42 protein-coding genes and 2 tRNA genes (2 of these 44 cut by a window edge) are annotated in these 57671 nt (G+C 64.7%); 7 read left to right on the top strand and 37 right to left on the bottom strand.

What is annotated here, in order from left to right:
- From M2428_RS02685 to M2428_RS02675, 3 genes are all read right to left on the bottom strand, one after another.
- Nucleotides 1-245: the start of an endonuclease/exonuclease/phosphatase family protein gene (locus M2428_RS02685; protein ID WP_277523400.1), read on the bottom strand. The gene continues 1042 nt to the left of window position 1, outside the view; 245 of the gene's 1287 nt are visible here — the first part of the coding sequence; the start codon lies at nt 243-245; the stop codon falls past the left edge of the window.
- A 423-nt stretch (nt 246-668) separates the two neighbouring features.
- Complete coding sequence (locus M2428_RS02680; RefSeq protein ID WP_277523398.1) at nt 669-1748, bottom strand: GT-D fold domain-containing glycosyltransferase; 1080 nt, start codon at nt 1746-1748, stop codon at nt 669-671.
- Nucleotides 1749-1967: 219 nt separating this feature from the next.
- Entirely contained in the window at nt 1968-2663 is a 696-nt protein-coding gene (locus M2428_RS02675) for an acyltransferase (RefSeq protein ID WP_277523397.1), read from the bottom strand.
- A 348-nt stretch (nt 2664-3011) separates the two neighbouring features.
- Between M2428_RS02675 and M2428_RS02670 the strand changes: the two genes are divergently transcribed.
- Complete coding sequence (locus M2428_RS02670; RefSeq protein WP_277523396.1) at nt 3012-4100, top strand: hypothetical protein; 1089 nt, start codon at nt 3012-3014, stop codon at nt 4098-4100.
- Between the two features lie 134 nt (nt 4101-4234).
- Here the strand turns inward: M2428_RS02670 and M2428_RS02665 are convergent, their stop codons facing one another.
- The 9 genes from M2428_RS02665 to M2428_RS02625 form a co-directional block, all read right to left on the bottom strand.
- Nucleotides 4235-5797, bottom strand: a complete 1563-nt coding sequence (locus tag M2428_RS02665) for a hypothetical protein (protein WP_277523395.1) — start codon at nt 5795-5797, stop codon at nt 4235-4237.
- Nucleotides 5798-6001: 204 nt separating this feature from the next.
- The gene (locus tag M2428_RS02660; RefSeq protein ID WP_277523394.1) at nt 6002-9691 is read right to left on the bottom strand and encodes a bifunctional glycosyltransferase family 2 protein/CDP-glycerol:glycerophosphate glycerophosphotransferase; all 3690 of its coding nucleotides are present in this window, start codon (nt 9689-9691) and stop codon (nt 6002-6004) included.
- A gap of 8 nt (nt 9692-9699) precedes the next feature.
- Complete coding sequence (wecC, locus tag M2428_RS02655) at nt 9700-10989, bottom strand: UDP-N-acetyl-D-mannosamine dehydrogenase (protein WP_277523393.1); 1290 nt, start codon at nt 10987-10989, stop codon at nt 9700-9702.
- Entirely contained in the window at nt 10970-12877 is a 1908-nt protein-coding gene (locus M2428_RS02650) for a glycosyltransferase (protein ID WP_277523391.1), read from the bottom strand. Before M2428_RS02650 ends, wecC begins: the two co-directional genes overlap by 20 nt.
- On the bottom strand, nt 12877-13764 hold the full coding sequence (locus M2428_RS02645) for an ATP-binding cassette domain-containing protein (RefSeq protein WP_277523389.1): 888 nt from the start codon (nt 13762-13764) through the stop codon (nt 12877-12879). The genes M2428_RS02650 and M2428_RS02645 overlap by 1 nt, the downstream gene beginning before the upstream one ends.
- Nucleotides 13751-14605, bottom strand: coding sequence for an ABC transporter permease (locus tag M2428_RS02640; RefSeq protein ID WP_277523387.1), 855 nt, complete (start codon nt 14603-14605; stop codon nt 13751-13753). The genes M2428_RS02645 and M2428_RS02640 overlap by 14 nt, the downstream gene beginning before the upstream one ends.
- A 32-nt stretch (nt 14606-14637) precedes the next feature.
- A complete protein-coding gene (locus M2428_RS02635; RefSeq protein WP_277523385.1) occupies nt 14638-16386 on the bottom strand; it encodes a glycosyltransferase family 4 protein in 1749 nt (582 codons plus the stop codon).
- A complete protein-coding gene (locus tag M2428_RS02630; protein WP_277523383.1) occupies nt 16383-17588 on the bottom strand; it encodes a glycosyltransferase family 4 protein in 1206 nt (401 codons plus the stop codon). Before M2428_RS02630 ends, M2428_RS02635 begins: the two co-directional genes overlap by 4 nt.
- A 61-nt stretch (nt 17589-17649) precedes the next feature.
- Complete coding sequence (locus M2428_RS02625) at nt 17650-17808, bottom strand: hypothetical protein (RefSeq protein WP_277523382.1); 159 nt, start codon at nt 17806-17808, stop codon at nt 17650-17652.
- A 798-nt stretch (nt 17809-18606) separates the two neighbouring features.
- On the opposite strand from M2428_RS02625, the gene M2428_RS02620 reads away from it, so the two are divergent.
- On the top strand, nt 18607-19107 hold the full coding sequence (locus tag M2428_RS02620) for a DUF3515 family protein (protein ID WP_277523380.1): 501 nt from the start codon (nt 18607-18609) through the stop codon (nt 19105-19107).
- A 21-nt stretch (nt 19108-19128) separates the two neighbouring features.
- Here M2428_RS02620 and M2428_RS02615 read toward each other — a convergent pair whose 3' ends face one another.
- The 4 genes from M2428_RS02615 to murA are packed head-to-tail and all read right to left on the bottom strand — an operon-like array spanning nt 19129 to nt 23468.
- Nucleotides 19129-20274 (bottom strand): D-alanine--D-alanine ligase family protein, encoded by a 1146-nt coding sequence (locus tag M2428_RS02615; RefSeq protein ID WP_277523379.1) that lies wholly within the window; start codon nt 20272-20274, stop codon nt 19129-19131.
- A gap of 2 nt (nt 20275-20276) precedes the next feature.
- Entirely contained in the window at nt 20277-21329 is a 1053-nt protein-coding gene (locus M2428_RS02610; protein ID WP_277523378.1) for an NAD(P)H-dependent glycerol-3-phosphate dehydrogenase, read from the bottom strand.
- On the bottom strand, nt 21326-22132 hold the full coding sequence (locus tag M2428_RS02605) for a lysophospholipid acyltransferase family protein (protein ID WP_277523376.1): 807 nt from the start codon (nt 22130-22132) through the stop codon (nt 21326-21328). The genes M2428_RS02610 and M2428_RS02605 overlap by 4 nt, the downstream gene beginning before the upstream one ends.
- Before the next feature lie 10 nt (nt 22133-22142).
- A complete protein-coding gene (gene murA / locus M2428_RS02600; RefSeq protein ID WP_277523375.1) occupies nt 22143-23468 on the bottom strand; it encodes a UDP-N-acetylglucosamine 1-carboxyvinyltransferase in 1326 nt (441 codons plus the stop codon).
- 366 nt (nt 23469-23834) lie between these two features.
- Between murA and M2428_RS02595 the strand changes: the two genes are divergently transcribed.
- Together M2428_RS02595 and M2428_RS02590 are read left to right on the top strand one after the other, a co-directional pair.
- Nucleotides 23835-25769, top strand: a complete 1935-nt coding sequence (locus M2428_RS02595; RefSeq protein WP_277523373.1) for a hypothetical protein — start codon at nt 23835-23837, stop codon at nt 25767-25769.
- A gap of 85 nt (nt 25770-25854) precedes the next feature.
- The gene (locus M2428_RS02590; protein ID WP_277523371.1) at nt 25855-27705 is read left to right on the top strand and encodes an HNH endonuclease signature motif containing protein; all 1851 of its coding nucleotides are present in this window, start codon (nt 25855-25857) and stop codon (nt 27703-27705) included.
- 273 nt (nt 27706-27978) lie between these two features.
- On the opposite strand, the gene leuD is transcribed toward M2428_RS02590, so the two are convergent.
- Nucleotides 27979-28584 carry a 3-isopropylmalate dehydratase small subunit gene (gene leuD, locus M2428_RS02585; RefSeq protein WP_277523369.1) on the bottom strand — a complete coding sequence of 202 codons (606 nt, stop codon included), beginning with the start codon at nt 28582-28584 and terminating at the stop codon, nt 27979-27981.
- A gap of 79 nt (nt 28585-28663) precedes the next feature.
- Nucleotides 28664-30118 carry a 3-isopropylmalate dehydratase large subunit gene (gene leuC / locus M2428_RS02580; protein ID WP_277523367.1) on the bottom strand — a complete coding sequence of 485 codons (1455 nt, stop codon included), beginning with the start codon at nt 30116-30118 and terminating at the stop codon, nt 28664-28666.
- A 130-nt stretch (nt 30119-30248) separates the two neighbouring features.
- Between leuC and M2428_RS02575 the strand changes: the two genes are divergently transcribed.
- From M2428_RS02575 to M2428_RS02565, 3 genes are all read left to right on the top strand, one after another.
- Nucleotides 30249-30968, top strand: coding sequence for an IclR family transcriptional regulator (locus M2428_RS02575; RefSeq protein ID WP_026266447.1), 720 nt, complete (start codon nt 30249-30251; stop codon nt 30966-30968).
- 13 nt (nt 30969-30981) lie between these two features.
- The gene (locus M2428_RS02570; RefSeq protein ID WP_277523359.1) at nt 30982-31518 is read left to right on the top strand and encodes a DUF1697 domain-containing protein; all 537 of its coding nucleotides are present in this window, start codon (nt 30982-30984) and stop codon (nt 31516-31518) included.
- Between the two features lie 301 nt (nt 31519-31819).
- Entirely contained in the window at nt 31820-33256 is a 1437-nt protein-coding gene (locus M2428_RS02565; protein ID WP_277523357.1) for a hypothetical protein, read from the top strand.
- Nucleotides 33257-33312: 56 nt separating this feature from the next.
- On the opposite strand, the gene M2428_RS02560 is transcribed toward M2428_RS02565, so the two are convergent.
- From M2428_RS02560 to ilvD, 19 genes are all read right to left on the bottom strand, one after another.
- Entirely contained in the window at nt 33313-34995 is a 1683-nt protein-coding gene (locus M2428_RS02560; RefSeq protein WP_277523356.1) for a GTPase, read from the bottom strand.
- Nucleotides 34992-36743, bottom strand: a complete 1752-nt coding sequence (locus M2428_RS02555; protein ID WP_277523353.1) for a dynamin family protein — start codon at nt 36741-36743, stop codon at nt 34992-34994. Before M2428_RS02555 ends, M2428_RS02560 begins: the two co-directional genes overlap by 4 nt.
- Nucleotides 36744-36881: 138 nt before the next feature.
- Nucleotides 36882-36954: transfer RNA gene (locus M2428_RS02550), tRNA-Glu, on the bottom strand.
- Between the two features lie 129 nt (nt 36955-37083).
- Nucleotides 37084-37155 (bottom strand) — tRNA-Gln (locus tag M2428_RS02545).
- A 341-nt stretch (nt 37156-37496) separates the two neighbouring features.
- Entirely contained in the window at nt 37497-38648 is a 1152-nt protein-coding gene (locus M2428_RS02540; RefSeq protein ID WP_277523351.1) for a sialate O-acetylesterase, read from the bottom strand.
- Nucleotides 38649-38737: 89 nt separating this feature from the next.
- A complete protein-coding gene (locus tag M2428_RS02535; protein WP_277523595.1) occupies nt 38738-39481 on the bottom strand; it encodes an HAD family hydrolase in 744 nt (247 codons plus the stop codon).
- Nucleotides 39482-39542: 61 nt separating this feature from the next.
- Nucleotides 39543-41078 carry a glutamate--tRNA ligase gene (gene gltX / locus M2428_RS02530; protein WP_277523349.1) on the bottom strand — a complete coding sequence of 512 codons (1536 nt, stop codon included), beginning with the start codon at nt 41076-41078 and terminating at the stop codon, nt 39543-39545.
- Nucleotides 41079-41220: 142 nt separating this feature from the next.
- A complete protein-coding gene (locus M2428_RS02525) occupies nt 41221-41997 on the bottom strand; it encodes a fumarylacetoacetate hydrolase family protein (RefSeq protein WP_277523347.1) in 777 nt (258 codons plus the stop codon).
- 97 nt (nt 41998-42094) lie between these two features.
- Nucleotides 42095-42880 carry an MBL fold metallo-hydrolase gene (locus tag M2428_RS02520; RefSeq protein ID WP_277523345.1) on the bottom strand — a complete coding sequence of 262 codons (786 nt, stop codon included), beginning with the start codon at nt 42878-42880 and terminating at the stop codon, nt 42095-42097.
- A gap of 163 nt (nt 42881-43043) precedes the next feature.
- The gene (locus M2428_RS02515; RefSeq protein WP_277523343.1) at nt 43044-44156 is read right to left on the bottom strand and encodes a branched-chain amino acid aminotransferase; all 1113 of its coding nucleotides are present in this window, start codon (nt 44154-44156) and stop codon (nt 43044-43046) included.
- 150 nt (nt 44157-44306) lie between these two features.
- The gene (locus M2428_RS02510) at nt 44307-45359 is read right to left on the bottom strand and encodes a 3-isopropylmalate dehydrogenase (protein ID WP_277523341.1); all 1053 of its coding nucleotides are present in this window, start codon (nt 45357-45359) and stop codon (nt 44307-44309) included.
- 155 nt (nt 45360-45514) lie between these two features.
- The gene (gene metG, locus M2428_RS02505; protein ID WP_277523339.1) at nt 45515-47074 is read right to left on the bottom strand and encodes a methionine--tRNA ligase; all 1560 of its coding nucleotides are present in this window, start codon (nt 47072-47074) and stop codon (nt 45515-45517) included.
- 9 nt (nt 47075-47083) lie between these two features.
- Nucleotides 47084-47809, bottom strand: coding sequence for an ATP-binding cassette domain-containing protein (locus tag M2428_RS02500; RefSeq protein ID WP_143264746.1), 726 nt, complete (start codon nt 47807-47809; stop codon nt 47084-47086).
- Nucleotides 47810-47847: 38 nt separating this feature from the next.
- A complete protein-coding gene (locus tag M2428_RS02495; RefSeq protein ID WP_277523335.1) occupies nt 47848-50634 on the bottom strand; it encodes an FtsX-like permease family protein in 2787 nt (928 codons plus the stop codon).
- Between the two features lie 205 nt (nt 50635-50839).
- Nucleotides 50840-52435 carry a phosphoglycerate dehydrogenase gene (gene serA, locus M2428_RS02490; RefSeq protein WP_277523333.1) on the bottom strand — a complete coding sequence of 532 codons (1596 nt, stop codon included), beginning with the start codon at nt 52433-52435 and terminating at the stop codon, nt 50840-50842.
- Nucleotides 52436-52571: 136 nt separating this feature from the next.
- Nucleotides 52572-53597, bottom strand: a complete 1026-nt coding sequence (ilvC, locus tag M2428_RS02485) for a ketol-acid reductoisomerase (RefSeq protein ID WP_026538933.1) — start codon at nt 53595-53597, stop codon at nt 52572-52574.
- An 84-nt stretch (nt 53598-53681) separates the two neighbouring features.
- A complete protein-coding gene (ilvN, locus tag M2428_RS02480; protein WP_069952167.1) occupies nt 53682-54194 on the bottom strand; it encodes an acetolactate synthase small subunit in 513 nt (170 codons plus the stop codon).
- A gap of 2 nt (nt 54195-54196) precedes the next feature.
- A complete protein-coding gene (locus tag M2428_RS02475; protein WP_277523322.1) occupies nt 54197-56095 on the bottom strand; it encodes an acetolactate synthase large subunit in 1899 nt (632 codons plus the stop codon).
- 427 nt (nt 56096-56522) lie between these two features.
- Nucleotides 56523-57671, bottom strand: partial view of a dihydroxy-acid dehydratase gene (gene ilvD, locus M2428_RS02470; protein WP_277523321.1) — the 3' portion only. The gene runs 573 nt beyond the window's last position; only the last 1149 of its 1722 coding nucleotides appear in the window; its start codon lies beyond the right edge, outside the window; it ends in the stop codon at nt 56523-56525.

Genomic DNA, 57671 nt, shown 5'->3' with positions numbered 1-57671 from the left:
TGAAAATAGTATGTCGTGCCGGGCTGAAGCCCCCTGACGTCCGCACTGGTCCCCGTGAAGGAAGAGTAAGTGGCACCCGTCATGGCAGAGTTGCCGGCACGTTGCAGGCGGTAGTTCGTTGCACCTGCGACAGCTGTCCATGAAAGGGTCACGGTTGTCGGACTCTGGAACGACGACTTGAGACCCGCGGGCGCTGGGTACGCCATGGCCGCCGAACTTGGTTGCGCACCTACTGTCGTCATCATGAGGATGCATGCCACCAAGATGGCGACGAAACGCGGGGGACGAAGGGCCAACACTCTCAGCATGAGCAACCTTTCGCTGGTACTGACCTTCGGCACATGAGTTGATCGGTCCTGCTCACAGCTTGCTTACCCCTGTTTCCGACTACGATTGTGTGCCCTCTGGCACCCGATATTTCGACCCTGATCCAGAGCAACCGGTTTGCCGAACGACAGAGATCCCATCATTGACCCCGGACTGAGGAAACCAGATTGTCGATGCACCCGCAACCAGCAAGCGGCCCATCGTCGGAATCCTTGGCAAAAACTGCGTTATGGCGCTTGGTCTGACCGACGACGATGCACTGCCATTGAATGCGCGGGTTGGTACCGTAGGACGAGTCGCTCGACAGGCATTACCGTCACCGAGACGGGGAAAATCAAGCCTTAAGCAGACGTAAGGGCTTTCGCCTCGGGCCATTCGCCGCTGCGGAATACGTTCTCGTAGCTGTCGCTGATGTGACCGATATCAATAGCTCGCCTTCCGGCCTTAGCCAGCTTGGACGAGAGCACGGTACCTGCCGGGCCGAGTGCGATAAGGACTATGTCCGAGCTGTCCAGCGCAATCTCAGCCAAGAGGCGCTGAAGATCGCTGAAGGCATCAATTGGCCGCGTGTACAAGAACTTTGAACCGGCCAAGTTGCTGAACAGTTCCGGAATTAGATCAAACCGCGAGCCTTCACCGGTGACGACGGTAACGGACCTGCCTTCCCACACAGAACGCCAGGCATTAACACCTTCCATGCCCGTCGTTTCGAAGAAGATGGGCCGGGTTACGTGGCTGTTGCCCATGACCTCGAATGGCGTGACAAGGGGTTCAAGCTGCCCCCATACATCGGCCCACACGCCCGACCAGTGTGTGTCACGGTAGACGTTGGGGAATCCTGTCAGTAGACCCTCCGTCGGCTCTAGCGCGGACCGAAGTGCGGCACTCAAGGCAGCAGAGTTCGGCTGGAAAGCCAGTTTGTAGTCGGGTCGCAGCATAGTCTTCAATTCGCCATCACCGAACCGCGCAAAGCTCTCGCCACTGTCACGGAGACGCCAGACTGTCTCCAAGAACCCGAGCTGCCGGGACTCGGCGAACACGCTCACGCGATCCAGGACCGGAGCGGTCAGCGCGATCCGGATGGCGTCGTTTGTCTTCCTCGCCATCTGGGCTTCCCATAGGAGTTTCCGAGAAAGCTCAATCTGCTCCCGGCCCTGGTTTACGCGGGTCTCACGAGCCTCCCACAACAGTTTCTGGGAAAGATCGAGCTGCTCCTGGCCCTGTTTCAAGCGGGCCTCACGAGCCTCCCACAACAATTTCCGAGAAAGCTCAAGCTGCTGGCGCCCTTGGCTTATACGGGCCTCACGAGCCTCCCACAGCAGCTTCCGCGAGAGCTCCATTTGTTCGATGTCGTGGCTCGTGCGCGCCTCGCGCGCTTCTGACAACAGATCCTTCAAGACCTGCAACATGTCCGCGTCCACAGCGTCCCCCTACCTAAATTTATCGATCTTCATCCTACATCGCCCGCCAACCCTGAATGGCGGGCGGATTGTCGTGCGTTTGGTCCTCAGGTCGCAGTCATTCAACACACACAACGACGATGACGGCTCGGATCAACCCTGCCGGCACCATTCGGTGCTGGCCCTCTGTACCCGGGCGAGCGCCTGGCGCGAACTAAACGGGATAGCTTCCCCGTTTGACTAGGGAAGGTGAGATCCCGCGGCCACGGATTCGTACTCGACGAATACGGGCTCAATGGCATCGTCGACGTCGAGACCGCTTTGCAGGTGCTTCCGAACCCACACGACCTGCCGACGCTGAATCTCTGCGGGCGAGCCTACAGCGAGGCAGTTCTCCGGCACAGGCCTGGACTTGGTGACCATGCTGCGGATCCCCAGGATGCTTCCGGACCCGACCGTGGCGCCGGGCATGAGGATGACGTCTGCGCCGATCCACACATGGTCACCCACCGTAATGGACTTCGAGACGTTAATCCTCCGGCCGGTGACCCCGTCATAGATAGGGTGGGAGTCGTCGGCGCGGGCTTGGAAGCGATCAGAAATAAGCAGGTCGTTTCCGAGCCTGATGCTCGCGCCCTCGGCGGTGGTCAGGTATGCGCCTGCACCGCAGTACAGGCCGTCACCGACGCTGATTTCGCATCCGAGGCCGAGGCTCATCAGGCCGCGGAACACGGACCGCTCCCCAACGGCGATGGACGAGTCGTCGCGGCGGAAACTCAAGTGGCCCTCCACCGTGGACCCGGGCCCGAACGTGGCCGTGCAGTTTGACCCCGCGAAGGTCAGTGTCGTGCCGGGCGAAGTCCTCGGCGCCCCAACGATCTTGTTGCCATTGCCATAGTCGCCAGCCGTAATCATGGCGCCCTGCAAAACGGTCATCTGGTGTCTCCCTATATTTATCGGCCTCCATCCTATCGCCCGCGCCATCAGCGGATGGTGGGACCCTTTCTGCGCCCATAGACCGTTCAGCAACCCTGCTGCAACAGAGTCCCGCCGCGTTCAAAGTCGAAAGCGTCGCAATGAGTCGGTTCACGAGGGCGACCCTTCGAGTTTCCGACCCCAGTTGCCCTTATTTCGCCCAAACGCGTGCATCCGGTGATTTAGTGCAGTCGAAATGAAATCCCAGCACGCTACGAAAGGGGCGGCCCGGAATCAGGATGCGTCCGACCCGCGCGATTCTACCCGCAGGCCATGGACGTCCGGAGAGCTTGAGAGTACCTTTTTGTTATGACGGGCTCTGCAATGGGGCCTTCGCCCCAAGGGAATCCGTTCAGCGCTGCGCAATGGCTGATTTTGACGCGGCGGGCCTGGCTGGGAGCCGCGCTAGCAGCCACCGCCACAGCCCTGAACAACGCCGCCGCGCCACCACAAATCGGCGCGGTCGCCAGCCTCGCCGTCCCCAGGACGACATACAGGGGAACGCTCCAGATGGCCTCAGATCCGCTCTCATACCTCGATCGAGTGGCGCTCCTGTGCGATTTTCCCGTCCGGGAAAGAGGTGAAACTTCCTGGCCCCAGGGCGTCTCTATCAACAAGGCCGCCAAGAAAATATATGTGTCAAACCAGGATGGCACGAAGTTGCGCATCGACGTGCGAACCCTCCGGTCAGGAGTCAGAAAGTCTTCGAGAACTGTTACGACCGAGAATCTGTGCTGGACAGAAGCATTGCCCTGGTTTTACAACCAAAGAGGGCAACTATGTTTCATCATCAGAGCAACCGGTGGAGGCCCGGCGAATTCATCCACCTACGCTATCTACAACTACACCACCGGTATCAAGGGCCCCAACATTCCAATTAAGGGTGTCTGGCGAGCTGACGTATCCGGCAGATATTTTGCAACAACTGATGCCGGAACCACTTCTGTAAGAAACTTCTACGTTTACGACTGGCGCAGCGTCCGGGACGGTACTCCCACCCTGCTGGCAACCATCCCCGCGAAGGCCGGCGCGAAGACCGCAGCGAAAAATCAAGGCTTGGCATGGGTCGGGAAATACTTCTACCTCATCCAAGGTAGTCAGTCGGAGAGTCCGACCTTCCAGGCATGGGACACCAACGGCAAACTGGCGCTCTCCCGCAAATACACACGCGCCGACTTTAGGGATGTAGTCAACAAACTCAAGCCCGGATACCTCACGAACGCGAACTACACATACGAGGCAGAAGGCGCCTTCAATCTTGATGGCAGACTCGTCTCGGTCCAGATTGTGAACAACAACCCTTCAGTCACGAAAGACGGGCGCGTACTCGTACTCCAGCACAACCGGAGCGACGGTGTCCGAGGCAAGATGCAGGCGGCGAAACCGCTGGGTAAGTGACATCTGCCGGATCCAGCAAACCGTGACCCACGGCTTTTACTTACTCCGTCCAGCTACGATGGCGCCATGGCTTCGTACACCAACCGCCACACGCCATTTCTAGGCCGGCAACTCAGTCGACCTACCAACTTAGCTCACGAGACGCGGGACATGCCGCCATTACGTGCGGCATTCAAAATGCACGACATACATTTGGCAACATCTGCCCCTCCCCCAACGACGCGAGCTTTTAGAGTGAGGACGGTATGTTTTCCCTGCCTTCCCACTGGTGCGTCGAGTCCGGCAGTCGACAATATCCGCTCCACCATGTCTTGAGACATTTTGTCCCGCCCAAGAAACTGGACCACGATTTCCCCATCTTCATTGGTGATGTCAAATGCAAACCTTAGGTCACCCCACTTGTAGTCAAAGACCAGCTTTGCTTTCGTGTGATACCACTCCCGAGCCACAGGTTGCGGCAGAAAACCACTCGCGTGAATCTCTTTCTGAACCTCAAGCAGGACATCTCCAGAATTACCCGATTCGACAATACGAGGGGCGGGCGACCCCGCTTGGGCCTGCCGTCCATTCGACAGCCTCGGATTTGCGAGTAGGCCAACCATTCGGTCGTCTACCACGAAATGCTTAGCGTCAACTTCTCGTTGCTTCGTTCGGTCGAACTTCCAGTTCGAACTAATGCCAACAAAGTGTCGGTGAAGTACGGATTCAGTCCGCTCAGTTGCTACACCTTCTACATGGTGCGTCTTCCACTGCTTTGCATCGTTAATACCCTCAGTCAGAGCCGACCATTTGGGAGTGGTGCGTGCTCGTCGAGAATCAAAGTATTTGAAGTCTTTAAAACGAAGCACAGGCGCCAAGCCAGCACCAGCAGCCTCGATCCAACGCCCCGTGTAGCCAATGACTGGCGCAGGGGAAGCTTCGAGTATCTCGAACACAGTTCGCCCATCCTCAGAGACAACCAACTCATCGACGTCAGCATGAATGACGCCGTAACTTTCCTGGAGGAACCTATACCTCGCATGTTGTAGAATTCCATACTCACAGAAATCGGAATCCCAGGGAGCATTCCTGAGACCTTCCCAGTTGCCTCCCTGGGGCCCAAAGAGGAAAGGCCAGTTAACAACTACGACCGTCTCGAGACCTTCGATGCCTCTCAGGCAATCGAGAACATCTTCTGCACTGTATTTTGTTGAGCCATTGTCATAGATGAGAAGGGCATCGATGCCTTGGTGTACTACATGAAAAGAAGCCCAGTCTCGAATCCAAGTCAACTCATTGTCTTTTGACTTCGTGAAAAGTACTTTTCTGCCCGCAAAGAGTTCCGTAAGGCTTGGAGCCACAGGAAATGAGATATCAATATCGCTAATCGATGTAGACAAGAACTGCGAGTCTGAACCGTCGAAAACTCGTGAGTTCTGCGTTCGATCGAGATCACCATAAGTCGTTCTCAATCTCGCACCATTCTCATCCATCAACTGCGTGGACTCGAGGATGGCCTGAAGATTAAGGAGAGGAGGTCCGGAGAGAACAATATCCGAGCCGTCTCGAAAGACATCATAGAAAACCGTTTTCGCATCAAACTTATCTAGATAGCCGGATTGCTGCAGATTTGCAGGTCGTGGCGGCTGACGAAGCGTCTTTGATGAAGACGGCAATATGACGGGCCACGGGTTTACAACCATGCGATAGTTTGACATGACGGCTTCGATTCTTTTTAGGCTCAACAAGTTTTTCGTTGCAAACGCTACCAAGTGCGATGGATGGGAGGGACGCTATAGCGCGAGTTTCTTGGCCGGCGTTGGCTTATATCTTCGAACGCGGCGGGTCGGCCCCGTCCCGGTCGAACAGCGGAGCCCCCTGGCCCGCCTAAACCAACGCCGGCTGGATGTCGCGGATAGTGACTACCCGAGCTTCCCGTCGCCCCAAATTTCATCGTATACACGGGCAGAAGAACGTCCGTCATCCAGGCCTGCGAACCGCGTCCTAAACGATTCGTAGCGTGCGGCATAGTGGTTTTCTGACGACCCCGCAGCAATTGCCTCAGCAAGCTGGTGCGTTGTCCGGGCCAGCGGGCCAGGTGCAGCTGCCTCAAAATCGAAGTAGAAGCCACGAACATTGTCCCGATATTGCTCAAGATCTGGAGTCAGGAAATATATCGGCTTTCCTGTGACGCAGAAATCAAACATTACAGACGAATAGTCAGTGACCAAGATGTCTGCCGCCAAATAGAGGTCGTTGACATCAGGATAGGCGGTAACATCGATGGTCTTATCTAATCCAGTTGTGGATCGCTGACCGGAGACGTTGTGATGACCGCGCAGTAGGAACGCGTAGTCGGCGCCGAGGATATCGCCGGCCTTCTGGACATCCAAGAAATTGACAAGGTCATACTGGTTGTTGGCTGAGCGGACATTATCCCGCCAGGTCGGCGCATAGAGCACGGCCTTGATTCCATCAGCCAGGCCAAGCGCGGCCCTGACTGCCTTTCGCTTCTTCGCGGCCGCTGGACCAATCAGGGCGTCGTTCCTCGGGTATCCATGGGCAAGAGTGCTTCCTTCGAATCCGAATGCCTTGGGCAAAACCTCCTCCGCAAACGGGTTCTGGGCCAGGAGGTAATCCCAGTACCCGGATTCCCTCTTCATGAGACCGATATAAGGAAGTGACAGCTGCGAGGAAACGATGTCGTTGCCAATTTTCTTGAGCGGCGTCCCATGCCACGTCTGGATGTACTTCTGTCCCGGATTCTTCCGGTAGAAGTACGGAAAATTGCTGTTGTTTACGACAAACTCTGCCGTGTGGAGCAGCCGGTACCATTCCCGGGAGTACATGACGACGGGCAGAGCACCCGTCGGAACAGCCATGGAAAAATCACGAACTGTCCAGTACTTGGCCCGGGTGTCTCCCCGTCGCACCATTTCATTGAACAAACCAAGTCCGCTGTCACCGATGGTCTTGCCGCTGAACGATTCGAACAGCACAGCACCGGCTTCGACAGGCTGGCGGATAAGTGCCGGAATTTCGCGCTGCAAGCGGCTCTGCATTAGTCGGCCGCGCTCATCTGCCTCGAATGGAGGGTTGAATTGCACGGACAATGCTGCTGCTTTTGCGGTGCGTGTGACCCGGATGGTTGTTGTGGGCAAGGCGAACTCAAGCGGGAAACTGGCTTCCATGAGCGGCGCCACGGGTACCCAATATGCGCCATTCGTCGATCCGTCGCCGGCGGTGAGACACCGCAGGGTGTAGCTGCCGGACTCAGGTGCCTGTGGGAAGGCCGCCCACTTTTCCTGGGCGAGAGGAAACTCGACCACAATTTCGTTTTGGCCATGAACCCATTCCGTCCGGGAAGGTCGGATAAGACTCCGACCATTGGCCAGAACCAAACTGGGCATCACGAGACGGGTGGAATCTGAGTCAGCGAAGCTGGCTTTAGCCAAAACAACTACTGACTGCCCATCGTCTGCAAGAGTGAATTTTTCAGCGACCACCTGCCACCGGCGATCGTGAAGTTCCAAGTAGCCAAAGCCACTGGCCCGTACGCGGAGCCGGTCGCCGGGCCCCGACTTCCGGTCTAGCTGAGAATCTGTTCCCCGCCACGCGAGATGATGAAGCTTTTTGTCTTGAGTTTCAACGCGCACTCTCCAGATGTGCTGCTTGGTCTTTCCTGCTTTAGAGGGCAACTCCGGTATATTGGCGCGGAAAACGGTCGTGCCACTCTCGTTGACCGGCCGTGCGCTGATTGACAGCTTGGCGGCAGGACATTCCACGATGATTTGCGAGGGGACTTCACCTGGAGCGGCGACTACCGAAAGAGTCAGCGTGCGACCGTCCAAGGTGACGTCTTCCACGAAGCGCCGATGCGCAACGCTAATCAGTGATAGTCCGAACTCGCTGGAGAACCGACAGACGAAGCGACTGTTACCGACAGCCGGGGGCAGCGGCAAGCTTCCGGCTGCTCCCCCAGTCTGACGCGATCCAAAGCGGGACTCCAGGGGATCATTTCCAAGCTTCAGCGCGAGCCGGACATACCATTCGGGCTGGGCCACGTCTAGCGGTGTGGCAGCCCGGAGCGACGTCAGGTCGATGCTCGCACGGAATGCAGATTCTTTGTAGCTGGTCCAAGCATCGTTGGATCCAATATCGATTGCAGGATCCGCAAAGGTCTCGACCGTTAGCGGAAAACTCAAGCCGGACTGTGCTTCCACGAGGTCGCATTGAAGCAAGGGAGCCGTGATATCGGAAGAAATGCCGGGCACATAGGCAAAGCCTTCGATGACCATTTGCGTTTCATCCAAGAGCTCCACACGCGTCAGCGAAGACTGGATCTTCAGCATGGCGAGTCGGACAGCCAGAAGCTCGTGAGAAATTTCGGATTCAAGCTCGACGAGGTAGCCCGGCTGGGCATGCCAACCTTCATCGCTCTTGACCAGCGGGTAGCTTGCCCCCGTCTCCGCGTTGCTTATGACAACGCGCTCGAAGTCCGCACGTTTATCGCGGCGGAGGAGGTCCACTAGTATCCGGTGGTGGACGTCCATCCGCGACCAGACGGACGGCCTGGCTTCCGCCGCCAATTTCGACACAGCTTCGTGGAGAAGGTGCCAGTATTCCTCACCGACGCGCGGAACCTGCGCGTAATAGAGGCCTAAATCGGGCCCGAGCACTTTGGCAAGCCATGAATCGACGACTGCGGGCGAAGTAGCATCCGACATAAATTCAAGCAGCCGCGAAGCGACCAGTAGTCGATCGGAGAGGTCGACTATATTGTCCTTTTGCTGGGTGATCGAAGATCGGTCCTGTCGAATCCGCCAGTCATAAACTACTTCCGAAAGAACATCGAAGCCCGAAGACCGCGCATAGGCGCGAGCTGTAGTTTCCTGGTCTTCATACAGCACTCCTTCCGGGAACAAGCGCACGTTGTCATTCCAGAAGTCTCGCCGGAAAATCTTGTTCCACGCAAAGACGTCCTGGAGTATCTCGGGGAAATCCTCCAACGTGACACCGATGCGATCGGACTTGTGGACTTCTGCCGCCCACTTTGGAACAGTCCGCTGTTTGCCCATCAATCGGTTCAATGAACCGATGGCAAAGTCTGACCCTGAATGGTGAAGCGACGTCATCATCGCCTCGTAGGCTCGAATCGGAACAATGTCGTCGGAGTCAGCGAAAGTAATAAACTCGCCGCGCGCCTCCGCGATACCCGTGTTTCTGGCAGCACCCAGGCCAGCATTGGGTTGCTGCACGATTCGAATTCGCCCATCCGAGCGTTCATATCCGCGAGCGATCCTGACGGAATCGTCGGAGGACCCGTCGTCGACAATGATCACCTCCAGTCTTTCGTAGCTCTGGCGGAGAACGCTTTTAAGACATTCGTCGAGGTATTCCTCGACGTTATAAATAGGAACAATCACGCTCAACAGGCCGTAGTCGACGCTCTTGTGAAATTTTGGTGTCGCTTTTACGACATTCTCCACTAGCGCCGGACGGAATGAGCTGCGGATGCTTCTCCGCCATGTCGGCGGGAGCGTCCGCCAAGCTTTCCGAAGGAGTTCCATGTTGTCGGACCCAGGTTCTGTGTTCTTTTTCGTCTCAGTCATGGTCTCTCTTACTCGCTGTCGCGCCAGAAGCCGCGGGTGTCGATAATTCTCTTGCCGCTGAGGCTGGCCGGCTCGATCTCGCGGAACTTGTCGTGATCCACCAGGAGCACAACCACCTGGGAAGCCTCGATAGCCTTGTCGGTGTCCACGTGACTTACGTTCGGGAGCGCGGCCAGCACCTGCGGCAGATGATCCTTGTGCGGTGCCGCGACAAGAATCTCGGCCTCCGGATGCTGCACGGCCACACGTCGGACGATCTCCACGGCCGGTGACTCCCGGACGTCGTCAATATTTGCCTTGAAGGCAAGGCCCAGGCAGGCAATGGTCGGACTGCTGATCTCGCTGACGGCCTTTCGGACCTGTTCCACGATGTAGCCAGGCTTACCGTCATTGACTTCCCGGGCGGTCCGGATCAGGGTCGAATTCTCGGGGTCGGCAGCCACAATGAACCAGGGGTCCACGGCGATGCAGTGGCCGCCGACGCCGGGGCCCGGCTGGAGGATGTTGACGCGGGGGTGATGATTGGCCAGGCGGATGAGTTCCCACACATCGATATTGAGGTTGTCGCTGATGACAGACAGCTCGTTCGCAAAGGCTATGTTGACGTCGCGGTAGGCGTTCTCCACGAGCTTGGACATCTCTGCCGTGGCGGCGTCGGTGAGGTGGATTTCGCCCTGGCAGAACACCGCGTACAGCGCGGCGGCGGCCTCTGCGGCCTCGGCGGTGAGGCCGCCCACCACGCGGTCGTTGGTGACCAACTCGATCATGATCCGGCCCGGCAGTACCCTTTCGGGGCAGTGTGCCACCAGCAGCTTCGGTTTGCCGTCGTGGCCGTCCAGGCTGAGGTCCGCGCGCAGTCCCAGGATCAGCTCGGCGAGCCGGGCCGTGCTGCCGGGAGGCGACGTCGACTCGAGGATCACCAGTTCCCCGCCAGTCAGTTGCGGGGCGATAGCCCGAGCGGCAGCGGCGATGTAGGACATGTCGGCGGACTTGTCTGCCTTGAACGGGGTGGGCACCGCCACAATGTAGGCATCCGCGGCGGGGGTTTCGAGCTGAGCCCGGAGCCGGCCCTGGCTGACGGCGCCGGCCACGTGGACCCCCAGGTCAGGTTCCACAAAAGGCACGTCGCCATTATTGCTGGCTTTCACGGTACCCGGATTGACGTCAACGCCGATCACTTCAAGTCCGTTGGTGGCCAGGATGGCGGCCGTGGGCAGCCCTATGTAGCCCAGACCGACGACAGCGACTGTCCTGATGGGAGCCTCAGTCTCGGCAGTCTTAGATGTCAACATGTTCATTTAACTTTCCGTAGAATTTCAGGTCTCCGGACGCCAGCAGTTCTGCGTCCTCCACCTGCCACGTGTGCCCGTCACCGGTACGGACCTGGAAGTAGTTGAAGCGGTCCGCCGAGTAAATGATCCTACCGGCGGCATGGGCGGCACGGAGAAATCCTGTGTCCTCGCCCACTTTGACGTCCAGGAAGGGGTGGTCGGTGAAGACTTCCCTGCGGGCCATGATGGTTGGCCCCATGACGAAGTCGGTGAACCGGTGTTCCCGGGCCGCAAACCGCAGGATTGCGGCGTTTGTCGTCTCAAGGTGCATGTAGTGGGCCTGTTTCCCGACGACATCTGCCCCGGAGTAGGACAAGGCGTGAAGCTGGTCACTCAGGTAGTGCGGGCCGTAGTGGTCGTCGTCGTCCATCTTTGTCAGGACCTGCCCACTGGCAGCGGCGACGCAGCGGTTCAGGCACTCCCCCAGCGACACTTCCCGCGATGCCTCCAGGAGCACGACGTTCCGCAGCCCGGAGGCTTCGCACAGCTCTGCCAAGCGTTCGGCGGAGAGCTGAAAGCCGTGGGTGAGCAGCACCAGTTCCGGCTCCACGCCGCGCTGTCCGGCCAAGGTCCGGAAGACACGTTCCAGGTTCTGGGGCCGGATGGTCGGCAAGAGCACGGACAGGGCGGGCGGTGCCACGGTGGCCGCAATCCCCGGCACGGCGTGCTCCAACACCGTGGCTGCCCGGTGGGAGTAGGTGTGGTGCGCCCAGATGGTCCGCTGGGCCAGGTGGGCCGTGCGGTCGTTCAGTTCCGGATTGGAAACCAGCGCGCGGGTGAGGTGCTCGGCTTCCTTGCGGGTGGCGGCCACAGGTACGGCTGCGGGGGTGAAGAACGCTCCCATGGCCTGGCTGGGCGCGGTGATGACCGGAGTCCCGGATGCCGAGATTTCAAAGATGCGCCGGGCACACATGCTGGGCGAGTCCACAACCGAATTTACGTTGAGGAAAACCTTGTAGGCCTTGTAGGCGGACAGGGTCTGGGCATAAGTCAGCGAACCGACGACGCGTGAGTCCAGCGGCGCTGGGAACTGGTACTCGGCGTTGCCGCCAAGCTGACGTGAGAATATCTCCAGCCCAGTCCGCATCCGGGCAGAGGCGTCCAGCGCACCGCCCAGGAGGAGATCCATCTGGGCACGGCGTTCCGGATACTTATGAGCAAAGTACATTCCCGCAAAGGCGACATCGCGCTGGTGCCGGCCCTGTCCGGGACGCACCGGATTGTGGATCGCAGGCTGCGCCGCAAACGGAAGCACCGCTATGCGCTCATGCCCCAGATCCACGGTGTACTGCGCAATGCGGCCGGAATCAGACGTGAAGACGTGGTCAAACAGCCGGGCCACGGGCAGGAAGTCCTCGTAGTGCGGCGGGTCTTCCTTGTTCCAGAAAACCGTGGGGATTCCTTGCTCCCGGCACCACTGGACCAGCTCCCGGAACTCGGCGCTGGGCCCGTTGGGGCCGGTTAACTTGCCGCGCCACAGCCCACCGTTTCCCGCCCAAGCCGACTCGACAAACAGGAGGTCAACGGCTCCGGATGCCAGGTCGCTGCGCCAGGTGTGGGGGTGCACGGCGCTGGTGGTCCACTCGTAGCCGAAGGCCAGCGCGGAAAAGTCGTCCAGGATTACCGCAGCGCGGACGTCCGGACGGGATGGCTGTTGTTGCGGAAGGGCGGCCGGCATCAGTGAGAGCCGTCGTTTACGCCCGCGTCCGGTCCAAGCCGCTTCCACGCCCTGAACATTGCGCGGCGCGGCGAAGCCCTGCTCGATCCGCTGACGGGACCGCCATGACTTGAACTGCGCCGGTCCGCCCCTGCGCAGGTGCCACAGCCCTGCCCGGATCTCCCGCAGACCCGCCATCAACCTCGACTCCGACGCGAGGACCGTCCGCGAACCTCGGTGGCCACAAGGTTCGCTTTTGCGTCGTCGAGAATCTTGGCGGCCGAAACATTGTTGCCCTTGGACAGGTGGCGGGTGAAGTCCTGATAGGCCTTGATGGCGACTTCCGGGTCATCGTCCATGATGAGATCGCCCTTGTCGAGCCAAATCACCCGCGTGCACATTGCCTTGATGGTGTCCAAGCTGTGGCTGACCAGGAAGACGCAGCCTGCCTGCTCGCGGAGCTCGTCCATCCGCAATTTGCTGCGGTCACCAAACTGGGCATCGCCGGTGTTGAGCGCCTCATCCACCAAGAGAATCTCCGGATCGACGCTCGCTGCGATTGCAAACCGGAGGCGTGAAGCCATCCCCGAGGAGTAGGACTTCATCGGCAGGTGAATGGACTTCTCGAGTCCGGACAGTTCGACGATGCTGCTGAACTTTTCGTCCACTTCTGCCCGGCTCATGCCCATGGCAAGGCACCCAAGGATGACATTTTGGTCACCGGACAGGTCTTGGACCAAGGCTGCGTTAACGCCGAGCATGATGGGCGTGCTGGACGCATAGACTGCGCCCGACGTCGGCTTGGATTGGCCGCTGATGATCTTCATGAGCGTGCTTTTTCCGGACCCATTCCTACCGATGATGCCCACTGACTCACCGCGCTCCACCACCAGGGAGAGCTCATTCAGGGCCTGTACGGTCACCATGTGCGGCTTGTTGACGGCACGACGCAAAAGTCGTGGCTTGCTCGGCTCGGCGTCCTCGTCCGAAGCGGCGCTCGAGGCGACCCGATAGCGCATCCGCACGCTGTCCACCACCACGCATGGATGGCCTTCGATGAAAATTTCCTTCTCACCCGCGTCCATAGGATTCCTCCCCCTTCCAGAAGTACACAAGTCCGACAGCCAGCGCCCCCAGGGCCCAGGCAGCGAGTATTGCCCACGACTGCCACTGGGGAACCCGGGCGTAGAGGACACAATCCCGGACTATGTCAATGACGTTGAACAAGGGATTGAGCTTGATGGCGGCAAGCATTTGGGGATGGGTCACAAAGCGTTCATACGTATAGAAGATCGCTGACCCGTACATCCACGCCCGCAGCGCGAAGGGAAGCAGGTGCGTGACGTCGTGAACGCGGGAGATAATCCGGGCAAGGATGAGTCCCACCCCAAGATTGAACAGCGATTGCAGGAGGATGGCCGGTACCACCAATACCCACAGCCACGTGATGTCCTCCGCCGGAGGCAGCACCACGACGATCAGGAGCATGGCCAGGATGAGGGGCACAGCGGACAACAGCTCGCGAACGTTGGCACCGATGGGAAGTGCGGCGCGCGGGAAGTTAAACGCCTGAACAATGGATTTGTTGCTCCGGATAGAGCGCGCGCCGGACGTGATAGCACCGGAACTGAACTGGAACACGAAGATTCCCACCACGAGGTAACCCACGTAGTTGTCGACACCCCGGCTGGTTTTCAACAATAGTCCGAAAATCAGAAAGTACGTCAGCCCGTTGAAGATGGGGTTCAGGAGCAGCCAGGCGCTGCCGAGCCGGTCGCGGCGTGTGCCGCTTTGAACGCGGGCACGGGCATCATAAAAAATGAACTGCCGGAAGTCCCAGAGCTGAACCAGGTAGTCCAGGAAGCTTGGCCGCGAACCGACACGGGTCAGCCGCCGCATGTCCACGGAGAGAGGCTGTACAGCCACCGGCTCCGGATCTATTGCACTATCTGCGGACACTAGTCGATCTCCTCATGTTCATGGTGCAGCCCGGCGTAACGCGCGGCCAAGGCCTTGGCGTTGGCAGCCCAGGTCCTCTCGGCCAGAACTGCGGCCCGGCCTGCGTGCCCCATCGACGCCCGTCGGCTCGCATCGAGAAGCAGCGCCGAGATCGTGTGTGCAAGCCGGTCCGGTGACGCGGCAGGGACCAAAAGCCCGTTGCCGCCGTCGTCTATTATCTCCCGAAGTGCGGGCAAGTCGCTTCCAACCACCGGCCGCGCACTCGCCAGGGCCTCGATTGGCTTGAGCGGGGTCACCGCGCGGGTCACGTCCAGGTCCTTGCGTGGCACCACGAACACGTCCAGGGCCTGATGATAAAGCGGTGTCTGATCCCGGGGTACCCTGCCCGTGAAGATTGCCCTGTCAGCGAGGCCGAGCCCCTGGACTTGCTTCCGCAGTGCGGGGCCGGCCACACCGTCACCAACAATCAGCAGGCGCAGCTGCGGAAAGTCCGGCGCCAGGAGCGCGAAAGAACGTACGAGGTCGTCCAGGCCTTCATACGCGACAAGGCTGCTGACGGTGCCAATGTAGAGTCCGTCCTCCGGAAGGCCGAGTTCGCGGCGCGCGTCGGCGGCGTCCCGCGGCTGTTGGAGGAAGGCTCCGCCGACGGCGTTGGGAGCGATGATGATCTTCTCGCCGGGGATGCCAGCGGCAACTATGTTGGCCTTCATGGCCTGCCCCAGCGTCACCACCAAATCGGCGTCCTGCATGACTTCAGTTTCCCGAGCTTGGAAGAGCGCGTACTTCTCGCTGTCCAGCGCCTCAGGTCCGCGTGTGGCAGCCCAGGTGTCCGCCAACTGGCCGCGGACCTCGTACACCCACGGAATGCCCAGGGCTTGGGCCACGGCCCGGACCACCAGACCATTGACGAAGTGAGTAGTGGTGTGCAGGACGCTCGGCCTGAATTCCAGGGCCACCTGCAGTAATTCCTCGGCCTGTTGCTGAAGACGTGCGTCCATAGTCTGCGCCAGCCGTGACGGGAGCAGACGCCGGTAACGGACGCCATCCACCACGTCGCTGGCCTGGGCCAGGAATTTGCCCACCTGGACGGGGTATCCAAGCCGTGTGACGGCCAGGACATCCCAGCCCGCTTCCCGCTGGGCAACCATGATGGAGTGGGATCTCTGGGCGTAGCCGCTGGCGGTGTGGGGCAGGGAATTTGTGAGCAAATGCAGGACCCTGCCGGGAACCGGCGTGAACTTTTGCCGCTGCAGCGAGGGTGCCGCGCCTGCGTAGACCGCGGCCTCCCCGGCGAGCCGTGCCTGCTGCCGCCGTCCGGCAGCGCCGGAGCCGTCCAGTGCGGTGACGGCTCCGCTGAGGTTCCCGTCATGCCACAGCCTGCGGGCCCGTACAGATTTGAGGCCGGGAGCATTCCCGGCCTTGGCCAAAAGTGTGTCTGAAATCTCCGTCAGGCCGGCGGATAGGGCAATGTCGGCCAAACGCCGGACCTGCTCTCCCTTGGCGTCCCCGCAGAGGGCAAGTTCGAGGCGGCGCTTGACGTCGGCGTCGTCCCCGTTGCTCATCGATGCGAGCAACACAGGCACGGTCACCGAGTCCTTCGGGAAGACCGCGGTCACAGCCCGGCCCAATGGACGTACGACGGCGGGCAGCCGGCGCGACGCCTGCAGGTAGAGAAGGAAGGGGTCGTCAACGAGGTGTTGGCTGATAATGCCCACGGCAAGCCGCGCATTTTTAACGAGCTGGATCATTTGCCGGTGACGGTTTCCGCCAGGAGCTCGGAGATGAGGTCCATGTAGCGGTCGGCGAGCTGTCCATATTCCGCGTTGGTCTTGACCCACTGACGGCTGTCCCCGTTACGCACCAGCCGGCTCCGATCAGCGGCGAGCTCGCGCCACAGATCCGCCATGGCCTCCGGGGAGCTCGGAACGATGTCCCCGGCCTCGGCGTCCAGGACAATCCGAGCCGCTTCGCCGCGCACCATGGCCGTTACGTGCCGCCCGATGGCCAGGACCTCATAGGTCTTTGACGGGACGGTGGTTTCGAAGGATTTCCAGTCGTCGCGAAGGGAGACGAGGCAGGTATCGGCGGACGCATAGCGTTCCAGCATGGCGTCCCCTGTCAGGGGAGCATGAAAAGTGACCGGGGCCTTCAGCTCCCGCGCCAACTTCTCCAGCGCCGGACGCTGCGTCCCGTGGCCCACCATGTGCAGGTGCATGGAATCACCCACGAGGGCACTTGCCCTGATGGCCACATCGAGCCGCTGGCTTTCGCCGTGGTTTCCGAGGTAGAGGGCCTCGAACACATCCCGCTCGGGTTCCGGCGGACCCACCACAGGGATGGAGTCCAAGTGGACGCCGTTGCTCACGGTCGCCACGTTTCGGACGCCGCGCGCACGCAGGGTAGCGGCGAATCCCTCCGTCACAGTGACCACGAGGTTGGCGCGGTGCTGGACAAAATCCACCACGCGCTCAACCACACTTTTCACGCTGCCTTGGACCAACCGCGCATCACGCGCCAGGTCTGGCCAGGCATCTCGCATTTCAACGATCAGCGGCACGCCGCGGGCCTTGGCCAGGATGTATCCGGCAGCGAGCGAAGGCAGCCCGGGCGCCGTGACAATGACGACGTCGGGCTTCCGGACCATGAATCCGGCGGGAATGGATAGTGCAGCCGAATAGCACTGGTCCAGTAAGCGTGCTGCCCGGGAGTTGCCATGGCGGAGGTACGGAACGCGGAGGATGTTCTCGGTGAATTGCCCTTTTTGGAGCCGGAAGGGCTGCCCCGCCATTCGGCGCGGGAGGTCCCGCCGGCCGAACGGATAGTGCGCCACCGGCGTCACGACGTCGACGTGCCAGCCTGATCGGGAAAACTCCTTGATCATGGCGCTCCAGCGGCGCTGGGGCGGGCTCTGCTCCGGCCAGTAGGAATGCGTCAGCAAAGTGATGCGCAAGCCCTCGGCCTGCGTCTTCTGGGGAGTTCGTTCTACGAATTCAGGGCACATGTCTAGAAAGTTACTTTCCCGCCTTGGCGGAACTGACTGGGCTCCTGCCGGCAAGGAAACGGAAGTAGAGCAAGCCGGCACCGAGCAGGATCAGGACTGTGACCAGTTGAACCCCCAACGGGCTGCCGGTAGCTACGGCCACGGCGGCCTGGACTTCGGACTTCACCATGACGGGCGGCTCAGTAGGGGTGGCTATCACAGCAGGAGCAGTAGACGACGCGGTCTTTGGGGTAGCCGAGGGCGTCGGCGTTGCGGAGGCTGCGGAGGCGGTTTCCTGCACACCGGCGGGCGTGGCAGCGCGGGGCACGAGGGCCGGCGCCAGCGCCGGGGGCGCGGTTACGGCAGGCAGAGGGGTGTTTATGGGAGACGGGACCGGAGCGGGGTTCGGCGCCGCAGGAGCGGGGTTCGGAGCTGCCGGCACGGGCGCGGGAACCGGCGCGGGCGCCGGTGCGGGCGCGGGCGCCGGTGCGGGCGGAACTGGCACGGGGTTCACCACGGGCGGTTCAGCAGGAACGGGCGCTGGATCAGCGGGCGCAGGCTCTGCGGGCGGGTCCACAACAGGCGGGATCTCGGGCTGCACCGGTGTCTCGGCGCCGCCCGTCGAAGGATCCGGCATCGTCGTCAGAAATTGGATCAGGGGGCGCGGAGCCGTGTCTGCGGCGTTGGCGGCTGTCGCCGTGCCCATAGACGCGACAGCCAGGAGCAGTGCTCCCAGCCCGACGCGTGCGGACTTCAGTTTTTGGCTGCGCGACGTCATCGACAGGCCCTCCCCCAGGTACGAGATTTAATCAAGCGTGTGCGGTCGTGGCCATCACAAACGTCATTGTCGGCAAAACCCCAGCGTTGCACGGTCCCCCCAGTCTACTTGACGGAAGGCACCGGCTGTTCACCGAAGTGCCACCGGGCCATGATATAGGGCAGGTAGGCCGGGACAATTGCGCCACGCGGGCCGGGATAAGCTGGATGAATGCTCCACTTCAGACGGTTCGTTTCGGCGCGCCCTTCCCTCGCTGTTGCGGCCATCGCGGCCGGCCTTGCCCTGACGTCCTGCTCCCCGGTGGTCGACGTAACGCCGGCCAAGGATGCTGCGAACGCGGCCTGCGCGCCCATGATGCTGGCGCTTCCAGACGCAATCGGCGACGCCAAGCTGCGCAAGACAAATGCCCAGGCCACGGCGGCGTGGGGCGATCCATCCGCGGTGATCCTTCGCTGTGGAGTCAACGTCCCAGGACCCACCACGGATCGCTGCGTGAGCGTCAACGACGTCGACTGGGTCATCAAGGAGGGCAACCCGGTGTGGACGCTGACCACGTTCGGCCGCGAACCGGCGACGGAGATCCTGATGAATCCGGACAAGATCAGTTCGGCTACCGTACTGGCCGACCTCTCCTCAGCGGCGCAGAAGATCAAGGCGACCCGGAAGTGCGTGGGCCAGGAAGACCTGCAGAACCTGCCGACCAGCAAATAGGTTCTGCTGGCCCGGCGAAGCCTAGCGCAGGCCGGTCTTGCGGTGCAGTGCGAGGTGGATCAGCTCGTCAATCAGCTCTGCGTAGCCCAGGCCTGAGGCCTTCCACATCTGCGGGTACATGCTCTTGGGCGTAAAGCCGGGCATCGTGTTGATCTCGTTGATAATCAGATCGCCATCTGGGGTGTAAAAGAAATCAACCCGGCTCAGTCCCTCACCGCCGACAGCGTCGAAGGCGACGGCGGCCAGTTCCCGGACCCGGGTGATCGCTTCCTCGGGGAGGTCGGCCGGGCAGCTGAGCGCGGCGGCGTCGTCCACATATTTGGCGTTGAAGTCATAGAACTCGTGCCCGCCGCCGGCCACGGAAATCTCGCCGGGCATGGATGTCCGGGGGCCATCGGTCCCCCGGCCCTCCAAGACGGCGCACTCAATCTCGCGTCCCGTGATGCCGGCCTCGATGACCAGTTTGGGATCGTGCTCCCGGGCGGTCTCGATTGCGGTGTCCAGGCCTTCGAGGGAATCCACCTTGGAGATGCCCATGGAGGACCCGGCCCGGGCGGGCTTGACGAACACGGGGAAGCCGAGTTGGTCCACGCGCTTGCGGACGGTCTCCGGATCATTGCGCCATTGCCGGTCGGTCACGGCGATGTACGGTCCCACGTGGAGCCCGACCGACTCAAAGACCACCTTCATGAAGTGCTTGTCCATGCCGACCGCGGACGCGAGCACGCCGGCGCCCACATAGCGGGTGTCGGACAGTTCCAGGAGGCCCTGGATGGTTCCGTCTTCGCCGAAGGGCCCGTGCAGCAGCGGGAAGACGACGTCGACAGCGCCGAGCTCTTCTGGGACCGTGTTCGGGGCGGCGACGATCAGTTGGTGCGCGCCGCCGATCTCCGCCAGGGCCACGGTCTGTGCCGACGGCGCCACCTCTGGCAGCGACGAGGAGGAAAGCGACCACGCGTTGGTATCGCCGGAGACCAAAACCCATTGGCCGGTCTTGGCGATCCCGATCGGGATGACGTCGTACTTGTCGGTATCGATGGCCCCCAGGACGCCGGCGGCCGTCACGCAGCTCACGGCGTGCTCGCTGGAGCGGCCGCCGAACAGCACCGCCACGCGGGGCTTGGGCTGGCCCGTACGGCCTTCTGTGGTCATGATTTTCTCTGACACTCTCAGTGATCGCCTTCGGGTTTCAGGTCCCGGGACAGCAGCAGCGGACCCAGTTCGTCGACGGACAGTTTTCCGGCCAGGACTGCGACGACGGCCGCAGTGATGGGCATGTCGACGCCGAGTTTTCCGGCAAGTTCGTGGACCGCCTGGCTGGATTTGATGCCTTCAGCCGTCTGCTTCATTTCGGCCGTGACTTCTTCGAGGGTCAGGCCCTTGCCGAGCAGCCTGCCGGCCGTGTGGTTCCGGGACAGCGGAGAGGAACAGGTGGCCACGAGGTCACCCAGACCGGCCAGCCCGGCCATGGTCCGGGCCTCGCCGCCCAGGGCGAGGGTCAGCCGGGAGGTCTCCGCCAGGCCGCGTGTGATGACGGAGGCCTTGGTGTTGTCCCCCATCTTCTTGCCCTCGCAAATTCCCACGGCCAGGGCGATGACGTTCTTGACGATCCCGCCGATTTCGACGCCGATCACATCCGTTGTGGTGTACGGGCGGAAATAGGGCGCCGTACAGCTGCGGGCGATCCATCCTGCCGTGACCGGATCCGTGCAGGCCACGACGGACGCGGTCGGTTCTTCCCGGGCGATCTCCATGGCCAAGTTGGGCCCGGATACCACGGCGACGCGGTCCGCCGGCAGGTCCAGCTCCGTGCAGATGACCTCGCTCATGCGGGCATCGGTGTGGAGCTCGAGGCCCTTCATGAGGGACACCACGACGGCGCCGGGCGCCAGATGCTCCTTCCAGGCTTGCAGTTGCGGCCGCAGTGTCTGTGCCGGAACCGCCAGGATGACCAGCTCCGCGCCCGCCAAGACCTCGGAGACCTCCTTGGACGCGGTGATGCTGGACGGCAGCGTGATGCCCTTCAGGTACTGCTCATTGCGGTGCTGGGTGTTGATCTGGTCCACAATTTCCGGACGCCGGCCCCAGAGGCGAATGCTTCGTTCGACGCCGGAGGCCGTAGCCGCGTCTGCGACCACCTTGGCGAAAGTGGTACCCCAGGAGCCTGCCCCCAGGACGGCCACGGTGCTGGCCGATGTTTCTCGTTCAAAGTTAACCGTCATCCGGTGCTGTCCCCAGTGTTCTCGTTTGATGCGCCACCCTCTTGGATAGCACTGCCTTCGTTGCTGCCCCGCTCGACGAAGCGACCCTGCGTGGACTGGTTGTGCGCCGCCGGATCCCACCGCTGCGCGGGCGGCTGTTCGCCGCGCAGTCCCGCCAGGAGGCCGGTAATGGCGTCCATGATGACATTCGTGGCTGCGGCGAGCGTCGCTTTATCCAGCGGGCGGCCTGCAAAGGCGCTCAGGTCCACGGGATCCCCAACCACCAGGCGGGACGTCTTGCGGGGGAAGATGTAGAAACGCTTCGCATACCGGGGGAAGACCTCTTGGGCACCCCAATGGGCCATGGGCACCACGGGAATGCCGCTCTCCAGCGCCATGCGCGCGGCACCGGTGTGCCCCCTCATCGGCCACAGTGCCGGGTCTCTGGTCAGGGTTCCCTCAGGGTAGATGATGATCGCCCCGCCCTCGTTCACGATCTCCTTGGCGAGCTGCAGCGAACGGTTCGCCCCCGCCGTCGAGCGTTCCACCGGGATCTGCTTGGTGGACCGCAGGACAGCGCCCAGCACGGGCACCTTGAAGAGACCGGCTTTGGCGAGGAAGTGCGGCATCCGTTTCTGGTTAAAGAGCATGTGCCCCACCACCAGCGGATCGATCTCCGTGCAGTGGTTGGGTGCGGCGATGAAACCCCCGGCAGGCAGCTTCTCGAGGCCATCCCACTTCTTGTTCATCAGCAGGTTCATCACGGGCCGGACGATCCCGGCGACCGCCACGAACGTGGCGTGGCTCTTGGCCGATTCCTTCAACTGGTCCCCGCTACTTGGCTGATGTGATGTCGAAATCGGCGCCGAGGCCCGCGAGCTTCTCGCTGAAGCGCTCGTAACCGCGGTTGATGATGTCGATTCCCGTGACGCGGGAGGTGCCGTTGGCGGCCAGCGCGGCGATGAGATGGCTGAATCCGCCGCGCAAGTCCGGGACGTCGATGTCAGTGCCCGTGAGCTGCGTAGGTCCGGAGATTACGGCGGAGTGCAGGAAGTTGCGCTGCCCAAAGCGGCACGGCACGCTGCCGAGGCACTCGCGGTGGACCTGGATATTGGCGCCCATGCGGATTAGTGCATCCGTGAAGCCGAACCGGTTCTCGTACACGGTCTCGTGGACGATCGAGACGCCCTCGGCCTGGGTCAGGGCGACGATGAGGGGCTGCTGCCAGTCCGTCATGAAGCCGGGATGCACGTCAGTTTCAAGAACCAAAGGGTTGAGCTTGCCGCCACGGTGGTAGAAGCGGATACCGTCGTCGCCGATGTCCATCCCGCCGCCCACCTTGCGGTAAGTGTTCAGGAAGGTCATCATGTCCCGCTGCGTGGCGCCTTCGACAAAGATGTCGCCACGGGTGACCAAGGCCGCGGACGCCCAGGAGGCCGACTCGTTGCGGTCCGAAAGGGCCCGGTGGTTGTACCCGCCCAGGTCCCGGACGCCTTCGATCCGGATGGTGCGGTCAGTCTGGACGCTGATGATCGCGCCCATCTTCTGCAGCACCGCGATGAGGTCCACGATTTCCGGCTCGGTGGCCGCGCCGGAGAGCTCGGTGATGCCCTCGGCGCGGGTGGCGCTCAGCAGGACCTGCTCGGTGGCGCCGACGGACGGGTAGGGCAGCACAATCTTGGCGCCCTTGAGCCCGTTGGGCGCGGAGATGTGGATGCCGCCGGGGCGCTTTTCCACGACCGCACCGAACTGGCGCAGGACATTGAGGTGGTAGTCGATCGGACGGTCGCCGATCTTGCAGCCGCCCAGATCAGGGATGAAGGCCTCGCCGATGGCGTGGATCAGTGGCCCGCACAGCAGAATCGGGATGCGCGAATCGCCGGCGTGGGCATCGATGGCCGTGCTGGAGGCGGTCTTGGCGTCCTTCGGGTCAAGCGTCAGATCGCCGGTCACAGGGTCCTTGTCAACCCTGACGCCGTGGAGCTGAAGCAGGCTCGTGACAACCTCAACGTCCTTAATTTCAGGCACGTTGCGCAACACCGATGGCTCGTTGCCCAGAAGGGCAGCGACCATGGCCTTGGGGACAAGATTCTTGGCCCCGCGAACGGTGACGCGGCCAGTTAGCGGGACGCCTCCGCGGATTGTCAGAACACTACTCATATACCGGTTTCCTCACGACTACTCGCCCCCAAATCCTTACAAAGGCTCCAGCTAAGCATAGGAGCATCCGTTACCGATCTGAAATACGGAGCGCTTCGATAAGCCTCACATTGCCCTGCCTGCATTGATACGGCAACGCGGACTAGGAGCCTCCGAGTTGCCGGTGTCGCTACACATCTCATCGTCTCCGGCTCATTGTCCCGGCGTGGCGGAAAGACGCGGGAGGCGTGCCGGTTCCTCCGCTGTGGGTGGCGCCCGCTACAATCACGAGGTCCGCCGCTCGCGGACCCATTCACTGCGGCCAACGGCCGCACGAGCCTTGGGGGGCCGTTGGTGATCACCAACATCAAATCAAGAACTGCCGTCATGACCTTTTGCCTGGCGATCTTCACAATTCTTTCGCTTGTCACGGCGCCTGTCGCCAGCGCTGCCTCGGATATGACAGGGCCTGTCATGGTCAGCTCCGCCGTCACGCCCAAGTCGCTGAACATCGCCACGGGACCGGCCAGTGTCAAAGTTACTGTGCGTTTGACCGACCAGACCGGGGCCGACGAACCTGTGGTGACCCTGGGCCACGACGCCAGCGGGCAGAGCCAGGGCTTCGGTGAGATGACCCTGGTCTCCGGCACTACCCGCGACGGCACTTGGGAACGCACCATGACGATCCCCCAAGGCTCCGCCACCGGAACGTGGAGAGTCACCCTCTTCCCGCTCGACGACACCCTCGGCAACACTTCAACAGGCTTCCAAACCCTCGCCACTCTCAATGTGACCGGCACTCCGTCCGATGTGACCGGGCCCGTGATGGTCAGCTCCACGGTCACGCCCAAGTCACTGAACATCGCCACGGGACCGGCCACCGTCAAAGTCACTGTGCGTTTGACCGACCGGACCGGCGCCGACGAACCTGTGGTGACCCTGGGCCACGACGCCACCGGGCAGAGCCAGGGCTTCGGCGAGATGACCCTGGTCTCCGGCACTACCCGCGACGGCACTTGGGAACGCACCATGACGATCCCCCAAGGCTCCGCCACCGGAACCTGGAACGTCACCCTCTTCCCCCTCGACGACACCCTCGGCAACACCTCAACAGGCTTCCAAACCCTCGGCACCCTGAACGTGACCGGCACTCCGTCCGATGTGACAGGGCCCGTGATGGTCAGCTCCGCCGTCACGCCTAAGTCACTGAACATCGCCACGGGACCGGCCACCGTCAAAGTCACTGTGCGTTTGACCGACCGGACCGGCGCCGACGAACCTGTGGTGACCCTGGGCCACGACACCACCGGACAGAGCCAGGGCTTCGGCGAGATGACCCTGGTCTCCGGCACTACCCGCGACGGCACTTGGGAACGCACCATGACGATCCCCCAAGGCTCCGCCACCGGAACCTGGAACGTCACCCTCTTCCCCCTCGACGACACCCTCGGCAACACCTCAACAGGCTTCCAAACCCTCGCCACGCTCAACGTGACGGCAACCCTGCCTGGTCTCAAAGCAACACCCACGCCCACTGTGTCGGGCACCGCCAAGGTCGGCAGCACCCTCACGGCCGTCCCGGGAACCTGGCTGCCGGCCCCGGTGGCACTCGCCTACCAGTGGTACCGCTCCGGCGTCGCCATCACCGGGGCCAGCTTGCCCAGCTACAAGCTCACGGCCACCGACATCGGAAAGACCATCACGGTCCGCGTAAAAGGCAAGAAGGCCGGATTTACCACCACTTCCAAGACCTCCGCCCCCACGATCGCCGTCACGGCTGGCACATTGAAGGCGACCACACCCACTTTGTCGGGCACAGCCAAGGTCGGCAGCACCCTCACGGCCACGTCGGGAACCTGGTCGCCGGTCCCGGTGGCACTCACCTACCAGTGGTACCGCTCCGGCGTCGCCATCACCGGGACCAACTTGCCGAGCTACAAGCTCACGGCCAGCGACATCGGAAAGTCCATCACGGTCCGCGTAACCGGCAAGCAGGCCGGATTCACCACCACCTCCAAGACCTCCGCCCCCACGATCGCCGTCACCGCGGGCACATTGAAGACGGCCACGCCCACTTTGTCGGGCACAACCAAGGTCGGCAGCACCATCACGGCCGTCCCGGGGACCTGGTCGCCGGCCCCGGTGGCACTGACCTACCAGTGGTACCGCTCCGGCGTCGCCATCACCGGGGCCAACTTGCCCAGCTACAAGCTCACGGCCACCGACATAGCAAAGACCGTCACGGTCCGCGTAACAGGCAAGAAGGCCGGATTCACCACCACTTCCAAGACCTCCGCCCCCACCGCCGCCGTCAGCCGCTAGCGGCGGAGTATTCGCTAAACGCCTGGCGCGCGGACCAGACCAGACGGCCCCCTATATTGTCGTAGGTCGCGACGAAACTTGATTCATGGACGGCAATCAGGGGCCCGAAGTGGTTCCGGCAGGAGACAGCGACGCTGGGCTCCGTCGCGCCGGGCGCGGTGCGGCCGCCGGGCCGGCCACTGACCACCGCGGCGGGTCAGTCACTGCAGCCGCCGCCCAGCTGGCCACCCTCCCACCGGCCGCGGTCAGTGCCGCGATCATCGATCGGATCCGGGAACTGGAAAACGAGAAGTGCGCCGCGTCCGCGGAGCAGGCCCGGCTGGCCGTGGCGTTCGACCTTCTCCAGCGCCGCGAACAGGCCGACGCCGGGATCCCCGCGGAGCAGCTCGGTGCCGGGGTCGGCGCGCAACTCGCCCTGGCCCGGCACGAATCCCCCGCCAAGGGCGGCCGGCTCCTGGGCCTCGCGAAAGCGCTGGTCACCGGAATGCCGCACACCCTCGCCGCGCTCGAGTCCGGGCAGCTGAACGAATGGCGCGCCACCCTGCTGGTGCGCGAAACAGCCTGCCTGACCGCCGCGGACCGGGCCGCCGTCGACGCGGACCTCGCGCCCGACACCGGGGCCCTCGCGGGGGCCGGGGACCGGCGGCTGGTGGCCACCGCCCGGGCCGCCGCGTACCGGCTGGACCCGCGCACCGTCACCGACCGCGCCGCGCACGCCGCCAGTGAGCGGCATGTCAGCCTCCGCCCGGCCCCGGACACCATGTGCTACCTCACCGCCCTGCTCCCGGTCACCGCCGGCGTCGGCATCTACACCGCCCTGGCCCGGCACGCCGACACCCTCCGGGCCGCCGGGGACCCCAGGGGCCGCGGCCAGGCCATGGCCGACACCCTCGTCGAGCGCTGCACCGGCACCCCGGGCGGGATCACCGGGGTCGAGATCCAGGTCGTCATGACCGACCGCACCCTGTTCCAGGCCGACTCCGAGCCGGCCCGGATCCCCGGCTACGGCACCGTCCCCGCCGGCTGGGCCCGCGCCCTCATCAACCGCACCAAGGCTAAATACAACGCCGTCGGCGTCGGTTCACCCGGACAACGTGGCTCACAGGAATCCGCCCAGTCAACAGCCGGTCCGCCTGGACCTGGCGGCACAGCCGGCGGATCCCCGGGACCCGGCAACCCCATCAGACCCGGCGGCGATGACGAGACAACCGACGACATAGGACCTGGCGCCGGTGGCGGCCCCGCCCCGGGCACGAGCTCCGGCGGTGCAGCCGGCGGATCCCCGGGACCCGGCAGCCCCAAGAGACCCGGTGACGCGTCCGATGCCTCCGCCGGTGCCGACGAGAACGCCTTCTCCGTGTGGCTCCGCCGGCTCTACACCCACCCGGGCACCGGCGAACTCGTCGCGATGGACTCCCGGGCCCGGATCTTTCCGCACGGGCTCCGCCGCTTCATCCAGACCAGGGACGACACCTGCCGCACCCCCTACTGTGATGCCCCCATCCGGCACCTGGACCACATCATCCCCTGGCACCACGGCGGGCCTACCACCCAGGCCAATGGCGCCGGGCTCTGCGAAGCCTGCAACCACACCAAGGAAACCCCCGGCTGGACGGCCCGCCCCGTGACTGCCCTCGAGGCAGACCCCGCACCAAGGGACGAAACCAGATCCACACGCGGACAGCGGCACACCCTCGAACTCTCCACCCCCACCGGCCACACCTACCACTCCACCGCGCCACCGCTGCCTGGAGCGCCGTTGTCAGGACCAGCTTCCTGGGGCGATTTGCCCACGGGGGATCCGCTTTCTGCAACAACGCCTCTTGACCCACGTGCGTACGGAACGGATGCGCCGGGGTCCCGGCACCGACGCCAGCTCCGGCACCGGGCGAAGGCCCTCAGGATCGGAAAGCGTCTTCCAGTTGCGGTGGCATAGGACCAGTGACTCGGGACGTTGGAGCGTGACGTTGGATGGCCGGACCAGCATGGCCTACAACCAAGAGGCGACGACAAAAGTGCCGCCGTCGAGTCCTACAACTCGACGGCGGCACTTCAGCACTAGAGATCGCCTGAGGCCAGATGGCTACCCGCGGGACGTGTTGCCCGGGGGCCCTGAGCTCTTGCCCCGGGGCTCGAGCCTGGGGTCTCGAGCCCCGGGTCCGGAGCCTCGGGCCCGGGACTCAGATCCTAGCGCCTCAGCTCTGGAGCCTCAGGATGACAACCGGGCAGGCAGCGTCTTGGGCTTGAAGGAAGGCCGGGTGGCCTCGTACGCGGTGATGTCTGATTCGTGCTTGAGGGTCAGCCCGATGTCGTCCAGGCCTTCCAGGAGGCGCCACCGGGTGTAGTCGTCAATCTCGAAGGGCGCCACAATATTGCCGCACTGCACGGTTTTGGACACGAGATCCACCGTAACTTCGGTGCCAGGGGCGTTCTCGAGCTCTTTCCAGATGAGCTCGATGTCGTCCTGGGCGAGCTCGGCGGCGAGCAGGCCCTGCTTGCCGGAGTTGCCCCGGAAGATGTCGGCAAAGCGCGAGGACAGGACGGTCTTGAAGCCGTAGTCCTTCAAGGCCCAGACGGCGTGCTCGCGGGACGAGCCGGTGCCGAAGTCGGGGCCAGCCACCAGGACCGATCCTGCGCTGAACGGTGCCTGGTTCAGGATGAAGGACGGGTCTTTGCGCCACGCGGCGAAGAGCGCGTCCTCAAAGCCGGTGCGGGTGATGCGCTTGAGGTACACGGCGGGGATGATCTGGTCCGTGTCGACGTTGCTCTGGCGCAGCGGGACACCGATGCCGGTGTGGATGGTGAACTTTTCCATGGCGGATCCTTCGGGACTGTATGGATCGGGGCTGTGTGGATCGGGGCTTGAATCCGGGCGGAGACTACGCGGGCAGAAACTACGCGGCGTCGACTCGGACCGCTGCCGACTCCGGAGCGGGGTCCAGATCCGACGGCGAGCTCAACGTGCCGCGGACCGCCGTGGCCGCCGCGACCACCGGCGAGACAAGGTGGGTGCGGCCGCCCTTGCCTTGGCGCCCCTCGAAGTTACGGTTGGACGTTGAGGCGCAGCGCTCCCCCACTTCCAGCTGGTCCGGGTTCATGCCCAGGCACATGGAGCAGCCGGCAAAGCGCCACTCGGCCCCGAAGTCCTTGAAGACCTTGTCCAGACCCTCGGCCTCAGCCTCGAGCCGAACGCGGGCGGAGCCGGGCACCACCAGCATGCGCACAGCCGGGTCCTTGGTCCGGCCCCGGATGACGTCGGCGGCGGCTCTGAGGTCCTCCATCCGTGAGTTGGTGCAGGAGCCCAGGAACACCGTATCCACCCGGATGTCCTTCATCGGCGTGCCGGCCTCGAGCCCCATATACTGCAGGGCGCGTTCGGCGGCGGCCTTGGCGTTTTCATCGCCGAAGTCATCCGGCGACGGCACCTTCGCAGACAGCGACACGCCCTGGCCCGGGTTGGTTCCCCACGTCACGAACGGCTCCAGGGTGTCGGCGTCGAGGTCCACCTCGACGTCGAACGCCGCGCCGTCGTCGGTGCTCAGCGTGTTCCAGTATTCGACGGCGGCATCCCAGTCGGCGCCCTGGGGCGCATGCGGGCGGCCGTACATGTAGTCGTACGTGGTCTGGTCCGGAGCCACCAGCCCGGCGCGCGCGCCGGCTTCGATGGACATGTTGCAGATGGTCATCCGGGCTTCCATGGACAGGGCACGGATGGCGGAGCCCCGGTACTCCAGCACGTAGCCCTGCCCGCCGCCGGTGCCGATCTTGGCAATAACGGCCAGGATGATGTCCTTGGCGCTCACGCCGGAGCGCAGCGTGCCCTCAACGTTGATGGCCATGGTCTTGAACGGCTTCAGGGACAGCGTCTGGGTGGCCATGACGTGCTCCACCTCGGAGGTGCCGATGCCCATGGCGAGCGCTCCGAAGGCGCCGTGCGTTGACGTGTGGGAGTCGCCGCAGACCACGGTCATACCGGGCTGCGTGAGGCCCAGCTGCGGGCCCACCACGTGCACGATTCCCTGCTCGGCATCGCCAAGGGAGTGCAGGCGGACGCCAAACTCCTGGCAGTTGTTGCGCAGGGTCTGGATCTGGGTGCGGCTGGTGAGATCGGCAATTGGCTTGTCGATGTCCAGCGTGGGAGTGTTGTGGTCCTCGGTGGCGATGGTGAGGTCCGGCCGGCGCAGCTTGCGGCCGGCGAGGCGCAGGCCTTCAAACGCCTGCGGCGACGTCACCTCGTGCACCAGATGGAGGTCGATGAAAAGGAGGTCCGGCTGGGCGTTGGCTCCTTCGCCGTCCCCCTTGCGCACTACGTGCGCGTCCCAGACTTTCTCGGCCAGTGTCTTTGCCACGGCCTGCTCCCTTCACTGCGGTAAGTAATGTGCGTTCCGATGGACTGTTGCTTCCACTGAACCAGCACAGCCAAGTAATACGCCAGCGCGTTGACTTGCATCTCAGATAATGAGACGTCAATATCATTACATGGACAATTCTAGTGGAGTCGGTGTCATCGATAAAGCGGCCCATGTGCTTGACGCACTTGAGGCTGGCCCCACCACGCTGGCGCAGCTGGTGGCGGCCACGGGGCTGGCCCGGCCCACCGTGCACCGGCTGGCTCTGGCCCTGGTGCACCACAGGCTGGTGAGCCGCGACATCCAGGGCCGCTTCGTGCTCGGAAGCCGCCTGGTGGAACTGGCCTCGGCCGCCGGCGAGGACCGCCTCATCGCCTCCGCCGGCCCCGTGCTCATGCAGCTGCGCGACGCCACCGGCGAGAGCGCCCAGATCTTCCGCCGCCAGGGCGACTGGCGCGTCTGCGTGGCCTCCGCCGAACGTCCCATCGGCCTGCGCGACACGATTCCCGTTGGCACCCAGCTGTCGATGAAGGCCGGCTCCGCGGCCCAGGTGCTGCTGGCGTGGGAGGACCACGACCGTCTCCTGGAAGGCCTCCAGTCCGCCCGCTTCACCCCCACTGTCTTGGCCGGAGTACGACGCCGGGGCTGGGGCCAGAGCCTCGGCGAACGCGAGCCGGGGGTCGCCTCCGTTTCGGCACCGGTCCGCGGGCCGTCCGGCCGGGTGATTGCCGCCGTGTCCATTTCCGGCCCGATCGAGCGTCTGACCCGCCAGCCGGGGCGGCTGCACGCCGAAGTGGTCTGCAACGCCGGGCGTGTCTTGACCGAGGCGCTCCGCAAGACCAACGACTAAGTATGCTTTGCCCATGAACAGCTATGCGGTGTTCCTGCGGGGCATCAACGTGGGCGGCATCAATATCAAGATGGCCGATCTCAAGAGCGCACTGAAGTCGCGGCCGTTTTCGGGTGTGGTGACCCTGCTGGCCAGCGGCAACGTGGTGCTGGCAAGCGAGCTGGATCCGGCCGGCGTCAAGCAGGAGTTCGAGGCGTGTCTGAGGGAAACCTTCGGCTACGACGCCTGGGTGGTGGTGCTGACGGCGGCCCGCGTGGCAGCCCTGGTTGAGGCCTGCCCCTATCCGGCCGACGACGCGTCCACCCACACGTATCTGACGCTCGCCTCTGATGAAGCAGCACTCTCGGAACTGTTCGAGGCAGGCAGCGCCCTGGACGGGGCCGAGCTCACCCGGCTGGGCCCTGAAGCCCTGGCCTGGCTCGCCCCCGCCGGCGGAACCCTGGACAGCCCTTTCAGCAAGATCTCCTCGAAGGCGAAGTACAAGGCTGCCACCACCACCCGCAACCTCCGCACCATGATCAAGGTCCGGGACGCCGCAGCGAGCGTCTGACTGACTCGCCGCCGTCGACAACGTCCGTAGCGACACAAACTATGTCGGGCCACAATATTTTGAAGGCGCACGATCATAGGGTTTTCCAAGGCTCATTGGTCCACGATGGTCGGGGAAGCGCTGTTGGCCGGATGAAGGGCCGATCGTCATGTCCGTAACACGTAGAACAGCCATTATTTCCGGTGGTCTCGGACTAGCTGCCGCCACTCAGAGTGATCAGGCCGTCCGGGGTCAAGCCGCCACGGCGCTGGATCCCCCCGTCGGCAAAGGCGAACTTTTCATTAACGCCCGAGATTATGGCGTGACCGGCAACGGAACCACGGATGACCGGGCTGCAGTGCTGGCGGCAGCGAACGCGGCGGTCGCGCTCGGCTACCCGCTGGTCATCCCGGCCACCTACACCATGGTCCTCGGCGCCGCACTGGTCCTTCCCGCGGGGCTTCGCCTGCACACCAACGGTGCGAAGTTCCGTGCGAGTGCCCGGACGGGCCGCAGCCCACAAATCAGGATCGGCTCACATACGACCGTCACCGGCGGCATCTACATCACCACACTGGGCGGCGCCAGCGGCTCCGGCCTGTCCATCCAGGACGCAACAAACGTCCGGATCGACGTCGTGGACGTCGAATCGACCGTCCCCGGGCAAGGCAACGGCAACATCCGGGACAATGGGCTGAACATCAACGGCTCCAGCTACATCACCATTGACCGGGCCCGGATCAAGAACTTCGACTATGCCCTGTTCGCCGAGACCGTTCCGAACCTGACGATCAACTGGCTCGAAATCCACACATACGTCTGCGGTGCGCATTTTCGCGACGTATCGCACCTTCGCCTCAACGGCGGCTGGATCCGGGGTGCTTCCCCGAACTCGACCTACACGCCCGGACACAACGGCGTCCTCCTAGAAGCGAATAAACCGTCAGAGGACATACGCATTGACAACGTCGCCGTGCACGACGCCGGCGAGCACGGTTTCCGCGCCTCCGGCCCGGCACAGATCAGAAATCTTTGGATCAACAACTGCTCCGCCGTCAACTGCACAGGCACCGGGTTCAAGGTTCTCGGCAGCCTTCGCGCCGTGGGCGTCTACAACGAGAACTTGTTCATCCTGAACTGCCTTGCGGAGGACTGTGGCCTCGTGAACCGGAACACGTGCGGGTTCCTGATCCAAATGGCCAACTATGTCAAGATCGTCAGTCCCATCGTCCGCAACCGGAACAAAGCAAGTTCGGGGCACTCCGGTATCCGCATCGGCGGCGTGACACACATGCAGATCACAGATCCGGACATTCGGAAAGCCAACAACTACGGCATCTTCATCGATTCCGAGCTGGGGCACGTCTCCCATGTGAAGATCAACGGCGCAATCATCGACCAGACGACAGGGTGGGCAATCTACCTCGCTAACGGGCAGCCCGGCGGGGCCGCAAACAACTTCAACAACCTCGAGATCGACGCTACGGTCACCATCACGGACGCCAAAGCCGGCGGGTTCTACTCCGGCAAAGGTGAATACGCCGTGGAGGGATCCTGGACGGGATTCAACCGTGTAGCCCTCCGCTTCGAGGATTCCGTAGTCAATACGGTCTCGGCGTCGGCCTCGTCCCAGCAGTTCTACGCCGACATCATCGGAAAGAAAAACACGACGGTTGTGTTCAAGAACGGTTCAACCTGGACGGATACGGCCACCGGAAACTGTCTGCTGGCGCGATCCGGCGCCTGGGTCACGCTCTGACCCGCAGCCGGGCCTTAGCGCGGCCGGTAGCCTGCCGGCCCCGCACCGGCGGCACACTAGCGCCCCGCAGCGGCCTTCAGCGCTGCAGTGAACTTCGCCAGGCGGCTGACCTCACGTTCCACGGGCGCCACCACGAGTCGCTCCGCGACGTCGGCGACGGCGGCCTTCAGCCGCTTCCTGGCCACCGCACTCCGTGACGACGCCGCGGCACCGACAATGAACCGCGCCGCAATTGCCAGGACGATGCCCAGCAGCACTCCCCCGGCGATCATCACGGTCGGAACCGGCCAGCCCTGGACCCGCGGGACCTCGGGCACCGGCAGCTGCAGGTAGGCCAGAGCAGCCAGGACTCCGAGCCACGCGAACCCGGCCAGCGCCGTCACCAGGGCGAGCCACTGAACCGTATTGAACAGGCCCCACCACCAGGACTTCCTGCCCGCGGACAGGTCCGTGGAGGCAATCGCCTGGTCCACAGCGTCCGGCAGCCGGTCGCTTCCTTCACGGGCAGCGCTGCGGATGGCCGCCCGCCACGGCCCGGGGGCACCAGCTGACGCCGCCTCAGCGAATTCCCGGACGGCGGCATCGGTCCGCGCCCGCTCCGGCGCCCCGGCGGGAGGAAGCGAGGTCCGGTTCAGCTCAGGATTGGCGCCCTCGCGGCGCAGATTCAGTCGCCGCAGCGGATCCGGCCGGAACCTGGCCAGCCAGCGGGTGACGGGCCAGCCCGTGCGCCGGGTGGCCTCCAGCCGGTAGGACCGCGCGACGGCGTCGACCACCAGCGGCACGTTGGCGGCCACGGCCAATTCCCCGGCCAGCCGGGTCCTGGATGCGGCCGTCGCGCCGGCCGCCATCCCGTCACCGACTGCCTTCGTGTCGGCTGTCGTCCTGCCACCAGCCGTCTTGGTGCCGCCGGCGGACAATCCTGACGCCTCTGCCAGCCGGGCGGCGGCCTGCGTGACATCTGCCGTGAGTCGCTGTGACATCGCCTGCCGCTGCACCGCTGCCTGGCGAATTACGGTCCGGACCTTGTCCACCCCCGTCCCAAGGACCGCGGAAGCTGCGAGGACCTGAATCTTGTCCAGCCCGTCGCGCGCCAGGATGTCTTTGAGGGATTCCAGGACGGGCCGCACCTCGTGTTCCGGGAGCCTGTCGATCTGGTTGAGCACAACGATCGTTACGGCTCCGTGCGAGGACAGCGGGGCCAGGAAGTCGTTGTGCACGGCGGCGTCGGCGTACTTCTGCGGATCGAGGACCCAGACGAGGACGTCCACGAGTCCCACCATCCGCTGCACGATCTCCCGGTTAGCCGCCCTCGTCGAGTCAAAGTCGGGCAGATCCAGCAGGATCAGCCCGGTGTCGTCGTCGGCGAACCCTTGCACCGGGCCCGCGGCGTGGCGCTTCCGGACCTCCAGCCAATCCAGCAGCGCATCGCTGCCCTGGACGCCCCAGATGCCCGCCAGCGGTTCGGTGGTGGTCGGACGGCGCACGGCAGCCGTCGCGATCTCCTCCCCGCTGACGGCATTGAAGAGCGATGACTTGCCGCTGCCGGTGGCACCAAAAAACCCCACCACGGTGTGGTCTCCGGACAGCGACCGCCGCGAACCCGCGCGGTCCAGCACCTGCAGCACCGAGTCCAGAGCCTCCTGGGGGAGAGCTCCGGACGCAAGCTCCCTGGCGCTGTTGAGCGCTTCCAGCCTGCGATCGAGCCGGGACGTCTCGCGGGCGGCGCCAACTCGGCTCATGCCCTGGCCGCCAGCCGGCGCAGTGCCGCCGCGTGCCGGGCGAGGGCCTCCGGCGGTCCGCCGGCGTCGAGGTCGAGCCGGGTCAGGAACCGCTGGGACTCCGCCGCCAGCAGGCGCTGGCACCGCAGATGCAGGTCTTCGCGTGCGGTCCGGGCGAGCCGGCGGACGGCGTCCTCCCCGAACACTGCCTCCAGCAGGCGCTGGCCCACGACGGCGGTGCCGCCGGCGACGCCGATCTCAAGCCCGGTCAGGCCCGCGGTCATGGAGAACACCACAATCATCAGCGCGGCGCCGAGGCCGTTGATGCCGAAGGACAACCAGCGGGCCTGGGTGCGCTTGCCTTGGCCTTCAGTGCGGATGAGTTCCATCAGGCTTCCCTGCCAGGCGCGGATCTCGGCCGCCACAGCGTCCGAGAAGCCCTCGGATGTACCCGAGAGATCATCGGTGCCCAGCAACTGCCTGCCCGCGGGGTCCGAACGCCAGCGCTGGTCGGTGTGCTCCGCGGCCTTGGCGGCTTGATCGACGATGACGGCCTGCAGTCCTGTCTCGATCGCGGTTTCCACCCTGACCGCAGGCTCCGGTTCGCCCCGGAAGAACGCGCCCACGCGGTCCCGGAAGCGTCCGATGTTCTGTTCCATGGCGCGGAAGAACTCCCCTGTCCCGACAAAGTCCTGCCACCGCGCCAGCACTTCGCCGCGCAGCAGCGCACCGTCGCGGGTGGCCTCAAGGATCCTGGCCACGGCGTCGTCATAGGCATTGCGGGCGTCGGCTGCGAGAACATCGGCTGCGTGCTGCTGTTCGGACAGCGCCCGCTCCGCCGCTTCGACGCGGTGGGCGAGGGCGACGAGGGTGCCGTTGAGGGTGCGCCGGGCAATCTCTGCCCGTCCAGCCGCGTCCCCTGCCAGCTTGCCGAGCCAAACGCGCAGCGGCTCGACGGCCTCTGCGGGGAGCATCCCTGCGGCATCCAATGACAGCTCCGGCACCACGAACATCCGGGCCTCACCCAGGCCTTCCCGGTTGAGCATCGCCTGCAGATCCGCGCTGATTTCCGCCTCCGCCGCAGGCGGCACCCGGTCCAGCACCACGGCCACCATGATGTCGCGTGAGGCCGCGTCCAGGAGCAGGCGCCAGGGCACGGCGTCGGCGTAGCGGTTGGCGGTGGTGACAAACACCCAGAGATCGGCGGCGGCGAGCAACTGCCCGGCCAGCTGGCGGTTGTTCTCGGAGATGGAGTCGACGTCCGGCGCGTCCACGAGGGCGATCCCGGGCGGCACCGCCGCTTCAGCGACAAGGACGAGCGAGGTCACCGGGCCGGCGGTCGGAACGGAATCGGCGGGGGCCAGGGGCTGATTGCCGGAGTAGGTACCGCGGATGCGCCCCAAGGCCGGCAACACCCGCTGGCCCTCAAACCAGGCGGCGTCCCCGGGATGGTGCAGCAGGATGGGCTGGCGGGTGGTGGGGCGGATCGCGCCTGCGCGCGTGACGGGGTGGCCTACCAGCGCGTTGACCAGGGTGGATTTCCCGGCCCCAGTGGAACCGCCCACCACGGCCAGCAGGGGCGCGTCGAGGCTGCGGTACCGGGGAAGGATGTAGTCGTCGAGCTGAGCCACTGCCTTCCGGAGCTCCAGGCGCGTGTGGTCCGCCCGGGGCAGAGCGAGCGGCAGCCGGATTGCCGCGAGGTCCTGCCGCACTGATTCAAGGAGCGCGACGCCGGATGCGGCCTCGGGGGCGGTTTCATGGGAGCTCACAGCATCATCATGCCAGTTCGGCACGTGCTTCCTGCGGGAGCACCGCTGCCGGGGAAGCAATGAGCGATGCGCAACGGGAGCCGCACGTCCGGGAAAAGCGAAACGGTCCCGGGCAGATGCCCGGGACCGTTTCCGTTGTGACCCCAGCGGGATTCGAACCCGCGTTACCGCCGTGAGAGGGCAGCGTACTAGGCCGCTATACGATGGGGCCGCGTACTTCCAGAACAGCACTTCTGCCATTCAAGCCAAATGATTGTTTCATACATTTGGCCAGCGTTTCAAATCGGACCAGCCGATTCAAAACTTCCGAATTTCAGCGGAAACCCGCGGACTTTCAGAGCTGGGATACCAGGACTCGAACCTAGAATGACGGTACCAGAAACCGTAGTGTTGCCAATTACACCATATCCCAATGGCACTTTCGGTCCGGATGTTTAGGCCTAAACCCTCGCTCCCGGCGCCTCAGCACGAGTAATTACTTTACCCGAGAGTTTTCACTTCCACAAATCGGGCGTGGAACGGCGGGATCGAGCTGTCCGGGCAGGCCGAGTGCCGCTTCAACGGTCGCAAAACCCAAGCCAACCCTTGCCAATCCTGCGGAAACAAGTTTACGCTCGGTAAGTTACCAACGAGTAACCACCCCTCCCCCACTCCGCTGCGGGCAGCTTTCCGATCAGTTTCCGGTGTTAGCTGCATCACATCAACTGGGGTGGCCGGCGGCGGAGCCGCTGCCGGCGAGAACGTCGAGAGGAATCACCTGTTCCCCGAACCGCGGGAGCTGAGGGGGCCGCGGGCGACTTTGGTTGTGCCGGCCGATGTCCTTGAGGCGGCCGCGAAGCCGTCTTTGGAACCGGTGGCCTTCACTGAAATCGATCGCCACAGAGCAGCGGCGCCGGGGGCGTACGAAGGGCCGTTGGCTCCAATGATGGCAACCTGCGAGCGGTACCACTGATAGGACAGGGTGACCTGCCCAGGGCCCCAGACGCCAGGCGCCACCGTGAGCACTGCCCCGACCCTAGCGGTGCCCCGGATGGCCGGTACGGGTCCGCTCAGCGGGATCGACGCAGGACGGACGGCCCGCAAATAACCGGCCAGATAGGATCGCCCCAGATACTCGATGCCGCGCCTGGAGAAGTGAGTCGAATCGCCCGTGTAGACACCCCCGGCCCTGGACCCCGCGATGCCCGTGAAAGGCACCCGCGCCGGAGTTTCCCGTTGGCTTCTGTCGATGTTGTTCCGCCCCGGCGTGGCTGCAATTCCTTCCGGTGACATCAGGCCGATCACGAAAGGCAACGTCGGGGCCGCCAGCTCTGCCCGAAAGAAGGCAATCAGCTGATCCAGCTTCGCGCTGTATCCGGCCGTGGACATCGAAGAGTTACGTTCGCCCTGGTGCCAGAGAATGCCTTTGAGCTCAACGACGTAGCCGGCCGCCCGCGCGGCCGCGATCCCCTCGAGCGTCTGCCTAACCGCCAGGGTGGGAAGGTCGAGCTCAGGGGCCGTTGCCGCACCTACAGTCCACGTGGGCGTGGACGGGGCCCTGACGAATCCGGTCCAGCCGTGCGCGGCGGGAATGATGAGCACTCCGACGTTATCGGGCTGGGTTTTCAAGTACTCGCGGGCCATGGTTGTAGCGGGCGAGAGCCCGCTTGCCTTATCGTGCATGTCCAGGGGAACTGTCGCTGCCCGCATTGTGCGGACCTTTGCGCCGTACTGGAAGATCCGGGGATCCGTCGCGTCCTCTGCGCCGCCAATGGGTAGGCCGCGGCCGGACATGTTGGATTGCCCTGCCGCCACGAAGACGTGAAGGACAGTGACGGATTTGTGTGCTTGCGCGGGCGCTATGCCTGCCAGCATCAGGCCGACGACCGCCAGGCCAACCACGATCCCCCGGTAGTACCTGGCCATAGCTTGATGCACAAAATCCCCATCCGTTTGTTGGGCGGAGCCGCCCATGCCCCTATTATCTGGCCTGCGAACGGAAGACCCCGGCGCGGCTACGCCAGCAGGTCCAGCAGGGAGCCGACCTCGCGGCCCACGAAGCCAGGGGCCGGCTCCCCGCCGCGGTTCAGCCAGACACCGAGGAGGCCGGCCGCCGTCGAGCCTTCCGCGTCGAGCAGCCGGTTGTCCCCGACATACAGGGTTTGGCCGGGGCCGGTACCGATCCGCCTGACCCCCTCGAGGTAGATGGCCGGGTCCGGTTTTGCGACGCCGACGGTATCGGTGCCCACCAGAACGGCAATCCGTTCCAGCCCGGCCGCGTCCAGCTTCACGCGCTGGTAGTCGTGGACGTTGTTGCTCACGGCCCCGTAGGGAATGCCGGCGGCGTCCAGGGCGTCCAGCAGCGGTCCGACGTCGTCGAACGCGCGGATGTAGCCGTGTTGGCGGCTGGCGTAGGAACTCACCCAGTGGTGGGCCTGCTCGCCGTCCGCAAGTTCGACGCCGAAGTACCCCAGCGCCGCCCGGCCGCGGAGCAGCCGCTGCTCATTGAACGTCAGCTCGCCGGCCAGGTAGCGGTCGTAGAAGTGGGTGGTCTCATGGGTGAAGATCCGCCCGAACCGCTCCCACCCGGCCTCGTCCAGGCCGGGCAGGAGGTGCTCGCTGACGTCGCGGAGGGCCGTCGTCATGGCGAATTCGAGGTCCACCAGGGTGTCATCGATGTCGAACAGGATCCCTTGGACACCGCCGGCCCCCAGGCCCGCTGCCAGCACATCGGGTGCCGGCACGTCGGGCTCCGGCATGGTGTCCGGCTCGATGCCGGTCGTGTTCCGGGGTCCGCGCACGGTGTCCATGAGCCGAACGTCAGTTGCGGAAGGCGCGGAGGCGGGCCAGGGATGAGTCCTTGCCCAGGATGACCATGGATTCGAACAGCGGCGGTGAGATCCGCCGGCCCGAGACGGCCGTGCGGACCGGGCCAAAGGCCAGGCGCGGCTTGACGCCGAGGCCTTCCACGAGGGCTTCCTTCAGGGCAACCTGGATGTTCTCGGCCGTCCAGTCAGCGACGGGCTCCAGCGCGGACAGGGCGGCGTCGAGCACCTCGGTGAGGTTCTCCGGCAGGCCCTTGCGGGCGTCGTCGGCGACGTCGATCGCGTCATCGGCCTTGAACAGGAACGCGAGCATTTCGGGGGCCTCGCCAAGCAGCGAGATGCGCTCCTGGATCAGCGGGGCGGCCTCGGCCAGGATTTCCTCCTCGCGGGCCGTGAGGCTCTCCCCCACGAATCCGGCGGCCTGGAGGTAGGGCACCAGGCGGCCGCGGAAGTCCTCAGCGCCGAGCATGCGGATATGGGTGCCGTTGATCGCCTCGGCCTTCTTGATGTCGAAGCGGGCCGGGTTGGCCAGCACATCGTTGACGTCGAAGTGCTCGATCAGCTGATCGACTGTGAAGATGTCCTCGTCGGCGGAGAGGCTCCAGCCGAGCAGGGACAGGTAGTTGAGCAGGCCTTCGGGGATGAAGCCGCGGTCCCGGAGCAGGAACAGGTTGGACTGGGGGTCACGCTTGGAGAGCTTCTTGTTGCCCTCGCCCATGACGTACGGCAGGTGGCCGAAGACGGGCATGTAGCTGGCGACGCCGATGTCCATGAGGGCGCGGATCAGCACCACCTGGCGGGGCGTGGAGGAGAGCAGGTCCTCGCCGCGGAGCACGTGGGTGATCCCCATCAGGGCGTCGTCCACCGGGTTGACCAGGGTGTAGAGCGGAGATCCGTCGGCGCGGACAATGACGTAGTCCGGGATGCTGCCGGCCTTGAACGTGATGTCGCCGCGGACCATGTCCGTGAACGTGACGTCCTCGTCGGGCATGCGGACGCGCAGCACGGGCTGGCGGCCCTCGGCCTTGAACGCGGCCAGCTGTTCCTCGGAGAGCTCGCGGTCGAAGTTGTCGTATCCCAGCTTGGGGTCGCGGCCGGCTGCCCGGTGGCGGGCCTCGACCTCGTCCGGCGAAGAGTAGCACTCGTAGGCGTAGCCGGCGTCGATCAGCTTGGCCACGACGTCCTTGTACAGGTCCAGCCGCTGCGACTGGCGGTAGGGCTCGTGCGGGCCGCCGACTTCCACGCCTTCTTCCCAGGTGATGCCGAGCCATTTGAGGGCTTCAAGCAGCTGCTGGTAGCTTTCCTCCGAGTCTCGGGCCGCGTCCGTGTCCTCGATCCGGAACACAAAGGTGCCCTTGGTGTGCCGGGCGTGGGCCCAGTTGAACAGGGCGGTGCGGATCAGGCCAACGTGCGGGGTGCCCGTGGGCGAGGGGCAGAACCGGACACGGACCGGGGTGTCAGCGGTGACTTCACCGGTGGAGGCAGCAAGGGCGGAGCTGGAAACGGCGTCGGACGCGGAAGCAGTAGTCATAGTGGTACCAACATTACCAATCTCTCCCATCGCCACTTGCCCGGAATGCCGCTACGCAAAAGGACAGCCGCACCGTGGATCTGAACTGCAGATCCACGGTGCGGCTGTCCGAAATCGGCGCTAGCAATTCCTTGCGGAGCAGTTAGCGGCGGACCACCGGGTTGGAGAGGCGTCCGATGCCCTCGATCTCGACCTCATAGCGGTCGCCGGCCTTTACCGCGCCGACACCGGCCGGGGTACCGGTCATGATGACGTCGCCGGGCAGCAGGGTGAAGGCCTGCGAGACGATCGAGACGAGCTCCCGGACGCCGCGGATCATCTGGTTGGTGCTGCCGTCCTGGCGCAGTTCGCCATTGAGCCGGCCCTGGATCTGCAGGTCCTCGGTGTCGAGCTCGGTCTCGATCCACGGCCCGAGCGGTGCCGAGGTGTCGAAGCCCTTGGCCCGGGCCCACTGCAGGTCCGTTTTCTGGACGTCGCGGGCGGTGAGGTCGTTGCCGCAGGTGTAGCCGAAGATCACGTCGTCCACCCGGTTCTCGGGCACGTCCTTGCAGATCCGGCCGATCACGACGCACAGCTCGGCTTCGAAGGAGACGTCCTCGGAGAACTCCGGCAGGATAATGGGATCGTTGGGCCCGATCACGGAGGTGTTGGGCTTGAGGAACAGCAAGGGCTGTGCCGGGACCTCGTTGCCGAGTTCCCGGGCGTGCTCCGCGAAGTTGCGGCCGACGCCGATGACCTTGCTGCGCGGGATGATCGGCGCCAGCAGGCGGACGTCCTCCAGCTTGTGCTTCATGGGGGTTCGTTCCACGCCGTGGAAGAACGGGTCGCCCTTGATGACAGTGACTTCCTCACTGCCGGGCTCACCTTCCACGATGCCGTAGAGGGGATCAGAATCAACTACAAACCGGGCGATACGCATGGTTCCTAGCCTACCGTCCCGTCACCCGGCCCCCCGTTCAGCGGCGCCCGCTGTGCAAGTCAAGCTCTGCGCAAGTAGTCAAACTTCTTGAAAGTGGTCAAGCCCTGCGCAGGTAGTCCAGCTGCGCAGCAACGGAGAGCTCCGCGGCGCGTCGGACGGATGGATCGACGTCGGCGTACACGGCGTCCGTGACGGCACCGACGCCGGCGTCCTCACCCAGTGCCGCGAGGGCGGCCCGGATCTGCTCAAGCCGGTCCTGCCGGTGATCCCGGTAGGCGCGGGCGACGGCGTCCAGCGCCGGCAGCACAGGGCCGTGGGCCGGTAGCACTGTGGCCGGCCCGAGGCGCTCGAGCCGGTCCAGCGATTCGAGGTAGTCGCGCAGGGTGCCGTCGGGGTAGTCCAGCACGGTGGTTCCGGAGCCCAGAATCGTGTCCCCGGTCAGCACCGAGCCGTGCGGGCCGTCCTGCGGCAGGTGGAAGCACAGCGAATCCGCGGTGTGGCCCGGCGTCGCCAGCACCCTGATCTCCGTTCCGGCCGCCCGGATGGTTTCGCCGTCCCGCAGCGGGGGTGCGCCGTGGCAGTGGGCGGGATCCGCGGCCCGGACAGGTGCGCCCGTGAACTCCGAAAACCGCGCGGCGGCCGCGGTGTGGTCGGCGTGGCGGTGCGTGATCAGGATGAGTTCGACCGGACCGTCGCCGGCCAGCGCCTGCAGGTGCGGATCGTCGAGGGGGCCGGGGTCGACAACGACCCTGCCCGCCGCCCCCGGGCCGGCAATGAGATAGGAGTTGGTTCCGGCCAGGCTCATGGGGCCCGGGTTCGGCGCGAGGCGGAACCGGGTCAGCTCGCTGCTACGGACAATGTCGCTGGATTTCTCGGTGCTCACCGTCCCATCCTTGCACTGAACTCTGTCCTTGCACCTAACCCTGTCCCTGCGCTGAACCCCCCTTGCACCGGACCACCTGCGGCTGCAGACGCCGACGGCGGCCGCCACCGGAAGGTGGGGACCGCCGTCGTGCCGGTGGTTCCGGCGCTGTGCGCGTTAAGGGTCAGGCGAGGCGGGTCAGCCAGCCGTGGGTGTCCTCCACGGTGCCGGTCTGGATCCCGAGCAGCTGGGCGCGGATGGCCAGGGTGGTCTCCCCCGCCGTGGCGTCTTCGGCGCCGATGAACTCGGTGGCGTCCTTGAGCACGCCGATCGGGGTGATGACCGCGGCGGTGCCGCAGGCGAAGACCTCGGCAATTTCTCCGGAGGCAACGCCGTCGCGCCACTCATCCAGGGTGATCTTGCGTTCGGTGACTTCCCGGCCCATGTCCCGGGCCACCTGCATCACGGACATCCGGGTGATGCCCTCCAGGATGGTTCCGGACAGCGCGGGGGTGACCAGTGAGCCGTCCTTCATGACGAAGAAGACGTTCATGCCACCGAGTTCCTCGACGGCATTGTCGTTGAACTGATCCAGGAACAGGACCTGCTTGCAGCCGTGCGCCTCGGCCTCCTGCTGGGCGATCAGCGAGGCGGCGTAGTTGCCGCCGCACTTGGCGGCACCTGTTCCGCCGCGGCCGGCGCGGGCGTACTCACGCGAGATCCAGATGGAAACGGGCTTGAGTTCGCCGCCGAAGTAGTTGCCGGCCGGGGAGGCGATCACGCGGAAGGAGACCTCGCGTGCTGCCCGCACGCCCAGGAACGCCTCGGTGGCGATCATGAAGGGCCGCAGGTACAGGGCTTCGCCGTCGCCGGAGGGCACCCAGTCCTTGTCCGCCGCGACGAGTTCGCGGATGGCGCCGAGGAAGTACTCTTCCGGGAGTTCGGGTAGGGCCAGGCGCCGGGCGGACCTGTTCAGCCGGGCGGCGTTGGCCTCGGCCCGGAACGTCCAGATCGAGCCGTCGGCGTGGCGGTAGGCCTTGAGGCCCTCGAAGATCTCCTGGCCGTAGTGCAGCACTGCGGCGGACGGGTCCAGGGAAATCGGGCCGTAGGGCTCAACCCGAGCGTCGTGCCAGCCACCGTTGCCTGCGGCGTCGACGGTGTAGTCGACAATCGCGGTGTGGTCGGTGAAATAGTCGCCGAACCCCGGGTTTGCCAGGATGGCTGCACGCTCTTCAGCAGACTTCGGGGTCTCCGACAGGTGCTGGGTGAATTCGACGCCATGGGCAGTCTGAGTCATGGTTCCTCCACGATCGGCTGCCTGGTGTGGGAACGTGGTTCACCCTCGGACCACGGCAGCATATTGGTGATTCGAAACAAGCTTACGCCCGTTGGAAGCGGGGTTTTGCGACCCCTCCGGGCAGCCTACAGCGCGGGAGCTACAGCGGGCCTACAGCGCCGCCGCGATGGCGTCGCCCACCGCGCTGGTGGTGCGGACGGCCCCGTCGCGGGCCTCGACGTCGGCCGTCACGGCGGCCTCGATCTTCCGGGCGGCGGCGCCAAAGCCGAGGTGGTCGAGCAGGAGCGCCGCGGAGAGGATGGCCGCGGTGGGGTCGGCCTTCTGCTGGCCGGCGATGTCCGGGGCGGACCCGTGGACCGGTTCGAACATGGACGGCGCGGTGCGGTCCATGTTGAGGTTGGCGGAGGCGGCGAGGCCGATCCCGCCGGTCACGGCCGCCGCGAGGTCGGTGATGATGTCGCCGAACAGGTTGTCGGTGACGATCACGTCGAAGCGGGCCGGATCGGTGACCATGAAAATCGTGGCGGCGTCAACGTGGAGGTAGTCGTGCGTGACGTCGGGGAACTCCTGGGCCACGGCCTCGACAGTGCGCTTCCAGAGCTGGCCGGCGAAGACCAGGACGTTGTGCTTGTGCACCAGCGTGAGCTTCTTGCGGGGGCGGTCGTTGGCCCGGCGGAATGCATCGCGGACCACGCGCTCCACGCCGTGGGCCGTGTTCAGGGAGACCTCGGTGGCCACCTCGTGGGGGGTGCCGGCGCGCAGCGTGCCGCCATTGCCGACGTAGGGGCCTTCGGTACCCTCCCGGACCACGATGAAATCGATCTTGCCGGGGTTGGCGAGCGGGCTGCCCACGCCGGCGTAGAGGCGGGAGGGCCGCAGGTTGACGAAGTGGTCCAGGCTGAAGCGCAGCTTCAGCAGGAGTTCGCGCTCGATGACGCCGGAGGGGATCCGGGTATCGCCGGGGGCCGCCCCGACTGCGCCGAACAAGATGGCGTCTCGCGTGCGAAGGTCGGCGAGGGTGGCCGCGGGCAGGGTCTCCCCCGTCTCGAGCCAGTGCTCCGCACCCAGCTTGTAGTGGGTCTGCTGGAGCACGATTCCCTCGGCGGCCGCGGCCTTCTCAAGGACCTTCAGGGCTTCGGCCGTGACCTCCGGACCAATGCCGTCGCCCGGGATGACTGCCAGATCAATCGTGGATGCGCTCATGTTTTCAGCGTAGCCAAGAGTCCCACATTCTGGTCAAGTCGTCTCACTATTCGATCGCCCCGCAGAAAAATGACGCTCCCGCACCTTCCTTTCGGACGTGCGGGAGCGTCATTCAATGCATTGCCGACCTGCCGGAGCAGCCGGGCGGGACAGGCTCAGGCCTCGGCGGGTTCCTCGTACTTCGGGAACGCCGGGGCCGGGGCGGGCAGTTCCGTGCCGGCGACGATCGGGGTCCCCAGGGCCGTGAACTGGCGCGCCTCGCCCTCTGGCTGGCCGAGCGTGTGCAGGATGGCCGCCGTCGCCGTCGGCATGATCGGCTGGGCCAGGATCGCGACGATCCGCAACACCTCGAGCGTCACGTAGAGCACCGTGTTCATACGTTCGACGTCGGTCTTGCGCAGCACCCACGGGGCCTGCTCGGCGAAGTAGGCGTTGGTGTCCCCCAGGACACCCCAGATGGCCTCCAGTGCGCGGCTGAACTCCTGCTTTTCAAACGCGGCCCGGGCGGCGTCCAGCAGCCCGGTGGCCTGGCCGAGCAGCGCGGTGTCCTCGGCGGAGAACGCGCCGGGCGCGGGCACCTGGCCTTCGCAATTCTTGGCCACCATGGACAGCGACCGCTGGGCCAGGTTGCCGAAGTTGTTGGCGAGATCGGAGTTCATCCGGCCCACGATTGCCTCGTGGTTGTAGTTGCCGTCTGCCCCGAAGGGGACCTCGCGCAGGAAGAAGTAGCGCACTTGGTCCAGGCCGTACTGGGCCACGAAGTCCGCGGGCGCCACCACGTTGCCCAGCGACTTGGACATCTTGACGCCGTTGTTCTGCAGGAAGCCGTGGATCATGATCCGCTTCGGCAGCTCAAGTCCTGCGCTCATGAGGAACGCCGGCCAGTAGATGGCGTGGAAGCGGGAGATGTCCTTGCCGATCACGTGGACGTCGGCGGGCCAGAACTTCTTGAAGGATTCCGAGTCGACGTCCGGGTAGCCGACGCCGGTCAGGTAGTTGGTCAGCGCGTCGACCCACACGTACATGACGTGCTTGTCATTGCCGGGCACGGGAACGCCCCAGTCGAACGTGGTGCGGCTGATGGACAGGTCCTCCAGCCCGCGCCTGACGAAGCTGATGACCTCGTTGAAGCGGGACTGCGGGGCACCGAATTCGGGGTGGGCCTCGTAGAGCGCCAGCAGTTTGTCCTGATAGGCGGAGAGCCGGAAGAAGTAGCTCTCCTCGGCCGTCCAGGTGACCTCGGTGTCCGATTCGCGCGAGTAGCGGATGCCGTCGTCCTTGACCACGGTGTCGTCCTCAACGTAAAACGCCTCGTCGCGGACCGAATACCAGCCTTCGTACTTGGACAGGTAGATGTCCCCGTTGGCCTCCATCTTCTTCCAGATGGCCTGCGACGCCGCGTAGTGGTCGGCGTCGGTGGTGCGGATGAAGCGGTCGTACGAGACGCCCAGGGCGGCGTGCGCCCCCTTGTAGATCTCGGCGTTCCGGTCCACCAGTTCCTTGGGCGTGACGCCTTCCTTCTCGGCGGCCTGGGCGATCTTCATGCCGTGCTCGTCGGTTCCGGTCAGGAAGAAGACGTCGTACCCGTCCAGACGCTTGAAGCGGGCCATCGCATCGGTGGCGATGTACTCGTACGCATGGCCGATGTGCGGCACCCCGTTGGGGTACGTGATGGCCGTGGTGATGTAGAACGGGGTCTTATCAGTTGAAGTCACGGTCTAAATCTAGATCAGTTCTGTGAGGGTATCGCTCTGGCGGACCAGTTCGTGGTCATGTGAAGCGACCAGCACGGCAATGCCGTCCGAGGTGGTGTCCTTGAGGATGCTGATGATGCGGTTGGCCGCGGCACGGTCCAGGCTGGCCGTAGGCTCGTCGACCACCAGGACGCGGGTGCCGAGAATGAGCGCCCGGGCGATCGCCACGCGCTGGCGTTCACCGCCGGAGAGCTGCGCCGGGCGGTGGCGCATGCGCCGGCCCAGGCCCACGAGGTCCAAGAGGTCCTTGGCCATGTCGCGGCGCTTCTCCACCTCGCCGTCGGGCACGGCCGGCAGCAGGACGTTCTCCAGCGCGCTCATCCCGTCGATCAGGGCACCGCCCTGGTCAACGTAGCCGATCAGGGCGCGGCGGCGGTCGGCGATCTCGTCGTCGCCCATGGTCTCGAGCGAGTCACCTTCCCAGAACACCCGGCCCGACGTCGGCAGGGTCAGCCCCGCACCGACGGTCAGGATGCTGGTCTTGCCCGAGCCGGAGCGGCCCGCGACGCAGTGCATTTCGCCGGCGTGCAGCGTCATGTTGAAGTCGTCCACGACGTTGACGGCCTCGGCACCGCCCTTGCCGCCGCCGTAGTGGATGGTGATGTTGCTCAGTTCCAGCGGCGTGGCGTGGTCCGTGGCCTTCACGATCGTGTTGGCGCGGGTCTTGTGCGCACCGCGACGGGTGCTGGCGGTCATCCGGTCGTGTGCCTCCCGGTCAAGGTTCAGCTCGTTAGTCATTGGACCACTTTCGTTGCAATCGGAATCCAGCAAAGTACAGCTACGAGACCGGCAATTGCGGCCCACAGCGCGGCATAGGGGGCGAGGAGGAGGCCGATGCCGAGGGCGCCCACAATGCCGAGGGGCAGCGCGACGGCTCCCACCATGGCGTTCTCAAAGAGGCGGACCTGGCCCAGCATGTCCGGGTTCCAGCCCATGGCCCGCAGCGTGCCGAGGTACTGGCGCTTGGCCTGCAGCTCGAAGCGCCCGGTGACCATGGTCAGCAGCAGCCCGACTGCAACACCGGACACGCCCAGGATGATGCTCGGGAGCGCGATGCTGGCCGCGGCCAGCCCGCTGAGGGCGCTGGCGCCGGCGGCCCGCGGAATGTCGATCAGCAGGGCGACCAGTCCGCCAACAGCCGCGCCGAAGACACCGACTGCAACGGCCAGCGAGATGGTGTTGAACTTGTTGGTGCTCAGTTGCCGGTTGGCGAAGGTCAGCGGGGAATCGACCGCAATGAGCCGTTCATCGTGTTGCGGCTCCTGGTCCACCACCTCGCGGTGGCGCAGCTGCTGCGCCGCGACGAACGCCGCACCCACATACAGCACCAGGACCGACGCCGAGACCATCGCGGTGGCGGCGCTCCAGCTGATCAGGCTCAGGGCAACGCCGACGACGGCCAGCAGCGCGGCGCCGACGCCGAATTCGGCCAGCACCCAGGAGCGGATCTTGCGCTGGGTCCAGCCCATGGCACGCAGGGTTCCGGCCTCGCTGCGCCGTTTGCGGATGTAGCTGACGGTGGAGGCGCCGGTCAGGAGGGCGGCGCCGCAGAGGGTCAGGAACAGCAGGGTCAGGTTCGTGGCGGTGAGGGAGCTGGAAACGGCGTCCGCGGCGTCCTGGCGGACCCACGACTGCTGCACGGTGCCCAGCGGTGATTCCTTGCCGGCGCCGTCCTTGGAGTAGCCGGGAACGGCGATGTTGGCGTCCTCGCGGGCCGAACCGGCCACAACGGTGGCCTGCAGGCCCATGTCGCGGATCTCGTTGGCGAGCTTCTCCACCTCGGGCTGCGCCTGCTTCCAGCTGCCCGGAACGTTGGCGCGGACCCGGACGGCGTCGATCACGGAGGCGTTCTTCTCATAGCCGCGGGCGGCCGCGAGGCCGTAGTAGTCGGTGATGGCACCGGCGGACTGGCTGACCAGTCCCGTGGCGCTCAGCGAGGGCTTGAGTTCGGTGTTGACGTCCGTGCCGGACGCGTCCTTGGTCAGGGTGAACGGCGCGGGGTCGTAGCCGCCCAGCGGCAGCCGGTTGACGTCGCCGGCGGCATCCTTGACGTTCGCGGCGTCGAAGGTGCCGTAGACCATGGCCAGCGGCGTGGCCAGCTTCTTGCCGGTCTCGAGGTTCTGCCGGTAGGAGCGCTCGTCCACGGGGTCGCGCTGGGTCTGGTCGACGGCGGCGCCGTTGGCGGCCTTGTCCGGCAGCCGGTTCACGGTGACCCAGTCACCGGGGGTGGCGCTCTTGTCCACGGCGCCGTTGGCGGCGGCTTCGCCGTCCTTGTACGCCGGGGCGGCGGCAAAGTTGGTGCTCCAGGTGGCGGGGTTGTAGAGGCCCTGGCTGAAGGACCCGGTGTCACCCATGAGCTGCGAGAGGTCCTTGGACCCGGGCCAGGCGAGGGCGAACGGGGACTTCGACACGAACGGCAGGTAGTCCTTGTCCAGCGAGCGGGTCACGGTGCCGACGTCCTTGGTGACGTTGCCGGAGTCGTCGATTTCCTCGATCTTGACGGAGTACTTCAGGTCCAGGGCGGTGCCTGAGCGCACGATCAGCGGGATGGCCTGCGAATCGGCGGTGAGCTGGCCGTCGCGCTTGGCCTGCTGGTACTGGGTCATCAGCGGTGCCCAGTACTTGAGCTTGACGCCGAGGAAGTCCGGGCCTTCCTTGAGTTGTTCCATGGAGATGCCGTTGGTGAAGAGGCTCTCAAAGTGCCGGCCGATCGCGCCGGCGTTGCGGGCGTCCGCGGGCGGGGCCTTCTCCAGCGGGGCCAGGAAGTCGCCGGCCGTGCCGAGCAGGGCGCGTTCGGAGACGGGGTCGACGGCGACGACGGACTCGGTCACCTGCGGCGCCATGGGCAGGGAGACGGAGAGGTTGAAGAGATTGTGCTCGGAGCCGCCGGCCGGAGTGGGGAACTTGATGCCCGTCTCGCCGTCCGGGCCCTGGATGCGGACGTTCTTGCCGCCGGCAACCTCCTCTTCGACGAGCTTCGCCTTGCCGAGGGAGCCTTCTGCCGTGGTCTTGAACAGGGTCTGGTCGGAGTGGCCGTCGGAGCTGACGGCGCTGGCGGTGAGGCGGTATTTCTTCGGGGTGTCGTTCAGCACCGATTCCGCTGCCGGCCACTTGCTCGGGTCCGTGGCTGTCGGGTCGCCGGACGTGCCCGCGAGGCCCGCGTTGAAGCCGAGGTAGTCGGTGGCGTCCAGCCGCGGCGATTCCAGGTTCTGCGTCACGCGCGAGACCAGGCTGATGGGTGCGGCCACCGAGGTGCCGGAGAGCTTGCGGATCGAATCCAGCTGCTCGAAGCTGATGCCGCCCTGGCCGGTGGCGATGTCCGGCTGCATCAGGCCGCCGTTATCATCGGCCTTGGCCTGGACCAGGACGTCATAGAGCCCCCGGGAGTTTTGATCCACGGTCCTGTTCAGCGCCGCCTGGGACTGACCCTGGACGAGCACGGACAGGCACATGGCGACGATCAAAATGGACGCGGTCAACAGAAGCACTCTGCTTCTGATGAACCTCTGGACGGCGTTCATTGGGCTCCTGAAAGCTGGATTGCGTGCGCACGCCGCAGTTCATTTCCTGCGGAAGTGAAGGCGTCCCGTGCCGGGCGTGCAAAAGTAAAGGCCGGTCTGCCGGCCAAGACCCGAAATTCGGTCCTAGCCATTGTACGCAGACCGGCCGGCCGCTCGTGGCCGCCGGCGGCGGTTATGCCGCCGCCGGCGCCCTGCGGGGAGGATTTCAGTCCTCGAGGTCAACCTCACGGACCATGTCAGCGCCGATCCCGGCCTTGATCGCGTCAAGGACCTGCTGGGGAACGGAGCTGTCAATGGTCAGCAGGGCCAGCACCTGGCCGCCCTCTGCCTGGCGTGCCACCTGCATGCCGGCGATGTTGATGTTGTTCATGCCCAGGATGTGGCCGATCGTGCCGATCACGCCGGGGCGGTCCGAGTAGGCAACCACCACGAGGTGTTCGCTGATCGGGATCTCCACCTCGTAGCCGTTGACGCCGACCAATTTCTGGATCTGCTTCGGGCCCGTCAGGGTTCCGGCGACGGAGATCTGGCTGCCGTCGCTGAGGGCGCCGCGCAGGGTCAGGACGTTGCGGTACGACTCGGTGTCCGGGGTGGTGATGAGGCGGACGTTGATGCCGCGCTGCTCGGCGATCACGGGGGCGTTGACGTAGGAGACCTGCTCGGTCACGACGTCGGCGAAGATGCCCTTGAGCGCCGCGAGTTCCAGGACCTTGACATCGAGCGAGGAGATCTCCCCTGCCACCTCGACGTCGAACTGCGTGAGGGAGGCGTGGGTCAGCGCGGTGAAGATGCGGCCCAGCTTTTCAATCAGCGGGATGCCGGGGCGGACGTCCGGTGCGATGACGCCGCCGGCGACGTTGACGGCGTCGGGGACCAGTTCGCCGGCCAGGGCCAGGCGGACGGACTTGGCGACGGAAACGCCGGCCTTCTCCTGGGCCTCGTCGGTGGAGGCGCCCAGGTGCGGGGTCACCACGACATTGTCGAGCTTGAAGAACGGCAGGTCGGTGCTGGGTTCCTTATGGAACACGTCGATACCGGCGCCGGCGATGTCACCGGCCTGCAGCGCGGTATAGAGGGCTTCCTCGTCCACCAGCCCGCCACGGGCCACGTTGACGACGTACGCCGTGCTCTTCATCTTCTTGAAGGCGTCAGCGCCGAGCATGCCGACGGTTTCCGGGGTCTTGGGCATGTGGATGGTGATGAAGTCCGACTGCGCAAGGAGCTCATCGAGCGTCACCAGCTGGACGCCGAGCTGGGCGGCCCGGGCGGAGGTGATGTAGGGGTCGTACGCGAGGATCTTGGTGTCGAAACCCTTCAGGCGGGCTGCCACCAGGGCGCCGATCCGGCCCAGGCCGATGATGCCGACCTTCTTCTCGAAGAGCTCGATGCCGGTGTACTTGGAGCGCTTCCACTCCCCGTCTTTAAGGGCAGAGCTGGCCTGCGGGATGTGGCGGGCGAGGCTGAGGATGTGGCCGACGGTCAGTTCGGCGGCGGAGACGATGTTCGAGGTCGGCGCGTTGACCACCATGACGCCGGCCTGCGTGGCCGCCTTGATGTCCACATTGTCCAGGCCAACGCCGGCGCGGGCGATCACCTTGAGGTTCTTGGCGGCGGCGATGGCCTCGGCGTCCAGCTGGGTGGCGGAGCGGACCAGGATCGCGTCGACGTCGGCGATCGCGGAGAGCAGCTGGGAACGGTCGGAGCCGTCAGTCTGGCGGATTTCAAAGTCCGGGCCGAGGGCCTCGACTGTGGCGGGTGAAAGTTCCTCAGCGAGGAGTACTACAGGTTTGGTGCTTGTCACCGGTGACCTCTTTAGCTCTCTTGTGTATCTGGTGGGGATTTTGGTGAATCGGGTGGTGCTGGTGATGCGGGTGGTGCTGGACAGCAGGGAAGCCGGACCCCAAGTTATGGTGTCCGGCTCCCCTGCCGGGCAATGCCTAGCGGGCGACTGAACCTTCGGTGTAGTCGTCCTCGTTCTTGATCCAGGAGAACAGCTTGCGCAGTTCGCGGCCGGTGGCCTCGATCGGGTGGTCCTCACCCTTCTTGCGCAGTGCCTTGAACTCCGGCGCGCCGGCGTCCTGGTCATCGATGAAGCGCTTGGCGAAGGTGCCGTCCTGGATGTCGGCCAGGACAGCCTTCATGTTTTCCTTCACCTGCGGGGTGATGACGCGCGGGCCGGAGACGTAGTCGCCGTATTCCGCGGTGTCGGAGACGCTCCAGCGCTGCTTGGCGATGCCGCCCTCGACCATAAGGTCGACGATCAGCTTGAGCTCGTGGAGCACCTCGAAGTAGGCGACCTCGGGCTTGTAGCCGGCCTCGGTGAGGGTCTCGAAGCCGTACTGGATCAGCTGCGAGGCGCCGCCGCAGAGGACAGCCTGCTCGCCGAAGAGATCGGTTTCGGTCTCTTCGGTGAAGGTGGTCTCGATGACGCCCGCACGGGTGCCGCCGATGGCCTTGGCGTAGGACAGGGCCAGTTCCTTGGCCTTGCCGGACGGGTTCTGCTCGACGGCGATCAGGTCCGGCACGCCGCGGCCGGCCTCGAACTCGCGGCGCACGATGTGGCCCGGACCCTTGGGGGCAACGAGGGCGACGTCGACGTCGGCCGGGGGCTGGATGTAGCCGTAGCGGATGTTGAAGCCGTGGCCGAAGAACAGGGCGTCGCCCGGCTGCAGGTTCGGGGCGATGTCCTCGGCGTAGACGTGGCGCTGGACCTGGTCCGGCGTGAGGACCATGATGAGGTCGGCCTCGGCGACGGCGTCGGCAACGTTCAGGACGCGCAGGCCCTCGGCCTCGGCCTTGGCACGGGACTTCGAGCCTTCCTTCAGGCCGACGCGAACGTCAACGCCGGAATCGCGCAGGCTGAGGGCGTGGGCGTGGCCCTGGGATCCGTAACCGATGACGGCGACAGTGCGGCCCTGGATGATCGACAGGTCGGCGTCGTCGTCGTAGAACATTTCAGTCACTGGGGTGTCTCCTTTTGAGTGGATACTTCGTAGATATTGTCTGTAGTGCTGCGGTATAACGGGGCGCCTGCGCTGCGCAGTTTCTTACGCGCTGCGTAGGGCCCTGTCACTCATGGAGCGGGATCCCCGCCCAACGGCCAAGGTGCCGGACTGCACGATTTCGCGGATGCCGAAAGGCTCAAGCACTGACAACAGTGCCGTGAGCTTCTCGGGGTGGCCCGTTGCCTCAATGACCACCGACTCTGTGGAGACGTCGACCACTGAAGCGCGGAACAGATCTGCAGCCTGGGTGACCTGCAGGCGTGTTGCGGCATCCGCACGTACCTTGACCAGGATGTGGTCGCGCTGTACGGAAGATTCTGAGGTGAGCTCGACGATCTTGATCACGTTGACCAGCTTGTTCAGCTGCTTCGTGATCTGTTCGATCAGCTCGCCATCGGCGTCGACCACCACGGTCATCCGGGACATGCCCGGGACCTCTGTGGGGCCGACGGCCAGGGAATTGATGTTGAAGGCCCGGCGGGCGAAGAGGCTGGCGACGCGGGTCAGCACACCGGGCTTGTCTTCGACCAGAACGGACAATGTGTGGCGGGTCATGTTCAGTCCTCCTCTTCCCATTCCGGGGTCATGTTGCGGGCAACCTGGATCTGGTCGTTGCTGACCCCGGCGGGGACCATCGGCCACACCATCGAGTTGGGGCTCACGACGAAGTCGATGACCACCGGGCGGTCATTGATCTCCAGTGCCTTCTGGATGGTGGCGTCGATGTCTTCGTCGCGTTCGCACCGGAAGGCAGCGCAGCCGTAGGCGTCCGCCAGCTTGACGAAGTCCGGGATGCGGACCGTGTCGTGTCCGGTGTTGAGGTCGGTATTGGAGTAGCGGCCCTCATAGAAGAGGGTCTGCCACTGCCGGACCATGCCGAGGGAGGAGTTGTTGATGATGGCTACCTTGATGGGGATCTTGTTGATCGCGCAGGTGGCCAGTTCCTGGTTGGTCATCTGGAAGCAGCCGTCGCCGTCGATCGCCCAGACCACGCGGTCCGGCTCGCCCACCTTGGCGCCCATGGCCGCCGGCACGGCGTAACCCATGGTGCCGGCGCCGCCGGAGTTGAGCCAGGCGTGCGGGCGCTCGTACTTGATGAACTGCGAGGCCCACATCTGGTGCTGCCCGACGCCGGCGACATAGACGGCCTCGGGTCCGGTCAGGGCGCCGATGCGTTCGATGACGCGCTGGGGGGCGCTGAGCCCGTCCTCGGGCTCGGTCCAGCCCAGCGGGTAGGTTTCCTTGAGGTTGTTAAGGAAGGCCCACCAGGTGGTCAGATCCGGGGTGCCGAACGCCTCGAACTGCAGGCGCAGGGCCTCGGTCAGCTCCGGGATGATCTCCTTGACCGAGCCAACGATCGGGACGTCGGCCGTGCGGTTCTTGGAAATTTCCGCCGGATCGATGTCGGCGTGGATGACCTTGGCGTTCGGGGCAAAGGACTTCAGGATGCCGGTCACCCGGTCATCGAACCGGGCGCCGAGGGTGATCAGCAGGTCGGACTGCTGCAGGGCGGTCACGGCGGACACCGTGCCGTGCATGCCCGGCATGCCCACGTGCTGCGGGTGCGAGTCCGGGAACACGCCCCGGGCCATCAGGGTGGTCACCACGGGAGCGCCGGTCAACTCAGCGAGTTCGCGCAGTTCGGCCGAGGCGTGGGCCTTGACCACTCCGCCGCCGACGTAGAGCACGGGCTTGCTGGCACCGGAAATGAGCCGTGCGGCCTCGCGGACCTGCTTGTTGTGGCCGCGCACCACCGGCCGGTACCCCGGGAGATCGATCTTGGGCGGCCAGGAGAACGTCATCTGGCCCTGCTGGGCGTCCTTGGCGACGTCCACGAGGACCGGGCCCGGGCGTCCGGTGGAGGCCAGATGGAAGGCCTCGGCCATCACATGCGGGATGTCGTTGGGGTCTGTGACCAGGAACGAGTGCTTCGTGATCGGCATGGTGATCCCGACGATGTCCGCTTCCTGGAAGGCATCGGTGCCGATCACCCCGCTGGAGACCTGGCCGGTGATGGCCACTATCGGCACGGAGTCCATGTGGGCATCCATGATGGCGGTAACGAGGTTGGTGGCACCCGGGCCCGAGGTGGCGATGCAGACGCCAACCCGTCCGGTGACCATGGCGTAGCCTTGCGCGGCGTGGCCGGCTCCCTGTTCGTGACGGACCAAAACGTGGTTCATTTTGGAGGCCATCAAGGGGTCGTAGGTGGGCAGGATCGCGCCACCGGGCAAACCGAAAATGTCCTGGACGCCGAGTTCTTCGAGCGAGCGGACAATTGCTTGCGAACCGGTCATGACCGTCGGGGGTACGACGTTGTTCGGTCCGAGGACAGGAGAGACGGCAGCAGAGTCGACGCCGGCGTCAGCCGGACGTTCGACGCGTTCCGGAGCCTTGTGGGCTCCAGTGGACTTGGTGGCCATCAGCGAGGGGCTGATCGGCGATCCTTTGCTCATCGGACTCTTCCTTTGTGGATCTTCGGTGATCGTGGAACTACGGTGTGGTGCTGGTGGTGCGGCTTGTGGTGCGGGAAATAAAAAAACCCCTCAGCCGGCGGGCTCTTCGAGGGGTTGCGCGTGACGGTTCGTTACCAGTGAAGGCTATTGAGCCACGCGCTTGGTAAGTACGACGGAAACATCTGCAGTGCTCTCGACTGCAGTGGCTCCGGCGGTAACGATCTCGATCATGCGTTCAGTTTTCCCTCTGAGTGAGACAGGTGTCAACGAGCCCGGCCCCTGTCTCACTATCTGGACAACACTGTCCACTGGTTGGGACCCTGGTTTTCCCTTGGTGACCCTGCAGCCTTCGGCGGCAGGGCTTAATAAGGGGGATTCCGAGGGCCCCTGGGATTGCGGCGCTAGCGCCGCAATCCCAGGGTAGGAATCACCCGCAGTATGCGCCGGTGGAGGCGCTGTGGACTAGCTTGGCGTACTTGGCGAGGACGCCCTTGGTGAACTTGGCCGGAAGCGGCTCCCAGCCGACCTTGCGGGCCTCAAGCTCGGCCTCGTCAACGAGCAGGTCAAAGGTGCGGGCCGCGATGTCCACGCGGATCCGGTCACCGTCCTTGACGAACGCGATGGGGCCGCCGTCGACGGCTTCCGGCGCGACGTGGCCGATGCACAGGCCCGTGGTTCCGCCGGAGAACCGTCCGTCGGTCAGCAGCAGGACGTCCTTGCCCAGGCCCGCCCCCTTGATGGCGCCGGTGATGGCGAGCATCTCTCGCATGCCGGGGCCGCCCTTGGGGCCTTCGTAGCGGATGACCACGACGTCGCCGGCCTTGATCTTGCCGTTGTCCAGCGCGTCCAGGGCGCCCTGCTCGCGTTCGAAGACGCGGGCGGTGCCCTCGAAGACGTCGGCGTCGAAGCCGGCGCTCTTCACGACGGCGCCTTCGGGGGCCATCGAGCCGTGCAGGATGGTGATGCCGCCGGTCTTGTGGATCGGGTTGTCCAGGGCGCGGAGGATCTTGCCGTCCAGGTCCGGCGGGTTGATGGCGGCGAGGTTCTCGGCAACCGTCTTGCCGGTGACGGTGAGGCAGTCGCCGTGCAGCAGCCCGGCGTCGAGCAGTGCGCGCATGATGACCGGAACGCCGCCGATCTTGTCGACGTCAGTCATGACGTAGCGGCCGAACGGCTTCAGGTCGCCGAGGTGCGGGATCCTGTCGCCGATCCGGTTGAAGTCATCGAGTGTCAGCTCAACTTCGGCTTCGCGGGCGATGGCGAGCAGGTGCAGGACGGCGTTGGTGGAGCCGCCGAATGCCATGGTCACGGCGATGGCGTTCTCAAACGCCTTCTTGGTCATGATGTCGCGGGCTGTGATGCCCAGGCGCAGGAGGTTGACCACTGCTTCGCCGGACTTGCGGGCGAATTCGTCGCGGCGGCGGTCCGCGGAGGGCGGTGCTGCGGAGCCGGGCAGGGACATGCCCATGGCCTCGCCGATGCAGGCCATGGTGTTGGCCGTATACATGCCGCCGCAGGCGCCTTCGCCCGGGCAGATTGCTTTTTCGATGCGGGTCAGATCCTCGAGGCTCATCTT

This window comes from Arthrobacter sp. ES3-54 (genome assembly GCF_029504395.1).
Taxonomy (GTDB): Bacteria; Actinomycetota; Actinomycetes; order Actinomycetales; family Micrococcaceae; genus Arthrobacter.
The sequence above is the reverse complement of the archived record's forward strand: the minus strand, read 5'-3'. Positions and strand labels throughout refer to the sequence as shown.

What these genes read in the sequence shown, in the direction of transcription:
- M2428_RS02675 (WP_277523397.1), bottom strand. Translation starts at nt 2,663, where the DNA reads ATGACCGTTTTGCAGGGCGCCATGATTACGGCTGGCGACTATGGCAAT.
- M2428_RS02670 (WP_277523396.1), top strand. Translation starts at nt 3,012, where the DNA reads ATGACGGGCTCTGCAATGGGGCCTTCGCCCCAAGGGAATCCGTTCAGC.
- M2428_RS02665 (WP_277523395.1), bottom strand. Translation starts at nt 5,797, where the DNA reads ATGTCAAACTATCGCATGGTTGTAAACCCGTGGCCCGTCATATTGCCG.
- M2428_RS02660 (WP_277523394.1), bottom strand. Translation starts at nt 9,691, where the DNA reads ATGACTGAGACGAAAAAGAACACAGAACCTGGGTCCGACAACATGGAA.
- wecC (WP_277523393.1), bottom strand. Translation starts at nt 10,989, where the DNA reads ATGAACATGTTGACATCTAAGACTGCCGAGACTGAGGCTCCCATCAGG.
- M2428_RS02650 (WP_277523391.1), bottom strand. Translation starts at nt 12,877, where the DNA reads ATGGCGGGTCTGCGGGAGATCCGGGCAGGGCTGTGGCACCTGCGCAGG.
- M2428_RS02645 (WP_277523389.1), bottom strand. Translation starts at nt 13,764, where the DNA reads ATGGACGCGGGTGAGAAGGAAATTTTCATCGAAGGCCATCCATGCGTG.
- M2428_RS02635 (WP_277523385.1), bottom strand. Translation starts at nt 16,386, where the DNA reads ATGATCCAGCTCGTTAAAAATGCGCGGCTTGCCGTGGGCATTATCAGC.
- M2428_RS02625 (WP_277523382.1), bottom strand. Translation starts at nt 17,808, where the DNA reads ATGGTGAAGTCCGAAGTCCAGGCCGCCGTGGCCGTAGCTACCGGCAGC.
- M2428_RS02620 (WP_277523380.1), top strand. Translation starts at nt 18,607, where the DNA reads ATGCTCCACTTCAGACGGTTCGTTTCGGCGCGCCCTTCCCTCGCTGTT.
- M2428_RS02610 (WP_277523378.1), bottom strand. Translation starts at nt 21,329, where the DNA reads ATGACGGTTAACTTTGAACGAGAAACATCGGCCAGCACCGTGGCCGTC.
- murA (WP_277523375.1), bottom strand. Translation starts at nt 23,468, where the DNA reads ATGAGTAGTGTTCTGACAATCCGCGGAGGCGTCCCGCTAACTGGCCGC.
- M2428_RS02595 (WP_277523373.1), top strand. Translation starts at nt 23,835, where the DNA reads ATGACCTTTTGCCTGGCGATCTTCACAATTCTTTCGCTTGTCACGGCG.
- M2428_RS02590 (WP_277523371.1), top strand. Translation starts at nt 25,855, where the DNA reads ATGGACGGCAATCAGGGGCCCGAAGTGGTTCCGGCAGGAGACAGCGAC.
- leuD (WP_277523369.1), bottom strand. Translation starts at nt 28,584, where the DNA reads ATGGAAAAGTTCACCATCCACACCGGCATCGGTGTCCCGCTGCGCCAG.
- M2428_RS02575 (WP_026266447.1), top strand. Translation starts at nt 30,249, where the DNA reads ATGGACAATTCTAGTGGAGTCGGTGTCATCGATAAAGCGGCCCATGTG.
- M2428_RS02570 (WP_277523359.1), top strand. Translation starts at nt 30,982, where the DNA reads ATGAACAGCTATGCGGTGTTCCTGCGGGGCATCAACGTGGGCGGCATC.
- M2428_RS02560 (WP_277523356.1), bottom strand. Translation starts at nt 34,995, where the DNA reads ATGAGCCGAGTTGGCGCCGCCCGCGAGACGTCCCGGCTCGATCGCAGG.
- M2428_RS02540 (WP_277523351.1), bottom strand. Translation starts at nt 38,648, where the DNA reads ATGGCCAGGTACTACCGGGGGATCGTGGTTGGCCTGGCGGTCGTCGGC.
- M2428_RS02535 (WP_277523595.1), bottom strand. Translation starts at nt 39,481, where the DNA reads ATGCCGGAGCCCGACGTGCCGGCACCCGATGTGCTGGCAGCGGGCCTG.
- gltX (WP_277523349.1), bottom strand. Translation starts at nt 41,078, where the DNA reads ATGACTACTGCTTCCGCGTCCGACGCCGTTTCCAGCTCCGCCCTTGCT.
- M2428_RS02525 (WP_277523347.1), bottom strand. Translation starts at nt 41,997, where the DNA reads ATGCGTATCGCCCGGTTTGTAGTTGATTCTGATCCCCTCTACGGCATC.
- M2428_RS02515 (WP_277523343.1), bottom strand. Translation starts at nt 44,156, where the DNA reads ATGACTCAGACTGCCCATGGCGTCGAATTCACCCAGCACCTGTCGGAG.
- M2428_RS02510 (WP_277523341.1), bottom strand. Translation starts at nt 45,359, where the DNA reads ATGAGCGCATCCACGATTGATCTGGCAGTCATCCCGGGCGACGGCATT.
- M2428_RS02500 (WP_143264746.1), bottom strand. Translation starts at nt 47,809, where the DNA reads ATGACCGCCAGCACCCGTCGCGGTGCGCACAAGACCCGCGCCAACACG.
- M2428_RS02495 (WP_277523335.1), bottom strand. Translation starts at nt 50,634, where the DNA reads ATGAACGCCGTCCAGAGGTTCATCAGAAGCAGAGTGCTTCTGTTGACC.
- ilvN (WP_069952167.1), bottom strand. Translation starts at nt 54,194, where the DNA reads ATGACCCGCCACACATTGTCCGTTCTGGTCGAAGACAAGCCCGGTGTG.
- M2428_RS02475 (WP_277523322.1), bottom strand. Translation starts at nt 56,095, where the DNA reads ATGAGCAAAGGATCGCCGATCAGCCCCTCGCTGATGGCCACCAAGTCC.